This window comes from Streptomyces sp. NPDC059355 (assembly GCF_042752335.1).
Taxonomy (GTDB): Bacteria; Actinomycetota; Actinomycetes; order Streptomycetales; family Streptomycetaceae; genus Streptomyces.
In genome coordinates, this window is the sequence record NZ_JBHYXN010000002.1 from 9,075 (window position 1) to 64,885 (window position 55,811).

The window sequence follows — 55,811 nt, forward strand, 5'->3', positions numbered from 1 at the left end:
CCCGGCGGCCTGTTGTTGCCCCGGGGGGCGCACAATGGTTTGGGAGCTCGGTGACGGGGGGGGCGCGGGCCCGCCGGCGGGGTGTGGGCACGGCGGCACGGCCCGGGTGGGTCAGCGACCGATGCCGTCCTGGCTGTAGTACTTCGGGTCGTTGCCGTTCTGGATCAGCGCGGCGCGCACAACGCTCTCCGGGGCGCGCTCCACCAGGGAAACGCCGTCCTGGCTGTAGTACTTCGGGTCGTTGCCGTTCTGGATCAGTGCGGCGCGCACAACAGTCTGCGGGGCGCGCTCCACCAGGGTCTCGGACATGGGAATTCCCCTTTCGATCGGGACGCCCGGACGGGTTGTCCGGGCGGTTCGCCCACCGCCGGTCGCGGTGGGAGTCTGTGGGCCGGGGGCGGTGAGCCACGGGGCCGGAGAACGGAGCGGACGGGCGGGAGCCGGCTGCGTCAGCCGCGCTGCCAGACGCCGTACACGATGCGGTGTTCGTGCTCGGGGCTCCCGCCGTGCGCATGGGTCAGATCGCGGTGCCAGACCTCGCGGGGGCCGCGGCCCAGCCCGGCCAACGCGTCGCCGACCAGGGTGCGGCTCGGCAGGTACGCCTCTTCGTAGGTCAGCGGGACCTCGTCGCAGATCCAGCTCACGGCCAGCGGCCCACCGGGGGCGGTGAGGGCGTCGGCGGCCAGAAGCATGCGGTGGACCATGTCGGGGCCGCCCGCGTAGTGCAGCACTCCGAGTAGCAGGACCGCGTCGAACGGCCGGTCCTGAGCGAGCGAGAGCAGGTCTGCTCGGCGCAGCTCGACCGATCCGCCGCCGGGCAGCGGTTCGCCGCCGTCGGTCGCGAGGCCCGCGGCCAGCTCGACGTCGATCCCGAGGACGTGGTGCCCCGCGTGCTCGGCCAGCCAGCGGGCGACCGAACCGCTTCCGCAGCCGGCGTCGAGCACACGGGAGCCGGCCGGCAGTGCCGCGACGGGTTCCACCACACGGTGCATGTGGGCGTTGAACGGCCGTGGGACGTCCGTGCTGCGCATCGCGCTCAAAATCGCTCCTCCGTCGTCTCCGTCGTGTGGTTCACGGATCCGGCAGGCTGAGGCGATGGCCGCCCGGTCCGGACGACAACGAAGCTAGGCGTGGGAGATCGACAGCCGATCTACAGTGAATTCGGCCGCGGCCCCGCACCGTGCGCCGGGCCACCCCGAGAAATCGGGCCGCGGAGCGCTGACACCCCCGGTGACCTGCGCTTAGATCGCATGTAGATCGTCGTCGAGCAGGATGTTCCGTAGAACAAGACGTACCCGGCGGCCGGTGTTTCCTCGGCTCGCACATGCCGGGCACGCCAGTGGAAAGGGACGCACGTGATCTTCAGCAGCAACTCGGTGCCACGGCTGGCCAGGACTGCCGCGGTGGCAGCCGCCTTCGTGGCGCTCACCGGTACGGCCGCGGGCGCCCTGACCGCCGCCGACACACCCGCCGGGTCCCACGTCCGGCAGGACGAGCGGACCCTGGCGGGCTTGGGGGATCCGGACTGGAACAGCACCGGTTCGGACTGCAAGGTCTGCACGGAGCAGTGACGAGCACGACCGCGTGACCGTGCCGCCCGTATGCCGCTCAACCGAGCGGCACGCGGGCGTCCAGGGAGTCGAGGATCCGGCCGACATCGGCCGCGTCGGGCAGCTGGAGGGCGACGAACAGGGACCGAGCCTGCTCCAGATGGGCGCGCGCGGTGTCGGTACGGCCGAGTCCGATCCCGGCCCGGCCGAGGACCGTCAGGGCGTGCGCCTTGTCGCGCAGCGCCCCGAGTTCCTCGCACCGCTCGACCGCGTCCGCGGCGTGCTGGGCGGCCTCTGCGTGCCGGCCGACCTGGCACAGGGTGTCGGCAAGCCGGTACCAGGCGTGCGCCTCACGCTGCCGCAGCCCTGCCGTGCGGCAGACGTCCAGGCAGGCCGTGTAGCGGGAGACGGCTTCCGCGTAGCGCCGCTGCTCGTGCAGGGCCAGCCCCCAAACGTAGAGGGCGTAGGCCTCCCCCTCCCGGTCGGCCAACTCCCGAGCCGTGGCCAGCGCCGACTCGCAGATCGCCGCTGCCTCCGCGGCCCGGCCGCTGCGTACTCGGGCCAGGGCCGCGTTGATGGTCGTGGCAGCCTCACCGGAACGGTGCCCGAGGCGCCGGGCGAGCGTGATGGCCTCGTCGTAGCAGGCGACCGCCTCGTCGAAGCGGCGCTGGAACTGCACGGCGAGGCCGAGGTCGTTGAGAGCCTGCCGCAGGATGATGGTGTCGCCGATGCTCCGGCTCGCGGCGACGGCCAGGCGGGCGTGTTCCTCCGCTTCGGCAGGGCGCGCGGTCTGCAGGGCGGTGCCGCTGCACATCAGCCGGGCCCGTGCAGCTGCCGCCAGGTCACCGCTGCGCTCCGCGGCCGCCGCGAGCGTGCGCGCGACCGATGCCGAGCCGCTTGTCGCGGGCTGGCCGAACGGGCTGACCGCCAGCAGGAGATTGGCGGCCGTGCACAGCCGGTCGCCTCCCTCTCCGGGACGTTCCACAGCACACTGAACGGCGGCGATGACGGCGTCGAATTCGTGGCCGACCCAGACGCGGGCGGCGTCGACGTCGGCGAACGCCAGGCCCGCCGGGCCGTCGGCTGCCCCGAGGGCGTCGCCCGCCGGATCGCCCGGCACTGCGAGCGCGAAGGCGTTGCGCGCGGTGGCCAGGAGGAAACCGAGCAGTCTGCCGATGGCGGCGTCGGCCTCCTGGTGGTCCAGTCGCTGCAGGGCGAAGACCCGTACCAGGTCGTGGTAGCGGTAGCGGCCGGGCGCCGGTGACTCCAGCAGCACGGCGTCCACCAGCGACTCCGCGAGCGTCTCCGCGTCCGCGAAGTCGGTGTCCAGCATCGCCGCGGCGGCCGCGAGGCCGATCCCGGCCGGCCCGGCGACGGCGAGCATGCCGAACGCCGCCGCCTGGTCCGGTGTCAGCTGACGGCAGCTCACCTCGAAGGCGGCGTCGATCGCCAGGCCGCCCACGCGCAACTCCTTGATCCGCGCCTGCTCGTCGGCGAGCCGGGCGGCCAGGTCTGCGAGGGTCCAGCTGGGACGCGAGGCCAGCCTGGTCGCCACGATCCGGATGGCAAGCGGAAGATGGCCACAGGCGGCCACCAGGTCCAGCGCGCTCGACTGCTCGGCGTCCAGCCGCCCGCTTCCGACAACGTTTTCCAGGAGGCTCAGTGACTCCTCCGGCTGGAAGGCGTCCACCGTGACCTGGGAGGTAAGCGGCAGTCCGACCAGCAGCGAGCGGCTCGTCACGATCACTCCGCACCCGGCCGAGCCCGGCAGGAGATGCCGGACCTGAGCCGCGTCACGCGCGTTGTCCAGCACCAGCAGCACCCTGCGCCCGTCCAGAGCCGAGCGCAGCAGGCGGCTGCGCTCCTGGAGGCCGTCCGGGATGGAACGGACCGGGATGCCCAGCGCGGTGAGGAACTCCGCGAGGACCTGATCCGGCTCGGGGGATCCGGGGCCACTGCCGTGCAGGTCGGCGTGGAGCTGGCCGTCGGGGTAGTGCGCCCGGACACGGTGTGCGACGTGCAGCGCGAGCGTGGTCTTCCCGGTGCCGCCCATCCCGGTCACCGCCAGCGCGACGGGCGCGGTGCGCCCGGCGTCGGTCAGCAGTGCGCACAGCGCGGCCCGTTGCCGGGCGCGTCCGGTGAAGTCGGGGATGTCCGCGGGCAGCTGTGCGGGAATCGGCAGCCGTGCCGGCTCCGCGACGGCCGGGGCACCGGGGCGTCGCCCGCCGGCCTCCTCCCGCGGCCGGTCGTCGGCCGTGGTCGCGGTGACCAGCGCGGGATCCGCGGCCAGGATCCGCTGGTGGACCGCGGAAAGCTCGGGTCCGGGATCGATGCCCTGCTCGTCCGCGAGGAGCCGTCGGAATTCGGCGAACAGTGCGAGAGCCTCGGCCTGCCTGCCCGCCGCGTAGAGCGCCCGCATGAGGACGGCGCGCGGACGTTCCCGCAGCGGATGGGCGACGGTGATCTCGGCCAATCCCGGAATGGCGCGCGCGTGCCTGCCCAGCAGCACGTCCAGGTCGTACCGCTCCTCGACGGCCGCGAGCCGCAGCTCCTCCAGCCGATTGCGCTGAGCCTCGGCGAAGCGGCCGGGCACACCCGTCAGGGGTTCGCCCTGCCAGAGTGCCAGTGCCTCGTCGAGCAGTGCCGCGGCCTCGTCCGGACGTCCTTCCCGCCGGGCTTCGGCCGCCCGGCCGACGAGGGACTCGGCCTGCCATGCATCCAGTGCGTCGGCGGACACCGTGAGGCGGTAGCCGCTGCCTGACGACACCAGTACGACGGGCTCGGCGGGGTCCGGTTCGAGCAGCCGGCGCAGCTGCCAGGCGTAGGTACGGACGGTCGTCACAGCCTTGTTCGGCGGCGTCTCGCCCCAGACGGCGTCGATCAGTTGCGCCAGCGAGACCGTCAGCCCGCCCCGTACCAGCAGCGCCGCCAGCAGTGCTCGCTGCTGCGGCGGCCCCAGCCGGATCTCCGTGTCACCGCGGTGGGCGCGTATCGCGCCCAGCACGGCGAAGCGCAATCGGTCCGTGTGCATGCCACTCCCCATCCCCGTATCCGTACCGGCAGCCTCGCTCGCCCTCATGACGACGAGGGCTGTGAAACGGCTGGTCGGGCCGTACGCACCACGACGGATCGGGCAACTGCGACCGGGCTACCAATAATCACATGGCGCGCCCGCTGCTCGCCCCGCCGCCGCAGGTCGACGAGCTGAGCCGGCGGAAACCTGCACCGGCGACGACCGTCGAGTACGCCCGCCGTCCTGCACTACCCCCGAAATGGCGACAGAGCCCAGAAGTTGGACCGGAACCCGCCTGCATGGACGAACCCACTGGCTACAAGCGCTGCCCGCCGTTCTCCGTGTCGAACGTGTAGAAGCGGTGATGGTCGAGCAGGTCGGCCGGGGTCACGTTGTTCCACGGGCTCAGGACGGACCGCAGGTCGACCACGTTCGCCGTCCGGACGTCGGGCAGGTAGCCCGACTTCGGGTGCTTCGCCTGCCACTCGGCCCACAGCTTGTCGATGAAGGCGTGGTGCAGCCAGAACACCGGGTCGTTGGGAGAGGCGGCGGAGGTCATCTGGCCGCCGACCCACACGTGCACCCGGTTGTGCAGGTTGACGCCCCGCCAGCCCTCCAGGGCGTTGCGGAAGCCGTTCGAGGCGCTGTTCCAGGGGGCGGAGTCGTACACCGGCAGGGCGATCACGGAGTCCACGTCGGCCCGCGTCGGTAGCTGCGGGGTCTCGGAGCCGAGGCCGCGTCGCAGGTACGTGCGCCGGTCCACGCCCACTGTCAGGGCCCACTTGCCGCCTTGGAAGGCGAACGGCCCGTCGAGTACTTGGCCGTCGCGCGCCCGGCGGGTGCCGCCCATGAAGTCGGAAGCCCATAGTGAGGAGTTCGCCGTACGGTCGGCCGTCCAGTCCCAGTAGGGAAGGGAGACGTTCTTGTCGACCCGCTGGAGCGCCGCCTCGAAGTCCAACAGGAACCGGCGGTGCCAGGGCAGGAAGGAGGGTGCGCGGTGGCCTGTCCGGTCGCCGAAGTCCGAGTCGTTCAGCAGGTACCAGTTGTGGGCGTTGACGTACCGGTCGTAGATGCCCGTCCGCTTGAGTTCGAGGACCGCGTTGACGAAGGCGCTCTTCTCGTCCGGCGTGAGGGTGGCCTGGTTCTTGCGGACGGTCACAGCTTGGCCTCTTTGGCGGTGAAGGGGACGAGGTCGGCGCCCTGGAGCTCGCGCACGGCGGCCCGGGCGGCCGAGACCGGGTCCGGGAAGGTCTCGTAGTGGTTGACGACGGTGACCCAGCTGCCGTCGGCGTTGGGCATGATGTGCAGGTCGTTGCCGTCGACCTTGACCGTGGGCATCACCATGCCGTGGTGGCCGCCCGGTCCCACGGTGATCTGGATGCGGTGGCCCTCGTAGGTCTCGTCGATGGTGCCGGTGGGCAGGGAGACGGGCGCTCCGGACGGGCCGGCTGCCCCCGAGGCCCCGGCCGCCGGCGCCTCGGGGGTGGACTTGGACGAGCAGGCGGCCAGTCCGGCGGATGCGGCAACGGCGGAGCCGAGCCCCAGCGCCTGTCGGCGAGTGATCATGTTCATGGCTTGAATATGTATCAGACGCCTTCGAACATCTGATCGACGACTCGCACAACTACGGCCCGCTCAGGACGGGATGCTGGCGGGTACGTGTCGGTGTCGAGGTCATCTTACGTGGCCATGACAGCAGGTTCCGGCCAGGCCGGCCCTGCGGCTTCTCCAGGCTTGTCCCGGCTTGTCCCGGCTTATCGCTACCGTCTCTTCTGGATCGTCCCGGATCCCGACCCTGATGCCGCATCGAAGGTCACGATGGGACGACCCGCAGAGCTCGACGAGCCAGAAGCGCGCCGCATACCACATCGAGCTGACCGGCGACAACACAGCTGGCGCACACCCGGCCGTGCTGCCGAGGCGTGCGCCCTCTCCCCCGGCAGCCGCCCAGTTCCCACCCTCCGGTTCCGGACTGGATCGACGGGAACGGTGTGGCACTGAGCCGGACACGGGCGGCGCCGAACTCCCGTACGGGCTGGAGGGGAAGCCCGTCTCGTGCGACGTTCTCCGCGCGTGAACCGACGTGTGACGCGAGCTGTGCGCAGCTGGCCGCGTGCACTCGTTCCAGCCCTCGCTGTGACGCTCACGGTGACCACGCCTGCCGCTGCAGCGCCGGCCGACCCGCGTCCCAGCGCCCCGGCTTCGGCCGGCATCCCCTCGTCTTCGGGGGGCGAGGAGACGCTGTCGACTCCGAAGGGTGCGCCGCCGTCGAAGGCGGTACCTGCCTCGGCCGTGGTGGAGCGGCTGAAGGCGTTCCCGACGCTCGGCATCGGCGACAACGACGCCGCGCCCCAAACCGCTCCCTCCGACACGAATCTCGCGGTCGGACCGGCGTACATCGTCGATATCCCGCCTGGCCGCTTGGCTGATTGAACGCCCGGCATCGAGGTCGTCTGCCGCGACCGCGCTCCATTCGCCGGGCGATGCGTCGCCCAGCACCGCGGCCGCCTCGGGGTTTCGGCCCGTGCACCAGCCGAGTCGCCGGCATCAGATCGACCGCAGCATGAAACCCTCCCGTATGCAGGTGGGGAATCCTCCGCCTCCGAACCGCGAAGAGGACGACCCGTCATGAACCGCAGCAGGCAGGCGATCCACCTGGCCCGACACCTGTCCCAGCTCACCGCCGTCCGCGTCGAGATAGCCCACGACGGCGGTGCCCGGTGGGGCCTTCAGTGGCAGGACGGCCCGCGCCGCGAGGAGATGCGGGCACACCTCGACGCCGCTCTCGCCGCCGATGACCGCTACACCGCCATGCGCGACCGCACGATCCTCTGCAGCCGCTCGCAGACGCGACAGGCCTGGGCGGCGCGGGCCGCCGCCGCCCACCGCGAGGGCATCCTCTCCTCGGCCATCGCCGATCTCGCCGTACACAAAGGCGAACAGGAGTCCGACGAGGCGAACGCCCTGTGGCGGTACGTACGGGAGCTGTGGGAGAACACCTCCTACCCGGAACGGGCCAGCGCTCCCGAGGACGTTCCCCTCATCGAGCAACTCGTCGCCGCCAGTACCCGGGAACTGCCGTCCGGAGGCCACACGATCAGCGAGCTCTACATGGCGCAGGCACTCCTCCCCTGGTGACGGGGTCAGGTGTCAGCGTCCCCACCGCTCACGGGAAGGGGCCGCGCTCGGGTGAGGGGAACCGGAAGAAGGCCGGGACAGCAACACACGTCCGAGGGTGTGGGCGAGCGGGCGGCGGCCTCGAACCCGGGTGGACCTGCCCGTCACGGTCGCAGCTTCGACCGTACGGGTTCCGCCGCCGCCGGACCAGCCTGTCGGGCGGGCGCCCGCAGTGGCACCGAGTAGCCTGCCGTTCGTGGTCTCCAGCTCCCGGAACACGGCCGTCGCCGGTGTCCTGCACGGGGCGACGGCAGCCGATGCCGCCCGTCTCGCGGCTGATCCCGCGCTGAGCGCGGTCATCGTCCCCGACCGTCGCCGCGAGCCGTGGCTGCAGGAGCTGGCCGAGCTCGTCGCCGGGGAACGGCTGGTCATCCCCCGCACCACCCTGCCCTCGGTCACGCCCGACGAGTTCACCGGCTGGGCGCACACCGCACTGGCCGTTACTCCCTCCTCCGTTGCGGCTCCCCTCGTCGATGCCATGGCCGGGATCCTGGACCGGGTCGTGGACACGGCGGGGACGGACAAGGCGATGGTGCGCGTGTTCACCGAGGCCCCCACGCGGCGGTGCGGCTTCCACGTGGACACGGTGCCGCCGCAGAGTCCCACGGTCGGGGCCGTACGGGTGTACAACGGCCCGACCACCGAGTACGTCGCCTGCGAAGACGTCCTCGGCATGGGCGAGTTCTACACCTACCTGGCACGCCGCGAGCGGCTCTCGCGGCAGGCGGAGCGCGAGCGACAGGCCGACAGACCCGATGGGACCGCCCTCGCCGAGCTGTGCGCGATGGACGGGAGCCCGTCGTTCCTGCGGCCGGGTGCCGTCGTCCGGCGGGTGCCGGCCGACGCGACCGTCTTCTTCCGGCACCTCGACGTACGACGGCACTGGTCCGTGCATCCGGTGACCGACGTGTGGATCCACCGCTCTCCCATGCGCGGCACGGCACGGCTGGTGCTCAACGTGTCCCCGGTCCCTGGTCGGGGGTGAGCAGCACGTGCGTGAGGGAGCCCGGCAAGGAGTCGTCCAGGGTGCTCAACAGACGCAGGACGCGAGCCCCGGCCCGGGCCGGCCCGTGGTGCGCCGCGAACCAGGCCCGGGGCCTCTGCCGGACGTCGAGCACGGCCCGTACCGCCGCCACCGCGTCGTCCTCCCCGTCGAAGAACACCCCGGTGAACGGGTTGACGTACTGCCAGCCGCCGAGGATCGCCCGGTTGACGACGACCGGCACGTCGAGGCACAGGGCTTCGGCGAGCACCCGTGGCGAGGCGTCGAGCACGGCCGGCACGAACAGGGCCCGTGCCCCCGCGATCACCGCGAGCAGCCGCCGCCACGGCAGCGGCCCGACCATGCGTACGCCGCAGATCGGCTCCACCCCGGCCGGCGCGTCGACCACCAGGATCCGCAGCCCCGTCTCCCGGGCCAGCCTGCGCAGGCAGCGCGCAGCGAGCGGCCAGTTCTTCGCCTCCTGCCGCCACGGCTCCCGGCCGGACACGTGCACGATGTCGGGGCCCGCCGCCCCCTCCGTCCCAGCCCCGGCAGCCCCGGCAGCCACCCGGGCCGGATCCACGCGGAGCGGGTCCGTGAAGTCGGACTCGCTCGTCAGCAGCCGGGGGCCGACCGGCGGCAGGAAGTGCTCCGGATCGCGGAAGCAGTGCAACCACGCCTCGCACAGCAGTCCGTAGTCGCGCTCGTCCCGCCAAGGCGGGCCGGGGAACCCCAGATAGCTGGTGACTCCGGCGAACCGGACGCCGGAGCGGGCCAGTTCGGCCAGCCGCAGGTGGTGTGCGTGCGTCACGACGGGCGCGCGGACCAAGACCCACGGCAGGTGTTCGCCACCCGGCCCGGTCACCCGCACGAAGGGCGTGTGACCGCCCGGACCCGCGCCCACGCCGGTGCCCGCGCCGGTGTCGAGGCCCGTACCCGCAGCAAGGTCCAACCGTCGTCCCCCCACTCGAATCGGCAGGAGAGGCCATGATCCCGACCATCAGACGCGACTTCTACACGGATGGCAACGGCGGCACGCGGATCGAGATCTTCGACGAGCTGAGCGAGACCGCCAAGGCGGCCCTGTACACGTTCTTCCGGAGGGTCGGCGCACCCCACCTGATGGACGAGGTCGTCCTGCCCCTGTTCTGCGAAGGCGATTCGCAGGTCTTCGCCGCTGTCCGGGACCGGCCTTGGCCACCGTGGGGGCTGGGCGCCCGCAACATCGTCGCCTTCGTGCAGACCCACCTGGTCGGCGACGGATGCTGGGGCCTGAGCCCCGTGCACGTCGCCGACGAGGACCTGACGAACGTAGGACTGTGCGCCGCCGTGTACAAGGAAGCCCTGGAGACGCTGGCCGTCGACCCGAACGCCGAGGTGCACTACCTCGTCGCCGAGGAATCACGGCTGGCGGACCTGACGCTGCGCCGCGTCGGCTTCGAGCGGACGGAGGACGCCTTCCTCACCGAGGCCGCGCGCTACCTCACGTACCGCGCCCCGGCCGGTGAGCTGCTGAACCGGCTGGGCCTGGCCGAGGCCGACACGGTCGACGTGCTCGCGGGCGCCCTGGACGACGACGTGTTCGCGCTCAACGCCGCCTTCCACAACACGGTCTACCTGGGCTCGCGTGCGGAATGGGTGGTGGACCGACCCTCCGTCCCGTCCGAGATCGCCCGGCTGGTCCGCGGCGGCCACTACAGCAAGCCCGCCGGCGTGCCGACGGGCACCGGCCGCTACGAACGGGATCCGGTCGCCGAGGTGGCCCAGGGCGTACGGGAGTTCCTCAGCGCATCGGAACACGACGAGTTCCGCGCGTACGTGCTGGACCGGGAACCCGACTTCAAGCCCGCCACGGTGCGGATGTCCGGATCCGGCGGTTCGGCGGTGGTGGACGAACGGGTGCGCCGCAGTCTGGTCCTCGACGAACTGGGCCCCTACGAAGCCCTGTTCACGGAGCGCATCAAGGAACACGTCCAGCAGATCAGCGGCCGGCTGAACCTTCCGGCATTCCCGCTGGGCCGCATCGAACTCCAGGTGACCGCCAACGGCGACCGGGACTATTTCGGAATGCACCGTGACAGCGACGACGGGGACACCCGCGAGCTGACCTTCGTGTACTTCTTCTCCGGAGAGCCCCGCAGGTTCTCGGGCGGGGAGCTGCGGGTGTTCGAGACGGTCCCGGAGGACGGGAGGGTGGTCGCCACGGACCGCAGCCAGACGATCGTGCCGCGCGCCAACCTCGCGATGTTCTTCCCGAGCAGGCACGACCACGAGGTACTCCCGATCCGGGTGCCGAGCAAGGCGTTCGCGGACGGCCGCTTCAGCGTCACGGGCTGGATCCACCGGCAGTGAGCCACCGGGAGACCGGAGCCACCCGGGCGGGGGCGGCGCGGGCCGCGACACGGGCCCGGGCCCAAGACCAGGCCGGGCGGGCCGAGGCCGGTGCCGACGCCCTCGCCTGGGCCGTTGTCGCCCGCGTGGCACTCCCCTCCGGCCGGGCACGCCCCGAAGCCCGTGCCCTGCACCACGCCCTCTTCCCCCGGGTCGCGGGGCTCCTCGCACGCGCAGTGCGGCCCGACGCAGGCGGCGTACGCGCCCGGTACCTCTTCGCATCCGAGCCCGCGGCAGCGGCGTTCCGGGCCGCGCACGACCCGGCACTCGGCCGTCTGGGCCCGCCCGTCACCGGTGCCGTACGGCCGGTCCCCGCGGCGGCGGCGCCGACCACGGGCACCGCGCCCGTGATCATCGTCGCGCCGCCGCGCTCGGGCAGCACGGCCCTGTACGAAGCCCTCGCCCGGCACCCCGGCCTGTGGACGGTCGGCGGGGAGAGCGAGAGCGTCATCGAAGGCGTACCGGGGCTCCACCCGGCGGCCGGCGGGTACGCCTCGCACGCCCTGGACGCCGCGCACGCCGACCGGCACGGCGGGGCCGTACGCGCGGGCTTCCTCGCCGGGCTGCGCGATGCGCGGGGCCGGAACTGGCCGGACCGCGGCGGCCCCCAGGATCCGCCGCCGAGGCTGCTGGAGAAGACCCCGGAGAACTGCCTGCGGCTGCCCTTCCTGCTGCGGCTGTTCCCGGACGCCACCGTCGTACACCTGCACCGCGACCCGCGCGACACCGTGGCCAGCATGGTGCGGGCCTGGACCCATCCGGGGTTCGTCAACATCCCGGACCTGCCCGGCTGGCCCCGGCGGGCCTGGCACCTGCTGCTGCCGCCGGGCTGGCGGCGAGGGCTCGGCGACGACCTGTCCCGGATCGCGGCCCGCCAGTGGGCGGCCGCCACGGAAGCGGTACTGGACAGCCGTGCCTCCGGGCCGCCCGACATCCGCTGGGTGGATCTCGACTACGCCGAGCTGAGCGCGGCTCCGGCCCGGACGATCCGGTGGCTGGAGCGGGAACTCGGACTGCCCGCCGGTCCGCCCGGCCGGGACCTCCCGCTCTCCGCGACGACGATCACGCCTCCGCGCCCCGGCAAGTGGCGCAGTACACCCGGCTTCGACCCGTCAGCCCTCGACACCTTGGCGTCCACTTGCCGGCGCCTGAAGAACGGACGTACCCCGACCATGCCCCGAACCGTCCGCGGCCTGCCCCGGCGCCCTTCCTACGTGTGCTGGCTGGACGACGGCGCCGCGGATGACGGCTCCCCGGTCGCCGGCTCCGCGGACGACGCCTCGGCCCCGACGCCCGGCCCCGAGCCGGAACACCCGCGCCTCGACCCGGCCGTGGTCCTCCAGGACGGGGTCACCATCCCCTTGGGCCTCGCGGGCCGGGCCCGGTTCCGGGACCGGTTCCTGCCCGACCGGCCGATCCTGTGGACCGACGACCCGTCGACCGGCGCACTCGCCCCGTTCTGGGTCTCCCTCGAAGACTTCTGGGCGCTGCGCACCCTGGTCCCGGGACGGCCCCTTTCGCCGGCGCTCCCCGCGCGGCTGCGCGCCGCCCTCGCCCGGGCCGGGGCGCTCGGGTCGGCCGGGCTGCGCGCCCGGGACGCGACCAGGGCCGACACCGCCCGGACCGCGGCCGCCGCGGACTTCGAGCGCAACGACGTGTGCCGGATCGACCGCATGGTCCACCCCCGGCACCGCTTGGCCCTGCTCGACTACTACGAGCGGCTCATCGCCACCGGCTCGTGGCCGCTGGGGGACGCCCAGGTCTCCGGCCGCTACGGCTGGTACAACGAATCCCTGTCCCGCTTCTTCCACCACCAGTTCCGCGCCCTGGTGGGGCGGATCGCGGGACGGCCGGTACGCCCCTCGTACTCCTACGTCTCGGCGTACCGCGGCGGCGCGGTCCTGGGCCGCCACGTGGACCGGGAGCAGTGCGAGTACACCGTGTCCCTGCTGCTCGGGGAGTCGGGCCCGGGCATCGAGGGCGGTTGGCCGCTGCACCTGGGAACCCCGCAGGGCGAGGTCAGCCTCGTCCAGCGGCCCGGTCAGGCCGTCCTCTTCAGGGGGACCACGGTGCCGCACGGGCGCCCGCCGTTGCCCGACGGGAGCACGCACACCTCGCTGCTGTTCCACTACGTTCCCGCCGAGTTCCGCAGGACCCTGTACTGAAACGCCTCCTGCTACGGCTACTGCTACTGCTACTGCACCGCGAGCAGGCCGATGCTCCGGGCCTCGGCTTCCCGGACCTGCGGCGCGATGCGCTCCCACCCGGTGACCGTGCGGCGTCCGACGGGCGGCTGGGTGCGCCGGCGGGTCCGGGTCAGGCCCGCCGGGGCCGGGCCCGGCCCGAACACGGCAGCCGCCGCGTCCGCCGTCAGCAGCATGTCCCAGACCAGGTGGACACGTTCGGCGGGACCGCCGTTCTCGGCGGCGTGCACGCAGCCGTGGTTGACGAGGTACACCGATCCGGCCACCAGGTGGTGCACGTCCCCGTCCAGCGTCAGCGTCGCCGCCGGATGGGTGGTCAGGGGCAGGTGAAAGCGGGCCCGGATGCCCACCGTGCCCGACCGCGCCCGTACGACGCTGTGCTCTTCGTGCGGGGACAGCGAAGCACCCGGCCCCAGCACGTTGACCCGGAAGTTGACCAGGTGCGGCAGGGACCCGATCAGTGCGGCCAGGGCGGGGTGGTGCGCGCCGTGGTGGAAGCGCTTGCCGAAGCAGGACAGGTCGTGGTCGCGGGAGAAGTCGTCGCAGCGGCCGGAGGCGTTGAGCAGGCTGAACTGCTCGACCCGGCCGCGGGGACCGGTCCACGCCGTCACATGGCCGGGGGCGCCGGCCGACGAAGGGCGCTGCCGCGATCGCAGCAGCGCCACCTCGGCGGCCAGGCTCGCGGCGGTGTCGGGCCCGGCCTCCAGCAGCCGCAGGCAACGGATGCCGGGGCGGTGGTAGTTGGCGTCCCGGATGCCGTGGAGGATCCGGCGCAGGCCCTGGTCCACGCCGTCTTCGTGTGCTGTCAACGGAACGGGCACCTCTCCAGGAGCAGGTCGAGGTCCGGAAGTCGCGCCGGAAGCGTCGCGAAATCGGCGAGCGCCGCCGAATCCAGCCCCGCGCCCGTCCGGCCGACGGACACGGGCGGCGGGACCGGCACCCCGACCGAAAGGAAATAGTCGTGGAACTTGCTCCCGTCACCGCTGGGCAGGTCCCGGTAGCGGATCCAGACCGCGGGGATCCCGTAGGCGTGGCCGAGGATGATCCCGTGCAGGCTCGACGAGGCGATCAGAGGCGCCCGTACGAGCTGCTCGACGACCTCCTCGACCGGCCGCTGCACGTCGACGAGCCGCCAGCCGGCCGGAGTGCCGAGCCGCGCACCGGCCTTGTCGGCGAAGTGCGGCACGACGGCGGGACGCCGCCCGGTACCCCGGCCACCACGGGGCAGGAAACGGGGGACCAGCAGGGCGGGGTCCCCGTAGACCGGAGGACAGGCCGCCCCCGAGCGCAGGGCCGCCTCCCGGGTGAGGGGGCCGCGTACGGCGACCAGATCGGCCCGCGGGTCGATGTCCTCACCGGCGCACATCACCCCGGCTCCCCAGACGACGGCGCCCGGTCCCGCGAGGGAGACCACGCTGCCGGTGACGAAGTGCTTGCGCCCCGGCGCGTGCGGCGCGACCCACCGGGCCGGGGCGCCGCAGATCCGCCGGACCAGCCAGGGAGTGAGCCTGTCGCCGACATTGCCCTGACTGGGAGCCCGGCACCAGAAGGCGGGCACAGCCTCGACCACGGCTCCCATTGTAGTGAGCGGACCGCGTTGTTCATCCGCACCTACCACGGTGACGTCGCCTGGTTGCGCTACGCGCTCGCCGCCATTCGGACGTGGTGCCGGGGCTTCTCGGAGGTGGTCGTCGTCACCCCGCGGACCGGGGCCGCCGCCGTGCGCCGGTCCGTCGGCGACGGGGTCCGCCTGGAGGTGGGCCCGGACCACCGCGACGACTACCTGGGCCAGCAGGTCAGCAAGCTGTACGCGGACCGGCTCACCGATGCCGACCTCATCTGCCACGTCGACTCCGATATGGTCTTCTTCCGCCCCGTCACCCCCGCCGACCTGCTCGCGGACGGGCGTCCGTGGATCGTCCGCCGCCCCGTCACCGAACTCGGCCGGCACCGGCCCTGGCTCGCACCGACGCAGGACTTCCTCGGCCACCAGGTGTTCTTCGACTTCATGCAGCACCCGCCCTTCACCTATCCGCGCGCGCTTTACGGGGAGCTGCGCGCCCTGTGCGCGGACCGCCACGGGATGCCGCTCGACCGGTACGTGGCGGGCCGCCCGCCGCGCGGGTTCTCCGAGTTCAACGCGCTCGGCGCGCACGCCCACGCGGCTCACCGGGCGTCGTTCACCTGGTACGACGCGAGCTCCGGCGCGGCGCCGGAGCTGTGCCGCTGGTACTGGAGCAGGGCGGGCATCGGCACCCGCCTGCGCGAGGAGCTGGACCGGGTGGTCACCGGGCCGGTCAGCGTAACGGAGTGGTGGACCCCGACCACGGCTGGAAGCGTGGCAGCCGCGCCATCTCACGACGCCGGAGAGAGGTACCCGAAGTGGAACAGGCACAGCTGACGCTCGACCAGGTACTCGAATACATCGAGAACAGGCCGGACACGACGCGCACCTACCAGGTCCCGCAGGGGGTGATCGCCGCCCTCCCTCTGACCGAGCCGCCTCATATGCGGCTCCTGGACGCGTCGGAGATCCAGGAACTGGCCGACTACCTCGACACCTCGCCGAGCTCGCTCAAGGGCCCCTTCAAGGTGTTCGACGCCACGTGCTCCTCCTGCGCGCGTCGCATCACCTTCCTCGACTTCGCGAAGACCGCGGTGGACCTGGGCATGCACGCGAAGGAGGCCCTGCGCGACGTACTGACGGGCAAGAACGGCGAATGGATCACCATCCGCGGCCGCGACGGCGGCCGCCCGGTGGCCTGCGCCCAGTGCGGCCACGACGTCCCGCGCCTGAAGATGAACGGCTCGTACTCCGAGTATTCGTCGAGCTCGTACGCGTACGCCTGACCCCCCGCCAGCGTCAGCCTCCCCGGCCGCCGCCGGGGAGGCGGTGGCCATGGAGGGCGAGATACGTCCTACACCTGGCATGCCGCGACGATCACCGATCGTCAGCCCCTACGACAACCCGCCTTCAAGGAATCAGTAGCGGGGATTCAACTGGCCGCAGACGGTCGCTCTGGGTTGACACTCATCGGGCAGGCGGGACGCGTCCGGAGCCAGTACGAGTGGGCCGCTGCGGTCAGGGCGATGCCGTAGGCGGCGAAGGCGACCATCCCGATCCATCCGACCAGCATGGCGTCGCCCGAGGAATGGAAGTCGCCGCGCCGGATCGTCAGCACGCCGGCTGTGGCCAGGGTCAGGTATCCGGCCCCCACAACGCCGTAGGGGGCGAGCGTAGCGGCGCCGAGCAGAGCCGGGGCGAGCGGGAGCCAGCGTGGTACCCGGCGGCCGCGCAGGAACAGCGTCCAGCGCGGGAAGACCTGTCCCCACGGGCGGACCAGGCCCCACAGCAGGAAGACGCCGAGCGCGGCCAGCAGCGCGGTGGGGTCCAGGCCCCAGGACTCCAGGGTGAGGAAGATCCCCGAGGCGCCGTTGCGCTCCGAGGCCGCGAGCATCTCCTCACCGGTGATCCCCGCGAACGTGCCGCCGGACGCCCAGACCAGCTTCATCGCCGCGTAGGGGACAAAGGCCAGCGTCCCTGTCCAGGCGGCGCGCTGGACGAGCCGAGGTGCAGCGGACGGCTCGCGTACGGCAGTCCCGCCGGGCCGGCGGTCGGAGCGGGCCGTGGCCGCGAGCAGGACTGCCCCGACCGCCGCCAGGGCCCTGTTCGCAGCAGAGGCCAGGCTGTCCACTCCCTGACCGAGCGTCAGCGTGATCGCATCCATCAGCAGGCTGAACGCGGTGATCCCGGCCAGCCCACAGACCATCCAGAGCAGCACCCGCAGCGCTGGCCGCAGCCCGTACAAGACCACCGCTCCGCTGACCACCGTAGCCAGCGCGCCCAGCGCCACGACTGCCCAACCCAGCCCGGAGGCGCCTGAGTCACCGCCGTGGGAGAGCAAGGAGATCCCGCTCAGCGCGCACACCAGGCCGAAGCCGGCATACAGCACCGCCCACAGCATCGTTGCCCGGGCCACCCAGCACGGCCATCGCTGCCACCAGGCGCTCGAGCGCGCCTTCATCGTCCGTTCAACACCGGTCATGCTCTGAACCTCGCATCGGCCACGACTGGACGGCATCGGCCGCCGAAACGATCCCCCTCCCCCAACCGGGTGAGTGACCCCTGAGGCCTAGGAATGAGCCACAGAGAGTGACGGCTCAACCGGCCGTCCGCGGGACATCTGGACCGGCCGCCGTCAGGCGCCGCTCCCGCTCCTGGATCACCGCAGGCGTATTGCGCCCCACGCCCTCATCAGCGTGCTTGTCGCGAGAGGATGGTGTGGTGATCCGGCACGACCCTGAGACACAGGCTCTGTTCCGCCGCTGTTGCGCTCCCGCGCACCGCTACCTGAAGCTCGGCGGAGCGGTACTCCGCATGTCGCGCGAGGAGTACGAGCCGTTCGTTCATGCCCTGGCCGCTGATGCGAATGCTGCCTCCGACGCCGAGCTCACCGTCCTCTTCGAAGGCAGCCGGCGTGAGCGACGGGACCGCGGCATGGCTCGCCGCCGTCTCGCGCCCGTGATCACTTCCACGAGCGTCTGCGAGCACTGCTGCCGGCGAGCGAGGTCTGCTGCGCAGGCGGGGCCTACTGTGTGGCGCTGGCGAGCTTCGGCACCGCACGGGACGCCGACCTGCTCGCCGCATACCTGGATCGATGCCTGCGCCTCCCCGACCTCGCCTACGACCGGCCCACAGCCATGGGCGCCCTCGCGCACACCGACTCCGTCCTGCACGGCGACGCCTGCGCGACCTCAAGTGTCAGCCGCAGCGAGTCGGTGGATGGTGGATCTCCAGGTCGCACCAGAACAACCGGCAGAGGTTGCGGGCGATGGAACGCAGCGAGACGTGATCGAGCTCGGGAGCCCGCTCGGTGAAGTACTCGACCAGCAGGTCACGGACGGCCCGGCACTCGATGGCGTACGCGTCGACGATCTGCTCGACGCTGCGGCGGCCTTCGATGCGTAGCCGGCAGCCTGCACGGAGGCGGGGTCGGCGTAGTCCCGCTGAGTGTCGCCCTCAGGGCGTCATCCCTCTCCGCCGCCTCTGCCCGCAGCACTACGGCGTGCGCTTCCATGCCCGCACGGTCGTCAGCGGCCCATTGCTGGCGAGTTCGGTACGAGCCTGGGCGAGCGTCACGGTGCGTCGTGTCCCGTATGCGTACGATTCTGCGGCCTTCAGGAAGGCGGCGTAGGCGTCCCTCCGGTGCTGTCGGCGGACTGCGTCCATGGGACCGCGGTGAGCTCCGTGGCCTTGGTGACGTCCTGCCATGTAGGCCGCAAAAGCGGCCACCAGCGCGGTCGGACTTGCGATGACAACGGCTATCACCTGTGGGTCCATGACGGAGGTCATGCAGTAGCCGAGCTCGGCGAGTCAGAGCAACGCCGCGACCGCCTCGGCCCCGACCAACTCGCCGCCCTCGCCCGCCTCGGTGTGGACTGGGCTGCCGCATGACGAGGGGGCGGCCCGGCACGAGCCTCCCTTCGCCTTCGACGCTGCTCCGTCAGTGCCCGGGAGTCGGCTCCCCGGTTGCCGGGGGCTGCGAGGGCGGTCGCTCTTCTTTCGTAGAGCCGTCGCCCAATCCGAACAGGAACGCCGGCAAACCAAACAGGCAGCTCCGGCCGTCAGGGCGACGACCGTGTCAGCCCCCGAGGACGGCCAGGGAGCCCTCGGCATCGACCACCGGAGTGGTGCTCAGATCAACCCCCGACAGAACCAGCAGCCGTCTTGCGCAGGTAACCGTCGATCGCGGCAAAGGTCGCTTCCGGCTGTTCCAGCTGCGGCAGGTGGCCTGCCCTGGGGATGACCTGGAGCCGACCGTTTTTGAAGGCCTCGGCGTACCCGGCGCCGTAGGCGGGAGTGACGATGCGGTCGCTCTCACCCCAGAGCACGAGAGCGGGGACGTCTACACGCCGCAGACGGCGGAGCAGCTTCGGGTCGTGCATGTAGGGGTCACCGGCGAGGACGCTCAGGGTGGCCATGTTGCCCTGCTGCAGGGCGGCTTGTTCGGCGGGGAGCAGGTCGGGGTCTCGGTAGAAGCGGGCCGAGTCGTGCCAGGCGTACTCGGCCACGCCACGGGCGTCGAGGGCGGAGAAGTCCCTGATCGGCTCGGCCTCGACGTGGATGCCGACGGGGTCGATCAGGACGAGCCCGGTGATGATTCCCGCGGTGTCCCGTAGGGCCATCTCCGCTGCGGTCCAGCCGCCGATCGAGGAGCCGACGACCAGGATGTCGCGCAGTCCGCGATCTTGGAGGTAGTGCAGGTAGGCAAGGGCGAGATCGTCGATGCCGGTCAGCCACGGCGGGCGGTGGGTACCGTCCCATCCCGGGTGTACCGGAGTGATGGCGTGCGCGGTCTGGGCGAGATGGGAGGCAAGTCCGGCGACCGTGGCCGGTCCCCCGCCGCCGTGAAGGATCAGGCAGGGCCTGCCACTGCCGGCTTCGGTCAGGGTGAGGGGCAGGTCCGGGTACAGGGTGACGCTCATGTTCGAAGGCATGCCCAGGACTCTAACTAAGCTTGTTTATATAAACAAGCTTAGTTGTGTCGTAGACTCTGCTCATGCCAGATGAACTGCAGGTCCTCGGAAGAGCGGTGAAGCAGGCCCAGTACAGGCAGCACCGCGCTCTGGACAGCCGCCTCACCGCTGCCGGCACGACGCTGGCCCAGTGGGACGCCCTCCGCGCGATCAGCCGTGCGCCCGGGTCGCCGGCCCGGGCCCTGGCCGCGGCGACATTCCAGAGCGAGCAGGCCTTCGGCACGCTCGCCGGCCGACTGACAGCCCTGGGCCTGATCGACCGCAGGCCCGGCACTGGCCGCCGCATCGAGCACCATCTCACCGCCGCCGGCGAAGAGGTCCTCAATACCGGACACCGGATCGCCGACGAGGTCCTGACCGCCTGCTACTCCACCCTGTCCCCGGCCGAGCGCACCACGCTGCTCGATCTGCTCCAGCGCGTCGTCGACGGCAACGAACTTCCGGGGTGACTGCGGCTCCGGGAAACCATGGAGGGGCGGTTCCCAAAGGGAAGGCTGAGGTGCGTGATGACGGAGTCGGACAATGCCCTCACCATCCGCCATGTCGTGGAATGGCCGATGTAGGCCCGCCCGACATGCCCAAGTCCGCACCGTGACACGCCGAGACCGAGGGCGGCCTGCGCGCAACCCTGATGCAGGGCTCAGCCGGCCGCCGCAGCCGGCCCGGCACCGAACCGCGGGACGCCGCCGGCGGTCACGCCCCGAAATCCCGCGCGTCGGGAGAAGTCTCGAACATGGGCCTCCCACCTGCTCAGATGCGGCTCACCGCAGGGTGGCATGCAGTCAGGAACCCGTGCGCGATCCAGTTACGAAGGAGGCCGGGGTACGGGCCGCGAGGGCGGCCGCGCCGCAGGCGCCGGCCTCGGGGTCCCAGACCATCAGTTCGCCATCGAGGACCAAGCTGGTCGGAAGCTGGTCCAACGCGGCCACGACCAGGTCGGGGAAGCGGTCCTGCACCAGCGAGCCGCGGCGGATCTGGATCGGCACCCTGCCACCCGGGACGGGCAGGGTGAAGAGCAGGGCACGGCGCCCGTTGAACTCAGCTCATGCGCTGTTCACCGTCAGCGACAGGCGCACGCGGGCCGGTTCACCCTCCCGGGGTGCACCCTTCACCGGCGAAACGCCACTGCAGCCCTGCGTCGGGAGCCCGCGGGAGCCGGGCTCGCGAGGACGCCGGCGATCAGCCGCCTGCCTCCCGTCACGCTCCCGGCCGTACGCCACCTGGCACAGATCGGCGCCGCCGCACGACCGCCGCCCAACTCCTCCACGCCCTACCCCACCACGACCGGCGGCTACGCAGCAGCGGCGCCTGGCGCGGCTTCACCCAGGACGAAAACATCCGCGCAGCCGTCGAGGAAAACTCTTCACCCTCTGCGGATAACGCGCCCATCGCCGGCCGGGTGCACTGCAAGGACCGAGCGCCAAGGCCCTCACCGTCATACGGGACTGGAAGGGAACGGGTCTGGGCCATCCCTCCCGCGCCGATGACGCGATAGGCCAAGACAGATGATCACGGGCCGTCGCTCCGGTCTGGTGCGCGCCGACCCGGCCAGTGCCTCTACCGCATCTCGGGACCTCACGGCAGGAGGATCGGCATGCCATCCGTCCCGCGCCACGATGCATGAGAGACCCGTCATGACGGCTGCTCGGCGGTCGGCGGGTGGAGGGTCATGGTGATCGGGGCGGAGCTCGAAAGGCTGCTGTACACGCGGCCGGCGCCGCAGACCACCGAGCTGCAGCTTCCCGCGCTGCTCAGGTGGGCGAAAGGCTCCAAGTAGAAACGGCCCATCGCAGTCAAGGCGCAGGTGACGGCGCCGGTGTTCGCTTCGGTGGTGTCGCTGCGCCGTCGCTACCCGCTCCGGGCGCCTCTGTGCCGGCATGGACGAGACGTACGACCTGGCTTTTCGGTGGAAGGGCGTTGCGGGTGCGCTGGTGGAAGGTGAGCAGGGCCAGGAGGGCAGTGGCGGTGAACCAGGTGGCCTGTAGGGCGAGGTAGGCCGGGGTGTGGGCGGTGGAGAAGGCGCTCGCGGCGGCGGTCTGGATGGCGCCGTGAGAGGGCAGGTAGTGCACGAGGGGGCTCTCCGCGCTGGAGCTGCGGGCGGGGTTTTGCAAGGTGATGTCGACGACGCTGGTCATCGCGACGGCGAACATGCCCTCGACCTCGCGGCGCAGGACGGATCCGAAGATGACGCCGAGGGCACCGTAGGTCATGGCGCTGCTGAAGAGTGCGGTGGCGAGCTGGAGGGGCTGTCGGGGGGACCATGCCGCGCAGATGAGGGTGGTGGCGTAGACGGCGACGAGGGCCGAGGCCAGGGTGAGGGTGGCGGCTTTGGCCAGCACGAGGTGGGTGCGGGGGTAGCCCGCCAGCGCGAGGCGTTTGTCGAAGCGGCCCCCGGTGAAGGTAGCGGCGAACATCATGAACCCGGTGATCAGGGCGACGACGTTCAGTGCACCGGTGAGCTGCGTCAGCTGGTTCCCGGCCGGGGAGAGGAGCCGGCCGGTGGCGCGCAGGTGGAAGGGGACGGCGGTCCTGGGGATGACGAGGTAGGCCAGGGTGGTCCAGGTGGGGACGAAGGCCACAACCAGGAGCATGGCGAACTTGTTGCGGGAGTGCTCGATCAGGTTGTAGCGGACAGCGGTGGTGAACCAGACCAGGTGCCTTCTGGTGCCGTTGCTCATGCCGCTGCTCCTTCCGGGGTATGTGCGGCGGCGGACATGTGGGGGTGGAGGCGGCCGTCGTTCAGGCGGTAGAGCTGGTCGAGGCGTTCGGCGTCGTAGGCCAGGTGGGAGACCACCAGCACCGAGCGGCCGGCGTCGCGCAGTTGGGCGGCAAGGTCCCAGAACCGCTGGTAGGTGTCCCAGTCGAAGCCCTGGTAGGGCTCGTCCAGCAGCAGCACCTGCGGGTCGTGCATGAGGGCGAGGGTGAGGTTCAGCTTTTGCCGGGTGCCGCCGCTGAGGACCCCGGCGCGGGTGTTCGCGTATTCGGTGAACCGCAGTGCCGCCATGAGCTCTTCGGCGCGTCGCAAGTCTGCGAGTCCGTAGGCGGTCTTGAAGAACTCCAGGTGCTGGCGCACCGTGAGCGCGTCGTTGAGGACCACGTCCTGGGGGCAGTACCCGAACCTGCCGCGGTGGGTCACAGCGCCGCGGCTGGGGCGCAGTTCACCGGAGAGGATCTTCAGCAGGGTCGACTTTCCCGCGCCGTTCTCCCCGACGATCCCGGCCAGGACCCCGGGGGGAAGGTCCAAGTCGATGCCTCGCAGCACAGCATGTCGGCGGTAGGCATGGTGCACATCTGTGACCTGCATGGTCTTCCTTGTCTGGACGTGTTGGCCCGGGTTCGGGGTTCAAGGGCCGCTATGTCTGGCAGGTCACGTCGCGCCACCGGTCTGTGCGATGGCAGCGGCGAGCACTGGACGGGAGCGGGTGATGGGGAGGGTCAGGAAGGTCCGCAGGTTGAGGCCGGGTGTTCGGGTGGCTGGTCCGGCGGTGCGCAGGGCGGGGAAGCGGCGCAGGAGCTCAGGGAGGAATTCGGCTGCGTTCAAGCGGGCCAGGGGCGCGCCGAGGCAGTAGTGGAATCCGGCGCCGAAGGCGAGGTTGCGTTGTGGGGGGCGCTGGAAGTCGAGGGTGTGGGGGTCGCGGAACTGTGCAGGGTCGCGGTTGGCGGCGGCGACCAGGGCGTGGACGAGCGTGCCGGCGGGGACGGCAGTGCCGGCCAGCGTGGTGTCCTGGGTCGGGACACGCACAGCGTTCTGGACGGACGGGTCCCACCGGGTGAGTTCCTCGACGGCCTGGGGCAGGGCTTCGGGATGGGTAGCCAGCCACCGCGCCTGGTCGGGGTGCTTTTCGAAGGCTTGGACGGCGGTGGCGAACAGGGACGAGGTCGTCTCGGCCCCGGCGCCGACAAGGAAGACGATGTGCGCGGCCAGCTCGTCAGGAGGCACCGGCCCCGTGCGTGAGCGTTCGTGCGTCAGCCATTGGGACATCAGGTCGGTGCCAGGTGAGAGCGCACGTGCGTTGAGCAGGGTCATGACGTAGGCGTGGAACTCGGCGGCCGCCGCGTCGGCGACCGCGGTCTGGGCGGGAGTGGCGAAGGGTTCGGTCAGTGCTGCGGTTTCGAGGCTGTAGCGGGCGATGAGGGCCCGGTCCTCGGTGGGCAGGCCGAGGATTTCGCACATCACGGCGACGGGCAGCGCGCGGGCGACCATGTCGATGAAGTCCGCCCGGCCGTACTCGGTGAGTTCGGCGTCCAACCGGTCCAGGTGGGTGCGTACGAGCCTGCGGACGGTGGGGCGCAGGCGTTCCAGCGCGGCGGTGGTGAAGGGGCCGGATTGCAGGCGGCGTGCCTGGCCGTGAGCAGGGGGGTTGAGTCGCGGAAGGGTGAGAAGGACGTTTCTGCTCGGGCCGTCGGTGTCGAGGCCGCGTGCGGCGCGCCACGTGTGGTCGGGCACCTGCCAGATCCGATCAGTGAGGATTTGGAGGCAATCGGCGAAGCCGGTGACCAGAAGCGCGTGCGGGCCGAGGCTCACCACCGGCCCGGCGCGACGGATCTCCTCGTACAGGGGGAAGGGATCCTCACGTCCCTGGCGGGACTGGAGTCTGCGGATGACACCGCGCGGTGCGGGCGGGGCGGCCGAGGGTGCGGTGGGGGTGGCGGTGTCCATGGGCGGCATGCTCCTGTCGTGCGGGCAATGCCCTGTGTTGTGGTCTATGCGGTGGTGAAGGCGAGGACGACGTTGTGGCCGCCGAACCCGAAGGAGTTCGACAACGCAGCCCGGACCGGCTGGCGCGAAGGGGTTTTGGTCACGAGGTTCAGGTCGATGCCGGGGCCGGGGTCCTGAAGGTTGGCTGTGGGCGGAACCGTGGACTGCTGAATCGCCAGGACCGTCAGCGCCGCCTCGACAGCGCCCGACGCACCGAGCAGGTGCCCCAGTACCCCCTTGGTGGAGGTGACCAGCGGCCCGTGGGGCAGCGCCTCGCGGATGACGCGTGCTTCGACCTCATCGTTCAGCACGGTCGAGGTGCCATGGGCGTTGACATGATCGATGTCCGCCGCGGTCAGATGCGCGTCGCGCAGCGCCGCCCGCAGGGCCTGCGACGCACCCACACCCTCAGGGTGGGGGGCGGTGGGATGGTGGGCTTCTGAGGCGGACCCGCAGCCGGCCAGCAGCGCTCGGGGGCGCCGGCCTCTGGCTGCGGCATGCTCAGCCCGTTCCAGCACCAGCGCCGCCGCGCCCTCGGCCATCACAAAGCCGTCCCGGTCGGCGTCGAACGGCCTGGACGCGGCCGTCGGATCCTCGCACCGCTGCGACAGCGTCCCCAGGTTCGCGAACGCCGTCACCGTCAGCGGCGTGTTCGCGGCCTCCGTGCCACCGGTGATCACGATGTCGCACTGTCCGGAGGCGAGGAGGTCGCGGGCCACCACGATGGCCGTCCCACCGGACGCGCAGGCCGTCGACACCACCAAGCCCGGCCCTCGCGCCCCCAAGGCCAGGGCGATCTCACCTGCGGCCGAGTTCGGCGTCATCATCGGGATCATCAGCGGAGAGACACTCTCGGGTCCCTGCCCGATCAGGCGGGCGTGCTGCTTCTCCCAGCTGGCGACACCTCCCATGCCGCACCCGATCACCACCCCTACCCGGGGGCCGTCCCAGTCGGCCGCGAACAGGCCGGCGTCGGCCAGCGCCTCGTGCGCGGCCGCCAGCACGAACTGGACGAACCGGTCCAGCCGGTAAAGGTTCCGGCGCCCCACCACGCTGGAATCGAACTCGCCGACCGAGGCGCAGAAGTCGACCGGCATGCCCGCAAGCCCGGGGTGGGTGGCGGCGGCGGTGGAGGCACCCTCGCAGACCCTGCGCCACGTCGCGTCCACAGAAGACCCGGCGGGGGTGACCATCCCCAGCCCGGTCACGGCGATCTGCTGCCTCACTGACATGCCGCAGCCGCAGATGCCTCGTGGGCGTCGGTCCTGCCGTCGATCCTGCCGTCGATCACTGCGGCAACGTCGCGCAGCGTTGAGCCCTTGCCCACTTCCTGGCCGGTGACCTTCACCCCGAACCGGTCCTGCACGATGGCTGCGAGCTCGGCTGCTGCCAGGGAGTCCAGATCCATGTCGGCCAAGGTGGCATCGGCCCGGATCATCTCCGGCTCGACCTGGAACGTCTCGTCCAGGATGCCGACCAGCGCGTCGTAGACCGTGCCTGCCATAACCCACCTTCCACCTGTGCCGGCCAAGGCCGTCACGCACATTGCGACGTTCTCGTCACACCCCAGCAACTCCCAAAATGATCAAAGAGACACGGTCCGCCGAGAAGCGCGCTGCGCTGTCGGACAGGCCGGTGCAGGCGTGGGCGTGTACTCGTCGATCACGGCGGAGAAGGACCAGCCTCCCTCCGGTGTTTCCCGCTGCGCTCATTGTCCGAGGCGGAAGAGGCAAAACGGGAAGCGGCCGTACACCGGGAGGAGTCACCCCTTAGGCCCATTCATCGCATGATCACAACCCGTTCGTGGCCGCGCTGCCTGCTACAAAGGGAGACCTGACGGCCGACCCCTGGGTGCCCGTTTCCACGAGCGACCGGGCCGCGCCGCTGTCCCCTCCCCGCGGCCCCCAGCACCCTTTTCGGACGTGCTCCGAACCCACGACCCGACACGCACACACGCACACACGCACACACGACCGTAGCGAGGAGCAGAGCAGGCATGGAGCCATGCGACGTCACTACCCGGGTGATCCACAGGCGAGGGCTGGCCTTCGAGGTCGAGACCCGCACGAGCCCCTCGCCGCGCACTGCCCCCGTCTTCGTCGTCCGCGCGGGTGGAGAAGGCGAGTCCACCATCCGCCCCCAGGCCGAGGCGCTGCTGTCTGTGGCCGACATCATCGGTGTACGCATCGCCGGAGTGTCCAACCCCGGGACCCTGCCTGCGCACTGCGGTCTCGGCGATCTTGCGGACGGCCTTGCTGCCGTCCTGGACGAACTCGGCCTGCCCCGGGTGAACGTCCTGGGGACTTCCCACGGAGGAGAGATCGCCTACCGCCTCGCGGTCAGCCACCCGGGCCGCATCGATCGCGTCGTCCTCACAGGAGCCAATGGCCACCGCCCTCGCATGCCCCCCGGCGTCACCCCCGCCATGGCGGCGGCCCGCGCGGAGAGTGACCGGCACGGCGTGGCCGAGGAAATCGTGTCCTCTGTGGTGTGCCTGGACCCCGACCGGCGTGTACGCGGTCGCGCAACCTTGCAGTGGCTCCTCAAGGACCTCTTCAACGGTGCGGATGACAACCACCTCCGCCAGTGGACACGCTGCCTGCAAATGATGTGCGAAGCACCCCTGCCCACCGGAGTGTCAGCCCCTCTCCTAGTGGTCACTGGCGAGCACGACAGCGCCATCCGCCCCGCCGACAGCCGGGCTCTGGCCGCCATGTCGTCCCCCGCCGTGTTCGCCACCATCCAGGAAGCCGACCACTGGGTGTTCCTCACCCGCACCCGCGAACACCTCGACCTGACCCGCAGATTCCTCCTCGACGAGCGTCTGGATCACCTGCCCTACCTCGCCGCACTTGAATGCTTTCCACATCCCAGCACCCATCGGCCCAGCGCTGCCGCCGCAGAGGTCTGACGGCGCGGAACCGGGTCCCGTACCGGAACCACGGCAGTACGTGCGGTGACCGCAGCCGTGGTGACGCTGATCGAACCGGTCGGTGCCGCAGCACTCGCGGTGACCCCGCCGGGTGAACACCTCACCGCCGTGACCATCACAGGCAGCTCTCGGCCGTGGCCGGCCCCTCGCGATAGCCGAATGCCGCCTCACACAGCCCACAGCCCCTTGACCCGCTCGACCTCCGGCCGACCGACCCCTGCGTGGCTCAGCCGACCGCCGCGGCCGGGCCCTCACCTCGTGCAACGACGGTGCAGGGGCACACAGGTCCCGTCGGGCAGGTCACTGCCCGACGTTCGCCCCTCCCTCTCCCCGCACGCGACGGACAAGCGAGGGCTGCCTGTGAGGGCCTCAGTGGGCCTTGGGGCTGTGCGACATGCCGGGCAACGCTCGCGAGCCCTGCGCCCCGGCCCGAACGCGACCAGGGAGTCCGTACGCGTCGCTCGCCGCGGGTGGCGTCCACAGCCAGGCCGCCAGGCCCGGCTTTCGCGCCGAGCCGGCCGTCGGCCCCGCAGTTGTGCCCGGCAGGGGCCGGCGCGCACAGCGTCCCGGTGAAGCCCCGCGGCGCGGCAGACAGTCTCGACATGGATCAGAGCCGCGCAGCAGATGCTGCGCGGCCCTGATCCGGTATCCCTCAAGTCCCGCCGACAATGCAGGCGTCTTCGTCCGGCAGGACTATGGACGCCCGAACGGTCGAGGGGCGGGGTGGGGAGGGTTAGGCCGGGTTGATGTTCTCGGCCTGGGGGCCCTTCTGGCCCTGGGTGACGTCGAACGTCACGGCCTGACCTTCCTGAAGTTCACGGAAGCCCGAGGAGTTGATCGCGGAGTAGTGGGCGAAGACGTCCGGGCCGCCGCCGTCCTGGGCGATGAAGCCGAAACCCTTCTCCGCGTTGAACCACTTCACAGTTCCCGTAGCCATGTTCATGCCTTCCAGTCGACAGAACGCCTCCCACAACGCGGAAGACGGAGGTGATCGCCTTGGTTCCTGCGGCACAGCACAGCAAAACGCCCGCGCCAAAGGCGTGGGCAATGGGAACTTCCGAACCACGACAGCTGACCCAGACGGTACACGCCCGCACACCCTGTCACCAGAGGAAACCCGGGCAGCATGCTCCCGCCGCCGGGTGCCAGAGCCCGCCGGCGGGCGCGAGGTCCGGTCTCAGGCCGCGTACGACGGGTCCGCCGCAGCGGCGGCGCGGCGGTACTCGGCGTTGACGCGCTGGGCTTCCTCGACCCGGTCTTCGAGGATGACGATGCGGCAGGCGGCCTCGATCCCGCTGCCCCGGCCCACGAGTTCCCGGGCGCGGGCGCGGGCGGCGAGGCGCAGCTGGTAGCGGGAGTAGCCGCGATGTCCACCGGCGGAGCGGAGCGGGGTGATCAGGCGGGCTTCGCCGAGAGCGCGAAGGAAGCTCGCCCGTGAGGCGGGCATCTCCCGCGCATCCCCCTACCGGACCTGGAGCCACCTCAGGGACGAGTCCGAGAAGGGAAGGGCACCCGCCTGGGCAGCCGGCCAACAGCCCGACCCACGCGAGGCCCGCGTCGCACGGCTGCATGACCTCAACCAGCGGATCACCGGCAAACTCGCCCGCACCCACACCGAGCTCACGCAGCTCAATGAGCGCCACCAACTCCTCCTGTCTGCCCTGGCCGCAAAAGACGGCGAGCTCCAGCGGCTCCGCAGTGAGCTCAACGCAGGACGGGAGAGCAGCGCGCACGCTGTCGTCCCCCTGCCTCGCCATCGACTGACTCGCCCGCTGCCGATCCGATCGAGGAATATGGGATGCAGAGCGCAACGATGCACAGCTACAACGGGACCCATGACGGTCTTCCACTGCTCCAAATGCGGCAACGCACTCACGCCGGACTTGACAGCGCTGCCCGCCGTTCCGACCGTCCCAGGCATCAACGTTGCCCGGCCCGAAGGAGCACGACAGGCCCCACCTACGGTTCCCCAGGGCTACTACGCAATCGAACCCGAGCCGTGGGGAGCACCGTTCGTCCCGCAGAAAGATCAAGACAACCCCGTACCCTCCCAGCCCCGCGGACTCCTCAGAGCCACTCCCGACGGCTTCGTCATCTCGGTCGGCGCCCGCAACACGATCGTTCTTCACCCCGACGATGCGTCCGTCCTGCAGCCTCTGCCTCGCTGGGAGAACAGCACTGGATGCTGCGGCCCGGACGGAACCGAAGGACCGAACCGGGCCTGTCCCTGCGGAGCCCGAATTGCCACGCTCGCCGCGGATTGCTCCGGGCCCTACGAACTACACCTCGACCCGGTCCGGACCTACGCATTCACCCAGCCAGGCGTGAACCGCTGACGTCGCAACTCCGGCACTCATACCGCTGCCCCTGCACCAGCGCGAAGCGACAAGTCACCGCGCATGCTGACCCGTCGATGCCCTTGGCACATCAATCACCCGCACGAGTGCATCTCACGGCAAGGGCTCCACACGGGACAACCGAGACGACGCGGTTCTCAGGGTCGACAGCCCTCATCTCCGTCCGCGTTCGCGGACCGAGACACCCCGAGAGGTGGACACACCCTCTGCCGGGTTGACCCAGAGGTCACAGAGCCAGTCCACCACCGCACCGGAGCGGACCCCAGGTGCCCTTCGAGGTGGAGCAGCTCGGATTCGGGCAGGTCGATGCGCCCGTCGATGCCGTACAGCGCGCCAGGGGCGTCGGGGTGCTCGGCGAAAGCCGTCGAAGGCCTCGGCGGTCGGCGCCGCACGTGGAGAACCTCGGTCGGGATTCCGCGAGGGCCTCGCTTGACTGGTGGACGGCGCGACGGGTAAGGAGAGGCTGTTCATCGCGCAAGGTGTGAAACGGGGGACGCATGAAGCCGCTCGAAACGGGGGATCCCACCTCGCTCGGCGAGGGCCGCTACCGGCTGGTGGGACGGCTCGGTCAGGGAGGCATGGGCGTGGTCTACCTGGGCCGCTCCCGGTCCGGCCGTGCGGTCGCCATCAAGGTCGTACGTCCCGAGCTGAGCACCGAGCCCGGGTTCAAGCGCAGGTTCGCCGACGAGGTCGCGGCGGCGCGGCGGGTCGGCGGCTTCCACACCGCTCCGGTGGTGGACGCGGACCCGGACGGGGAGCCGGCCTGGCTGGTCACGGCCTTCGTGCCCGGCCCCACCCTGCAAGCGGTACTCGCGCGCGTCGGATCGCTGCCCCTGGACACGCTCACCGTCCTTGCCGCCGGCCTGGCCGAGGCACTCGACGCGATCCACCGCGCGGGGGTGATCCACCGCGATCTGAAGCCCGCGAACATCATCGTCGCCGAGGACGGGCCGCGTGTCATCGATTTCGGCATCGCGCGCGCCCTGGACGGCACGTCACTGACACAGACCGGCATGCAGGTCGGCACACCGGGTTTCCTGGCGCCCGAGCAGCTCACCGGCGGCAGGGCGCTCACCCCCGCGGTCGACATGTTCGCTCTGGGGGTGGTGCTCACCCAGGCGGCGGGCGGCGCGCCCTTCGGCGACGGGCCGTCCGCGGCCAGGCACTACAAGGTGGTCCACGAAGAGCCGGACCTGACCGCGGTGCCCATTGAACTCCGCGAAGCCATCGGCGCCTGTCTGTCCAAGGACCCGGCGGCAAGGCCCACCCCGGCCGCCTTCCTCGGTACTCTCACCGTCCGCCACTCGGACGGTGACTCCTGGCTGCCGGAAGCGGCAACGCAGCTGCTCCCGGCCCCGGAGCCGATGGTGCTCCCCACCGCACCGGACAGCCCGTCGCAGACCCGGCAGGACACCCCGGAGGACGTCCCGGTACCGGACGCCGCCCCGCCCGTCGTCGCGGAGCCCCGTACAGAACGGTCGCGCACCGTGACGGGGCCCGCGGCGCAGCTCTCCCCCGCCCCCGCGCAGGTGCCGCCAGCGGTTGCGGGGAAGCCCCGGCGTCGCCGCGCGGCGGTGGCGGCGGTGCTCGTGACGTCTCTCGCGGCCGCCGGCCTGTTCGTGTGGCAGCCATGGAGCCACTCGACCAAGGACAGTTCCAAGCCCCGCGCCTCCTCGCCCACCGGATCCGCCCCGGCCCCTGCACCGTTCCCCGCCGATCCGCTGCTGATCCGGCAGGACACCGCCCCGGGCTGGCCCGGGACGTGCCACAGCGTCATCGCCCGCCGGGACGCCTCGGCGGAGAAGCCCGTGGAGCTCATCGCGGGCGGCGCAGGCGCATGTGACGTCCTGCCCCAGTGGTCCCCCGACCGCAGGTCGTTCGCATTCACCCGCAGCACGCCCGAGGGCACGGCCGTCTGGACCGCCAACGCCGACGGCTCGAACGCGCGCCGGATCGCCTCCATCGCCGGTGGCAGGGTGTCCTGGTCGCCGGACGGCAGCCAGCTCGCCGTGCTTCGCATGAAGGACGGCGTACAGCAGCTGTTCGTGGTCGGCGTCGCCGACGGCACGGCCCGCCAGCTCACCTCGGGCGGGAGCCCGGTCGAGGATCCCGCGTGGTCGCCGGACGGCAAGAGCATCGCGGTCTGCCTGCAGACAGATCCCGAGAACTGGCAGATCCACGTGGTCGATCCCGCCGCCCCGAACCGCGCCCCGCAGCAGGTCACCCGGCTGCCCCACGCGGCACAAGACCCGGTGTGGTCACCCGACGGCGCCACCTTCGCCTACACGGCGGGGACCTACGGCACGGGCACCCAGGGCGACATCCACCTCGTGGACTCCGACGGAAGCAACGATCGTGAACTGATCGCCACCAGCGCCCATGAGATGGACCCCGCCTGGTCCGTCGACGGTACGTGGGTGGCCTTCGTCCGCGGCCCATACGAGCGGCCCGTGATCTGGGCCGTGCGTGCGGACAAGACCGGCGAGCGCACGCTCACCACCGGTGCCTCCGCGGAGGGACATCCCGCCTGGCGCTGAGAGTGCAGGAAACCGGTCGGGTCGTCCGCAGGGGACGGGCGCCGACGGCGCGATCGGGACACGCGAGGCGAGCCGCTCACCCGTCCCGCTTGCCGCGTAGACCGGGCTTCCCGCCACTGGATCCAGCGCCCACGGAAGCAGCGGCGTGTGAGGTGGCCAGGCGCCCGGCCGGTCCCGCCCCCATCCCGGCGGGCATTCCAGCAGCGGCCTCCGTCCGTCAGTCGACTACGCCAACGGACCGAGAAGAGGGTCCGCGCCGGCGCGCGCGGTACCCACCCGGCCAGGCCGAGTGGCCCGACGGCGGCCCCGTCCGAACCCCGAAGGCGTCCGTGAGGTGAGCAGAGGCGTCAGGAGTCGGCCCCCGCGGAAGCTGTGATTGAAGCCTCGAACCCGGCTCACGCGCAGGAGGAGCGCGCCGGTGATCGAGCCGCCGGCCATGAGGGGGGCGATGCTGCCGTCGCTGCCGTATCAGGCGAACGCGACGAGCATGGTGGGCAGGGACACCAGCCGGGACAGGGTTCCGGCGAGTTGCTCCAGCTCAAGGAGGCGTACCTGAGACGATGACGTGGGACGACACGGTGGGATCCGCCGACTCCGCGGACGCCTCCGGCACCTGCAGACCCGCTCCGACAGCCCCAAGCGGGTTCACTGCTACTGGTACTCAGGACATCCTCATCGGTCCGGTCCAGAACGGCACCGACGGCATGATCCATCCGGTCGTGGCGGAGAGCCGGAAGATGACCGCCTCGGAGAAGCCATCCTGCTCCGAGAGTTCCCGCAGGGCCGGCGCGTTCGTCCAGAAGTCCTGAGCGACCGCCCGCGTATGCCCCGCGTCCCGCCCGGGACGGGAGCCGCTCCGAAGTCCCCGCCTCAGGCTCAGAGGATCGTGTTGACCGCGGCGGCCGTGGTGGGTCCGAAAGCGTCGGGGCAGGCCACGCCCAGCCGCTCGGCCACGTCCCTTGCGTGCAGGTCCACGGCGCTCTCGGCCAGCGTGGCCAGCGTGTCGACAGCCTCACGACCTTGTCGCCCGGCCACCGGGAGCAGTACCGCGGCCAGCACCGCCGCGGACCACCAGCCGGTGCCGACCGCGATCGCCGCGTACCCCCAGGCCCAGGCGGTCAGCCGGGCCGACGCCGCGAAACCCTCCCGAACCATCTGGATGTCGCCTCGCAGCTCGCCAGCGACCACGTGTGCGGCCGGACTTCGGCGAGGTCCACGCCGTAGCGGCGGCGTACGCGATCCGCGGCGCCTGTCATCCGCTGGGCCGGCCAGGTGGGCGAGGGCTGCGTCGGCACGGTCCCACCGCCAGGCCCGCCACCCGGTCAGGGCGGCGACGTACCACCAGGGGCGCTCGGCAAGCCGACACCGTTCGACGAACCGGCCCGCCGAGGCGGCAAGCAGTCCGGCGACGAGGCCCCTACGTACGCCCGCAGGTACGCGAGGTCGAGGGCGGGATCTGCCGGTCAGGTCAGGACAGGGCCCTGATCAGGGGCAGCGGGCAATCGGCTGCCACGTTGAGCGCGGCCGAGAGCCAGTTCTTGCGCTCCGCCTCGGGCAAGCCTGGAGGCAGCGGCAGGTCGACCTTTCCATCCGTGAGGGAACCGAGGCGGTTCGGATAGAGCTCGGCCCAGCCGTCCTGCTCCCTCAAGTGCCTGCGAGGGACCGCGGTGCTGTGGTCCCGGGTACTCAGGGGAGGAACGTCACTGCCGGGAAGGCTGGGGACGGCCCGTCGAGCAGCCGGCCCCGGTGGTGGCGCAGGTGCTCGTCGAAGAACGCGAGCGGGTACGCCTGCTGGATCCGCACCGCCTGGTCGGGATCGAGGGTGCCGATCACGTCTTGGAGCTGTTGCCCGCTCCATCCGTACAGCTTCGCCACCTGTGGGAACAGCGCCTCATTGTCGCCGTACGAGACGTGGACGGCGCCCTGGGCCTGAATGTTCAGCCGCCAGCCCCGCAGGTGCGACCAGAACGCGGCGGCCTCGGGATCCGTGGCCCGGGCGAACGCGGCGGACATCATCATGAACGGCCGGTGCAAGTCGCCGGCCAGCGGCGGATTCATCTGCATCGGGCCGTCGAGGCTCAGCCCGGCCCGGATGCGCTCGTCCGCGAGCATGGCGCAGGCGGTGGCCGTCCCGCCCTTCGACCAGCCGAACGCGCCCATCCGCCGCGGGTCCAGGGATCCCAGCAGCCCGGCCGGCAGCTCCCTGTGGTCGACGTCGGGATTGCACCCGGCGGCGAGCTGCTCGACGCAGTCGAGGACGAAGCGCAGGTCGGCGGCGAAGTCCCCGGGCAGCGTCGGTGCCGGCCGATCTCGGAGCGGGAGGGCGATCCGGCCGTCGGGAAACTCGGTATACGTGTCGTACTGGTGAGCCACCGTCACAACGGCGTATCCGTGGCTCGCGAGCTCTTGGACCATGACGGTGTGGTCGCTCTGGTGGCTGTGCGCGCCGTGCGAGAACACGACGACGGGCAGCCGTCGGCCCGTTCGCAGCACCGGAGCACCCACATGGCCCACGGTGAGTGGCCCCAGCGGGGCCAGTTCAGCGAACCCGACGTCGGCGAGGAACGCCTGAAATGCGCCGGCCGGCATCCAGGGCGCCACCGGGTACCGTTCGACGTCGCGGGCGGGATACCAGACGGTGGCCATCAGCTCGCGGAAGTGCCCCGGGCCCGCGAGGTCGTCCGGACGCGACCGGTCGACGAGATGCAGCTCGACCGTGCCCACCGGATGCGACCCGGTCGGCACGGGCAACGTGAGCCGCGCCGCGGCCGGGGCGCCGGGATCGGCCCAGGCAGGGCCGGCAGCGGCGGCAAGCGGCACGGCAGCCCCGGCAGCCAGCGCGGCTCCCAGCATGCCGCGGCGCGTCATGCCCTTCCGGCTGATGAACGGCGTGATGGTCATGCGCCCTCCCCTTAGTGACGGATCCTCAACCATGCCGCGCCGGATAGTCCGTGGGCACAAGGGAACGCTGTCACGTGCCCCTCCCGCGCAGCATCGGCCCACGGGATTACGCCCTGAGGCTGATGCAGTAGACGGAGCCGCCGGCGTGGCGGCAGCCCGCCGCCTGACGACGGCCGCGGCCAGCCGGCGAAGACGGCCCCGCGCTCGCAGAAACTGGGAGGTGTGCCACCGAATTCGCCTTCTGCCCGACACGAATCTTGGACCCCTCGTCCGGTCAGCCGCGGTGGAACAGGTCTGCGCCTCCTGACCGGTGCCTGCCGCTTGGCGCGGAACCTTCACCGCCGGGAACCTCCCGGCCCTCCTGGAGCCACTGCCACTCAAGGGCGTCGTAGATCGGCGAATCCGAAGCCCGCCCGCCGCCCGCCCTCACATCGGCGAAACCCCTCGGCGCTGAAACGATTCTCTGGTCCATAAGCAGCTCAACGACCCCACACCGGACGCCGTGGCGGGCCGTGACCCATCCGTCACTCGCGGACCCGCAAGGGAGGCGGCCGCCACGCCTCCCTTCTGGGCGCGGCACAGGCCGGGGCTCAGGATCCGAAGACGCGCAGCACACGCGGAGCGTTGGGCAGATCTTCGGGGACTGCGGCAGTACCGGTCAGGGGCATCAGGTGCCCGTCGGGACAGTCGGCGGGCTGCTGGTGGTCGATCTCCCAGTCCCGGCCGGCCCTGACCGCGAGAGAACTGGTGGCGTAGAGCGGCTGGCGGCAGGAGCGGCACCAGTAGAACGACCGGTCCTTCACACCACCACTCCCTTGCGCTGACTCGGCACACGGGCGGCGGCCGCGGGCGGCGAACCCCGACCGGGCAGGCGGATGCGGTACGGACGGCGGGAGCCCCGCCTGGAAGAGCGGAATCCATTATTCACGTCAGCTGAAACGATCCGCCAGCCTCCGCGTCACTCCTCCCAGATGAAGACTGACCGCTTGCTAGCGGAACACCCGGACGCGACTGGACCCGCGAAGTGAACTGCGGCCTCCGGGCACAATCGGGACCGTGTTGTTCGAGCGCGTGCCCGTCGTCGCGCGCAGCACGGTGTACAGGCGGGTGCGCAGGTGAACGAGGGCGTCGAAGTCTGCGATCTGCGTGAATCTGTTCAGCAGGCGGCCGATCAGGATGTCGTCTCCGGCTCCCACCGCCCGCACGATCGCCTCGACTGTCTCCCGCACCGCAGGAGACAGTCCCACAGGGCCCACTGCGTCACCACCGGAAGCTGCCCGGGCCGCTGCGGACGGCAGCGTCACCCCGTCACGCACGGAACGGTTTTCGACGAGCCTGCGCGCACGTTTCCGGCCATGGGTCCGCACTGTTTCATCATGGCTCGATCCTGCGCTCCGCCAAGGCCGGCCAAACTCAGGAACGCCGATCACAGACCAGCCGGGCGGCAGTCCGGGCCGGTACCCATGGCGTTCATCGAAGTGGCCTGAACTCGCGGCGGCTGCACCGCCGGCGGCTGGGGTATCGGTCCCGGGGCGTCGAAGGCTTCGAGGAGCAGACCTGGGAAGCCGACAGCACAATGGCGCAGGCCCTTCCGGCCCTGGGGTGCGGTGACGGCGACCACCCGCCGTCCAAGCGGCGGTCCCGTGCGGATGGCGGCAGCGCTGCAGCGCCGGCCACGGCTCTGGCGGCCAAGCGGATCCCGCCGCCGCTCTCGGCCCGGAAGCTTCAGGACCGTCTGCGGTGTGCAACCCGGATGCCTGCCACCCCGAGGTCCTGGCTGCCCAACGCCGCGAACGCTCCAAGGTCCGCAGCCGACGCCGGCCGCCGGGGACGGCCGCGGGTTCAAGTCTCCCGGTCAACCCCGGCGAACATGCGTGGACAACGCACTAGTCTGCGAATCGGCCGCACAGCCAGTTGCCCGGCTCGGCCGGATCGTCGCTGATCCAGAACTGGCGCCACAGCAGCGCGAACTCCTCGCGGCTGAGGTGCCCGTCCCCGTTGAGGTCGAGCAGCTCGAAGACCCCGTCCAGCGGCACCGGCCGCCCGTTCCACGTCTCCACGAGCCGACGGTGCTCGGCCGGGGAGATCACCCCGTCACCGTTCTCGTCCACCGCCTCGAAGACGGTTTCGGCAGTCGCCGTGACGGTCGCGACCATGGCGGGCAGTTCATCCACCAGCGCGAGCAGCTCGCCCATGTCCACCGCCCCGTCGCCGTTGATGTCCCCCCGTTCCGACAGAGCCGCCCACCACCCCATCAGCAGTGACTCCAGCCGTGCCCGCAGCTCCGTCTCGGCTGCAACCCGCGGCAGCTGCTCCCAGCGCGCGACGAGCGCCCGGAAATCCGCCTCGCGCAGGAATCCGTCCCCGTCCGCGTCGAATGCGGCGAACATCTCCTGGAGCTTCCGCTCCTGGAACTCACTGGCCACAGCAACCTCCCCCACATCCCGGAACGAGCCCTGCCAGCCCGTCATGCTAGGCCGCACCACCCCCCGGCCCCCACCGGCACATACGCCCGACCACTCACCCGTTCGGGCCATCCCGGCTGCCGGAACCGGCCACCGCCCCGTCCAGCAGCCCCGGTCTCCGCAGGTGTCGGTGATCTGCCGGGCCGGGCCGTCCACCCTGAAGGCCCGAGGACGCGCAGCAAGCCGGGCAGATCCCTCGGCCGGACCGAACCGGACGGAGGTGCCCTCTGGAACGGGCCGAGCTCGTCGGGCCGGTCCCGCTGGGGCGACCCATTCGACCCGGAGCGGCCGCCACGCCTCGGCACGGTCGCCCGTGCAACGCCCCGCCCAGCGGTATGGGCGGCCGCGGGAAGGATCCTGGATCCCTTCCTGCCCAGCGGATCGTGTCGAATGCACCGGTCCCGGCGGTTCCACTCGCCGGGGCGCGGTCGTACAGGGCCCGGCCGCCGGCGTCGAACCGGCCGCTCTTCGGTGCTCGGCTCCTCTGTCAGGAGACCTGCTCAGAGGGCTGGATCGTGGCCTCTGGCGCGTTGCCAGTTCCGGTAGGCGGCAACGGCCGTGGGGAGCGTGGGGAAGATGCGCTCCGGGCCGACAGCGGCTGTCAAGCCGTAGGCGTCGAGGGGACGGCGCAGGTCCTGCTTGACTCGGGCGAGCGCGAACACGATGTCCCGTTCGGTGAGTGCGGAGCGCAGGGCCTCGACGGCGTCGAGGGCGGTGATGTCGACCTCGACGTTGGCTTCGGTGTTGAGGACGAACCAGTGCACGGGCTCGTCCTGGGCCGCCACCGAGGCCAGTGCCCTGCGGCGGAAGTCCTCGGCGTTCGCGAAGAACAGCGGTGAGTCGTATCGGTAGATGAGGAGGCCGGGAATGGTGCGCGCGCTCGGATAGTCGTCGATGTCGTGCATGCCGGCCAGGCCCGGGACGATGCCCTCGACGGCGTCGTGGGGTCGGGCGACCCGCGTGAGGAGTTCGGCGACGGACAGCGCCACGGCGAGGAGCACGCCGTACAGGATCCCGAAGGCGAGGACACCGAGTCCGCAGCCGAGGGCGAGCAGGAACTCGCGCCGACGGAAGGCCACCAGCCTGCGGAACTCGCCCACCTCGATCAGGCGTACGGCGGCATAGACGACGATCGCGCCCAGGGCGGCTGACGGGGTGTGCGCCAGCAGCGGGCCCAGGAAGAGCAGGACGGCGGCCACGCAGACGGCGCCGACGAGGGAGTACGTCTGGGTGCGGGCGCCGGCGGAGTCGGCGAGGGCGGTGCGGCTGGCGCTGCTGCTGACGGGAAAGCCGTGCAGGACTCCGGCGCCGATGTTGGCCACGCCGAGCGCCAGCAGCTCGCGGTTGGCTGCCAAGGGGTGCGGATCGTCGTGGCGGGCGAAGGCTCGCGCGGTCAGGACGACGTCCGAGTACCCGACGAGGAGTACTCCGACGGCCGGCAGGACCAGGTCGGCGTAGTCCGACGGATCGGGCAGGGCGAAGCCGGGAAGGCCGGTCGGGACCGTTCCGATGACGTTGATGCCGTCATTCTCGTCGAGGGCGAAGCCCGCCACCACTGCCGTGGCGAGCGCCAGCACGACGAGGGGCCCGGGCAGCGGTCGCCACAGCAGGGGCAGGACGAACAGAAGGGCGAGGCATCCGGCGGCGAGCACGGCCGTGGGCCAGTGCACGTCACCGAGGTGGTGGAGGAAGGAGAGGAGCTGAGGGAAGAAGCCCGATCCGCTGCCTCTGCCGCTGGTCCCGGTCAGGCGGGGGAGCTGGTCCACGATCATGATCAGGGCGACCCCGGCCAGGTAGCCGACGAGGACCGGCCGGGAGAGGAGATCCGCGAGGAAGCCCAGCCTGACGGCCCATGCGACGAGGGAGAGCAGGCCGACCACGACGGCCAGGGCCGCCGAGAGCACCGCGTAGCGCGCGGGGTCGCCGGCCGCCAGCGGGCCCACGGCCACGGCGGTCATGAGGGCGGTGGTCGATTCCGGGCCGACGGACAGCAGGCGGGAGGACCCGCTGAGGGCGTAGAGGATCATGGCCGGGAGGGCGGCCCAGAGACCGACGACGGGCGGCAGTCCGGCAACCCCGGCGTAGGCCATGACCTGCGGTACGAGATAGGCGGCGACCGTGATGCCGGCCAGCACGTCCCCCCGGAGCCAGGCAGCCCGGTAGCCGTGGAATGCAGGCGGGACCGCCGTGGTCCAACCGCGCTTCGGCATGGCACCTCCGGAACTCCTGCGGGCGTGTGCCGCACCATCGTGACGTGCGGAGGGCGGCGTGGAGGTGAAGCGCGCGAACGGGCGCCGCTACGGGCCGCCCTCGCGCAAGCGGAAGCCGGTGACGAGGTCGGGTCGGATCCGGATCGCTCCCGATGCGCTGCCCAGGGCCCAGGGCTCCAGGAGGCGCACGTACCGCTCGATCTCGTCCGGGTCGGTGACAGCGGTGGCGTAGCCGGTGGCGACCACGCTCCAGCCCAGGTGTTCACCCGGATCGATGTCGTCGGCCTCGTAGGCGACGACCACGCCCGCACCCTGCTGGGTCGCGAGCAGCGCGGCCAACGTCGATCCGTCCTGGACGCGGACGATGATGTCGCCGGCATCGAGAACGTGGTTGACCGGGCGTACGGCGGGCAGTGCGTGACGGGTGAAGACGATGCGGCCCAGTTCGGCGGTGCCGAGCAGCTGCAGCGCCTCGTCGGCACCGAGCTCTTCCATCTGCCGTCCCGGCACACTGACGGCAGGCGAGCCGGTGGTCGCACCGGCCGGGTGGCTTTTCATCGTGGACGTCCTTCGTCGAGCGAAACGGGCCGCGATCCGGACGGACGGCGTGGTGAGGAGGGCGAACTCCCCCGGTCTCCCTGCCGTGCCCGTTCCCGTACGTCCCCCGCCCCTGCCGGTCCGACAGGGGTGGAGGCCGTGAACGGGCCGTCTGCTGCCAGGATCTCCGCGTACGCCGATCTCGGACATGGGCCGATCGGCCCCTGGAGGGGACCACAGGGCCCATGCCCGGGACCGGCGGTAGCGCCAAGACTGAAGACGGACTCGAACAGGAGGCCGTCCATGAGCACCCCTTCACCCACTCGTATCTCCGAGGCACTGCCCGCCGACTGCCGCTCCCGTCTGATGGAACTGGCCCACGAGGTCAACTTCGAGGAAGGGACGCATCTCTTCCGCGAGGGCGGCCGCGCCGACCGGTTCTGGATCGTCCGGTCCGGCACCGTGACCTTGGACGTCCACGTGCCCGGGCGGCGCGCCGCCGTCATCGAGAGCCTCGGCGCCGGCCAGCTGGTCGGCTGCTCGTGGCTCTTCAAGCCGTACTCCTGGCGTATGGGCGCCGAGGCGATGACGCCCGTCCGTGCGTACGAGTTCGACGCGGAGCGCGTACGCACGCTGATGGAAACCGACGCCGCCTTCGGCTCCGCCCTGGGCCACTGGGTCGGGCAGGTCCTCGCCAACCGGTTGCAGGCCGCCCGTGTGCGTCTCCTCGACCTGTTCGCGCCCTACGGGAGCGGCAGCTTCCTCTGATCGTCCGTACGCCGAAGGAGACCGGTCATGCCCGCATCCCGCTTCACCGTCAGTGACGTCATGACGCACACGGCCGTCGCCATCGGCCGGGAGGCGTCCTACAAGGAGATCGTCGAGCTGATGCACCAGTGGAAGGTCAGCGCGGTCCCCGTCCTGGAAGGCGAGGGCCGCGTCGTCGGCGTGGTCTCCGAGGCGGACCTGCTGCCGAAGGAGGAGTTCCGGTGTACGGATCCCACCCTGCCCGAGCAGCTGGAAGACGCTTCGAAGGCCGGCGCGGTGCTGGCCGAGGAGCTCATGTCGAGCCCGGCGATCACCGTGCACCCCGACGCGCCCGTCGCCGAAGCCGCCCGAATCATGGCCCGCAAGCACGTCAAGCGCCTGCCCGTCGTGAACGCGCTCGGAATGCTGGAGGGTGTGGTCAGCCGCAGCGACCTCCTGAAGGTGTTCCTGCGGCCCGACGAGGAGCTCGAGGAGGAGATGCGCCGGAACGTGCTCACCGAACTGGCACCCGGTGTGGACGTGGACTTCTCGGTACAGGAAGGCGTCGTCACTCTGCGCGGCCCGCTGCGGGACCGGGCGCTGGTCCCCCTGCTCGCCCGGGCCATCCGCGCGGTCGAGGGTGTCGTGGACGTCCGGATGGAGCTGGAAACCACCATCGCTGCTTAGCGTGCCTTCTCGTCGGCCACGGGGTGCATCGTGCGCCGTACTGAGAGAATTCTGTTGGAATCGCAGAGACCGGACCGAGCCAGGGGCGATCATGTCCGACGATCCGAACGCCTCCTCAGGGGCGCCGATCAAGGTGTTCCTCCTCGACGACCACGAGGTGGTCCGGCGCGGGCTGCACGACCTTCTGGACGCAGAGCCGGGCATCACCGTCGTGGGCGAGGCCGGCACCGCTGAGCAGGCGCTCGCCCGCGGGCCGGCACTCCGTCCGGACGTCGCCGTACTCGACGTGCGGCTCCCTGACAGCGACGGCATCACCGTCTGCCGCGAGCTGCGCTCGCGCATGCCGGGCCTGGCCTGTCTGATGCTGACCTCGTTCGACGACGAGGACGCCCTGCTGGACGCGATCATGGCAGGGGCCGCCGGCTACGTCCTGAAACAGATCAAGGGCTCCGATCTGGTCTCGGCCGTACGCACGGTCGCCACCGGCCAGTCCATGCTCGACCCCGCGACCACCGCCCGCCTGATGCACTCCCTGCGCGACCCGGAAACGGCGAAGGCCCCGGAAGACGCCCGCTTGGCGGCGCTGTCCGAGCGGGAGCGGGCCGTCCTGGAACTCATCGGCGAGGGCCTCACCAACCGGCAGATCGCCAAGCAGCTCTACCTGTCCGAGAAGACGGTCAAGAACCACATCTCCCGGCTGCTTGGCAAGCTCGGAGTGGAGCGGCGGGTCCAGGCGGCCGTGATCGCCGCCCAGGTTCACGAGCACGACACCGGGACGGCCAAGCAGTAGGCATGCCGGCGCCGGTCACCTCGATGGCGCGGCCAGAGGTACCCGCCACTCCAGGCGAGTGCCCCGCTCCCCATCGCCCCGCGCCGCAACCTCCATCTGGCCGCTGAGCCTCTCCGCACGTTCTGCCAGGTTCCGCAGACCGCTGCGCCGACCGCCCGCGGGCAGGCCGACGCCGTTGTCGGTCACGGTGACGGTCAGGCTCTCGTCGGCCGCGGCGATCGAGACCTCCGCGCGCGTGGCCTCGGCATGGCGGGCGACGTTGGTGAGGGCCTCCCCCACCACGGCGAGTGCCTCGCCCGCGACGGCCGACGGTACGTCGGTGTCGATCAGTCCCTCCATCCGCAGGGCCGGGGCGAAGCCCAAGGCCTGCGAGGCCTCATCCAGCACCTGGACCAGACGGGAGCGCATCGTGGACGCCTCGCCGGGGGCCTCGTGCTCGCGGAGTCCGAAGATGGTCGAACGGATGATCTTGATGGTGGCGTCCAGGTCGTCCACGGCGCGCGCGAGGCGCTCGGACGCCTGGGGGTGGTCGACGAAGCGCTGGGCGCTCTGGAGGGTCATGCCGGTGGCGAAGAGGCGTTGGATCGCGAGGTCGTGCAGGTCGCGGGCGATGCGGTCGTGGTCCTCCAGCAGGCTCAACTGCTCTGCGTCGCGGCGCCGCTCGGCCAGCTCCAGCGCGAGGGCGGCTTGGCCGGCGAAGCCCGGCAGCGCGGTGATCTCCGCGGTGGCGAACCCGGGGCGGCCGTGCCGCCGGACGAGCATCAGGACGCCGCTGAGCTTTTCCTCGGTGCCGACGGTGACGGCCACGGCCGGGCCGAAGCCGGTCCACCTCTCGGGTGGGACGGTGACGCGCTCGTCGGCCGCCACGTCGGGGACCGTGATGAGGCCGTCGCGGGCCAGCGCGGCCTCGGCGAGAGTGCCCCGGGTGCTGGGCAGGACGACCCCGCGGTGTGCCTCTGCCCCCTCCCCGAGGGCCAGGGAGCCCCGCAGTTCGCCGGCGGGGCCGAGCAGGTAGAAGACACCCATGTCGGCGCCGGTGATGTCCTTGGCCCGCTCCAGCATGCCTTCGAGGACATCGTCTTCGGGCGTTCCGGAGAGCAGGGCGCTGGTGATGTCCGAGCCGGCCTCCAGCCAGCGCTCTCGCAGCCGGAGACCCTCGAAGAGCCTGGCGTTCTCGATGGCGATGCCGGCCGCCACCGCGAGGGTCGACAGGACCGCCTCGTCCTCGGCGTCGAACTCGACTCCACCGCGCTTCTCGGTCAGATAGAGGTTGCCGAAGACCTCCTCGCGGATCCGGATCGGGACACCGAGGAAGGAGTGCATCGGCGGGTGGTGGGCCGGGAACCCGTACGAGGCCGGGTGCTCGGACAACTCCGACAGCCGCAGCGTCTCGGGATGGCGGATCAGCTCGCCGAGAATGCCGTGGCCGGAGGGCAGGTCCCCGATCTGCCCGCGCAGTTCGTCGCTGATGCCGACGGGAAGGAACTCGGCCAGCTTCTTGTCGGTCCCGATGACTCCGAGGGCCCCGTACTCGGCGTCCACGAGCAGCACGGCGGCTTCGACGATGCCTCGCAGCACCTGAGGGAGGTCCAGTTCCCGGCCCACGGACATGACGGCTTCGAGCAGGCCGTTCAGCCGGTCCCGGGTGCCCCTGACCTCGTCGATCCGTACCTGCAGCTCATCCAGCAGTTCGTCGAGCCGCAGCCGGGGAACACCGCTCCGGATGGGCTGCTCGCCTGCGCTCGCGCAGGTGGGCCGATCGGCTGCGCCCATCCCCACCTCCGGCCGGAAGCGATGGCAGGTGGCCATCGCTTCCACGGTATCCCCGGCCGCAGGGCCGGGCCCGTCCACTCAGCGGGCCATTGACCCGTACGGCTTCTGTTCGTGCCGCGGCGTACCGGTTTCGTCGTGCAGGTGCCGGACGTGGGCGTCGGGGCCGGGGAAGAACACGGTGGTGCGGCCGGTGTCGGACCAGCGCACGTCGTACGGCGGTGTGCCGTCCGCATGGTGCAGGGCGATGACTTCTCCGTCCCGGCCCGGCGTTCCGGCGGTGGGGCCGCCCAGGACGATCCGGTCGCCCACCTCTGCGTGGATCCCGTGCCCATGGGCGGGCGAATACGTGTTCACGGTCATGCCTTTCTGTGGAACGCGCCCCGCAGGAGCCGGGCGGCGACGAACGCCGCGAGTGCTGCCGCTACGGCGAGTCCTGTGCCGGCCCAGCCCACCGGCTGGGTGTCCAGCAGCGACTGCAGAGCGGGAACGTGCAGGGCGGCCATCGCGAGGAGGGCGGAGGCCGCCACGGCGGCGGGAAGGAACAGGTTCCGGGCGGTGAGCAACCGGGCCCGCAGCCCCAGGGCCACTCCCAGCTGGGCCCCGAGCAGGGACAGGAAGAGCACGCTCTGCCAGGGCAGGCCCATGGCACGCGCGCCCACGCCGGCGATCAGGCTGAACGCCGTCACGGCTGCCGCGAGGACGAGGAGGCGCTGCCACACCCCTGCGGCCAGGATGTGCTGTCCCGGCGGCCGGGGCGGGCGCCTCATGGCCTGCGGCGCGGCGGGTTCGGCGCCCATCGCCACGCCGGTGAGGCCGTGGGTGAGGAGGTTGATCCACAGGATCTGGCCCGCCCGGAGCGGGAGGGCCAGGCCGAGCAGGGGGCCCGCCAGCATCACGAGGATCTCGGCGGTCCCGCCGGCCAGGGCGTAGACGAGGAAGCGTCGGATGTTGTCGTAGACGCGGCGGCCTTCCTCGACGGCCGTGACGACGGTGGACAGCTCGTCGTCCGTGAGGACGAGGTCGGCGGCCTGGCGGGCCACCTCGGTGCCGCGGGCGCCCATGGCGACGCCGATGTCGGCCTGGTGCAGGGCGGGGCCGTCGTTGACACCGTCCCCGGTCATGGCGGTCACCGCGCCGCGTGCACGCCAGGCGTGGACGATGTCCAGCTTCTGCTGGGGATCGGTACGGGCGAAGACGCGGACCGCGGTCAGGTCGGTGTCCGGCGCTGCGGCCAGCTCGGGTCCGGTGACGACCGCGTCGGCCTGACCCTCCTCGACGAGTCCGATGCGTACGGCGATGGCATGTGCCGTCGCCGGGTGGTCTCCGGTGATCAGGACGGGGGTGATGCCGGCGGCGCGGCAGGCCGCCAAGGTGGCGGCGGCGGTCGCTTTCGGCGGATCGCTGATGGCGACCAGGCCGAGAAGGCGTAGTCCGTGTTCCGCCTCGGCGACGGGTGGGTGCCACTGGAGTCGTTCGGTGCCTGCCACCGCCAGGACCCTGAATCCGTCGGCGGCCAGCTCTGCTGCCCGCCGACGGGCCTGGTCCAGGACTTCGGGTGGGTCGGCGAGCACGGTGGGAGCCAGGACGGCCTCCGGCGCCCCCTTGAGGCAGACCAGGACGTTGCCGTCGGGCAGGTGGTGGAGGGTGGTCATCCGTTTACGCAGGCTGTCGAACGGGGCCTCTCCGATCCGGGGACAGGCATGTTGCAGCTCGGCCGGGTCGGGGCAGCCTGCCTTGGCAGCGGCTGCCAGCAGTGCGGCCTCCATGGGATCGCCCACGGCTGTCCAGACGTCGGACCCGCTTCGGGGCGGCTTGAGGCTCGCGTCGTTGCACAGGGCCGCCGTGGTGAGCAGCTCCTGCACGGGGCGCAGCTGCTCGGGGGTAAGGGTGTGTCCCGCGCGGCCCAGGCCTCCGCGCGGCTCGTATCCGCTCCCGGACACGTCCGCCCCTCCGGCCGGCGTCCACACGTGCTGGACGACCATGCGCCCCTCGGTGAGGGTGCCGGTCTTGTCCGTGGCCAGCACACTCACCGAGCCCAGCGTCTCGACCGCCGGAAGGCGGCGGATCAGGGCATTGCGGGCTGCCATGCGGCGGGCCCCGAGGGCGAGGGCGAGGGTGACGACGGCGGGCAGGGACTCGGGTACCGCGGCGACGGCCAGGCTGATGGCGGTGACGGCCATCGTGCCCACGCCGAGGCCGCGCGCAAGGCCCAGAGCGAAGAACAGCACGCACAGGGCAAGGGTGACGGCCGCCAGAATACGGCCGAGGGATGCGAGGCGGCGCTGGAGCGGGGTCGGCCCGTGTTCCCCGTCGAGGAGCGCCGCGATCCGGCCGAGGGCACTGGAGGATCCTGTGGCCGTGGCGGTCGCGACACCCCGACCGCGCACCACGACGGTACCGGCGCTGACCGGGTCACCCGTGGCCTTGGCGACGGGTTCCGATTCGCCCGTGAGCATCGACTCGTCCATCAGGAGAGCCGACGCCTCGGTGAGATCGGCATCCGCGGCGACGATGTCTCCCCCGCCCAGCAGCAGGCTGTCACCCGGCACCACGAGCGCTGCCGACACCTCGTGCGCTTCGCCGTCGCGCCGCACCCGGGCATGCGGGGCTGACAGAGCGGACAGCGCGGCGACCGCGCGGTCGGCCCGGACCTCCTGGGTCACTCCCACGGTCGTGTTGAAGACGACCACCAGGCCGATGACGACGGCGTCCGGGTGGTCACCGATCGCGATGGTCAGGAGTGCGGCACCGAGCAGCACCATGATCAGAGGGTCACGCAGCTGTGCCAGTACCCGACGGTGGAGGGGTGTGGGCCGCGGAGGTGCCACCTCGTTGCGGCCGTACCGGGCCAGTCGGCGTTCGGCCTCGGACTGCGTCAGACCAGCCGGGGCCGAAGGGCCGGCGGACGGCTTTTCGAGCGCGCGGCTGGTCATAACGGGCTCAGTCGGTGGGCACGGTGATCACCGGGCAGTGCGCACGGTGCAGCAGGCCGTGGACGACGGATCCGATCCGCATGCCGGTGTACCCGCCGCGGCCGCGGCGGCCCACGACGACGGCGAGGGCGTGCTCGGCGGCGCGGGCCAGTTCCTCGACCGGGTGGCCGGTGAACACCTCGTGCGTCACATGCACGTCCGGGTACTTCTCGGACAGGCCGGCGGTGGCCTCGGAAAGCAGAGTGCGCTGTGCCCGCAGCGCCATCTCCTCGTCGTCCAGCATGATCAGCGGCCGCTGCCACACGCAGACGACCCGCAGCGCCGCACCCCGAAGGTCGGCCTCGTCGAAGGCGAAGTCCAGCGCGGAAGTGGCGGACGCGCTGCCGTCGATACCCACGACGAGGTAGGGCGGCTGCTGGCTGATGTGCTCGGCGTCGCCCACGACGACGACCGGGCAATGGGCCTGGGCGGTGACGGGGACCACGAGCGAGCCGGCGCTGAAGAACTCGGCGGTCCGGCTCAGGTGCCGGGAGCCGAGGACGATCATGCGGGCCTCTCGCGCCGCGCCGCCCAGGATCTGGGCCGGGAACCCGCCCAGAAGATCACCGGTGACGCTGACCTCGGGGTGGCGGTCACGCACCCAGTTGCACGCTTGGTCAAGCCTGTCGGATCCGGCCTGCCGCAGGGCGGTCCGGCCGGGGGTGTCATCGACGTGATGGGTGTCGTGCTGGGGCGGTACCGCGAGGAGCAGGCGCAGCGGGAGCCGGCGCCGTTGGGCCTCGTCGGCGGCCCAGGCCAGGGCAAGGTGCCAGTTCCTGTCCGGGTCGACGCCCACGACGATGTCACGGCTTCCTGCCGGGTGGACGGTCATGACCGGCTCCCGAAGTCGCTGCCGGTCCGGGGGATGAGGAGGACGGGGCAGTGGGCGTGGTGCAGCAGGCTGTGCGTGGCCCTGCCGAGGTTGGGGGCGAGTCCGAGGGGCCCTGGGACCCGGCGGCCGCCCATGACGAGCAGGTCGGCGTGGCGGGACGCCTCGACCAGGACGCCGGCCACGGAGATGCTCTTCTCCGCATCGGCCTGCACCTCAAGGTCGGGGAACTCCCCGCGGGCCACGTCCGTGACGGCCCGCAGGGCCTCGACATGCCGGTCGGCGATCTCGTCGACGTCGTCGAGCATGCTGACCACCTCGCCGACGGACTGGAGCACGTTCCAGACGTGCAGCAGCCGCAGGGAGGCCTTGTGCAGCTCCGCTTCGCGGGCGGCGTACCGGGCGATCAAGAGGTCGTGTTCGTCGCGGATCGCCGCGAGGACCGTGCCGGTCTCCTCGGTCCCGTCGACGCCTCGGACGACGATGACAGGTGTCATGGCGATGGCCGCGGTTCCCAGCCCGACCGAGCCGAGCATCAGCGAGTTGAACCCGCCCAGGCCGCGGTTGCCCACCACGACCGTGCCGTGGAGTCCGCCGGCCCGGTGCAGGCTGTGGACGGCGTCCGCGCGGCTGAATTCGGTGGTCACGCTCAACCCGGGGTACTCGGCCGACACGGCCTTCGCAGTCTCGTCCAGGAGCTCCCGACCGTTGACGCGAACCCGTTCGATGGTCTCCGCCGACAGGTACAAGGCCCGGCCGTCGGTGTCGGAGCCGTAGACGATGTGCAGCGGACGGTCCCGGCGTACGGCCTCCTTGGCCGCCCACAGGGCAGCGACGCGCGCCTGCTGAGAGCCGTCCACGCCGACGGTGACCGAGCTGGTGTCCGGGGTGCGGAATGTGCTTTCCACGATTCCTCCCAACCGAGAAGCCAGTGAGGGACACCCCTCACGCTGCCACCGTCGGCTCTTCGGGAAGAGGGCCTCCCGGTACCTCGGACGGGACCAAAGGTCCCCATCGCCGCGGCCCGGCACCTCGGGCCCTTACGGGCCCCCGGACGGGACCGTTCGGCCCTCGATCACCGGCGGTCGTCGACGGATGGTGGGGGCACCACCCCACACCGGACATCAGCCTCGCGTCACACGGCGGAGCAGGAGGGCCTCATGAAGCACATCAAGGTAGCGGACCTGATGACCGACGAGGTCGTCTCCGTGGCCCCCGGCACCTCCTTCAAGGACGTCGCGAAGCTCCTCGCCCAGTACGACATCTCCGGAGTTCCCGTGCTGGACGAAGAGGACCGCGTGGTGGGCGTCGTATCGCAGACGGACCTGCTGGCCCACGCAGGCCCTGGCCCCGATACCTCCGGACAGAACGGCACAGAGGCGGAGCCGCCCACTGCGGGCGACGTCATGTCCGCGCCCGCGGTCACCGTGCACGCCGAAGGGACAGCGGCTGACGCCGCCCGGCTGATGACCCGCCGCAGCATAGAACGCCTCCCCGTCGTGGACGTGGAGGACCGTCTCATCGGCATCGTCACCCGCCGGGACCTGCTCCGCATGTTCCTGCGCCCGGACTCCGAGATACGCCGACGTGTCACCGACGAGGTCCTCACGGAGGTACTCGGTGTGCCGACCGGGGAGGTCGAGGCCCACGTGGTGGACGGCATCGTCACCCTGGAGGGCCATGTCGAGCGCCGGAGCCAGCTCCCCGCACTCCTCAGCCTCGTCGAGCAACTCGACGGGGTCGTCGCTGTCGCATCGCGTGTCACCGCCCGCACCGACGACACGGCAACCGCTCACGCGGACGAGGCCCGGCAGGCAATGCCGTGGTGATGAGCACCGGACCGCATGAAGGGAATCGCAGCCATGAAGAACCACGTGACCGTCGGAGTCGACGGCTCCGCGGAGAGCCGGGCAGCGGCGGGCTGGGCGGCTGCGGAGGCTGTCCTGCGGCAGGTGCCGCTGCGGCTCGCGCACGCCGTCGACTGGCCCCTGGACCCGGTGTTCCCCGGCCTGGGCCGCCAGGACGTGGACCGCTGGGCGGACCAGGCCCTGACCGAAGCCACGCAGGAGCTGCACGTGCGCCACCCGAACTTGGAGATCACGACCCGCTGCCCGACGGCCCGGCCGGCCGCCGCCCTCGCGGCCGAGGCCGCCGACGCCGGGCTGCTGGTCCTGGGATCGCGCGGTCTGGGCGGCCTGGTCGGTTTCATCGTCGGCTCGGTGGCGATGTCCACCATGGTGGCGACCGACACCCCGGTCGTCCTCGTTCGCGTCGCCGACGACCCGGACGGCCGGGGCACCGGCACCGGCACCGGCGCCGAGATCGTCGTCGGCGTCGACATCCATCAAGCGTGCGACCGGGTGCTCGCCTTCGCCTTCGAAGAGGCGGCCCGGCGCGACTGCCCCTTGCGGGCCGTGCACGGGTGGAAGATGCCGGCTGCCTACAGGTACGTCCCCTTCTTCGACCCGGACAACGAACGGGACATCGGCAGGAGCGTCACGCACATGGTGGACGACATGCTGATGCCCTGGAAGCACAAGTTCCCCGACGTGAACGTCAGCCACAACGTGTTCATGGGATCAGCGGGCGAGCATCTCGTCCGGGCCTCGCAGGGCGCGGGACTCGTCGTCGTAGGACGCCATGTGCGCCGCTCTCCCCTCGGCGCGCACCTCGGCCCGGTCGCCCACGCGGTCCTGCACCACGCAGCGGCCCCCGTGGCCGTCATCGCCCATGCCTGATCGCCCTTCACACCATCGCGAGTACCGGCCGTCCCATCGAGGAGGAAGACCATGAAACACCTGCGCACCGTCGAGGACGTCATGACACACGCCGTGATCTCCGTCGACCGAGGAACCGCGTTCAAGGACATCGTGGAAGAGCTGCGGATGTGGAACGTCAGCGCACTCCCCGTCCTTGCCCAAGACGGACAAGTGGTCGGCGTCGTCTCCGAAGCCGACCTGCTGCTCAAGCCCCGAGGCACCGACACGGCCCACGACACCACCGCCGAGCAGCTGATGACCCGCCCGGCCGTGACCGTCACGAAGGAGGCCACCATCCCCATCGCGGCGCGTCTGATGGCCCGCAGGCACCTCAAGCGCCTTCCCGTGGTCGACGGCGACGGCCGCCTCGTCGGAGTCGTCAGCCGCGGCGACCTGCTCAAGGTCTTCCTGCGCCCGGACGAGGACATCGGCGCCGAGATCCGCGAATTGATCACGTACCAGCTGATCCCGCACGTTCCCGCCGAAGTGCATGTCCGCGCGCACGGTCCCGTGGAGGTGCACGTCCACGTCGCCAATGGCATCGCCTACCTCAACGGTTCGCTGCCGGACCCCGCGATGGAAGACATCGTCGTACGCGCCGCCGGTACCGTACCGGGCGTCGTCGGCGTCAAGGCGGATTTCACCGCCCCCGTCTCCGCATGAGGACACGACCGCCATGAGGCACCGCAGCGTCGCGGACCTGATGACGCACACCGCCGTCACCGTCCGGCGCACGACCGCGTTCAAGGAGATCGCCCGGCTCCTGAAGGAGTTCGACATCACCGCCATGCCCGTGACCGACGAAACCGGGCACCCGGTCGGCGTCGTCTCCGAAGCCGACCTTCTCCGCCGACGGCACGCCGGTGGTGCGGCAACAGCCGAGGAGCTGATGACGAGCCCGGCCGTCACGGCCCGACCCGAGTGGAACGTGGTCCGGGCGGCCCGGGTCATGCAGCGGCACCGGGTCAAGCGGCTGCCGGTCGTCGACGAGGAAGGCCGCGTGGTCGGCGTCCTCAGTCGCAGCGACCTGATCCAGCTCTTCCTCCGCCGCGACCACGCGATACAGGAAGAGATCATCGAGGACGTCCTCACCCGGACACTCCACCTCGCGCCTTCGGCCGTCACCGTCGAAGTCGACGACGGCCTGGTGACGCTCAGCGGCACGGTGCCACAGCCTGCGCTGCTGCCCGTGGTGGTGCGTCTTTGCCGGAGCGTCGACGGGGTCGTCGACGTGGACAGCAGACTCACCTGCGCCGCGGCCGAACCGAGCTGAGCGGCCGGCAGGGCCGGTCGGTCCCCGGTTGGGCCGCTCGGTCCTTCCCAGAGGCCCCGCACACGGAAGAGCCTGAAAGCAGCGGCTTTCCGACCAGGGAGGAGCATCATGTCGAACCGGATCACGGTAGGTCTGGACGGATCGGCCGCCGGCAGCGCCGCAGCCGACTGGGCCGCCGACGAGGCCGAACTGCGCGGCGCCGCTCTGGAACTCGTCCACGCGGAGGACTGGGCGCAGTACGGGCCCTTCGCCGCGCCGCTTCCCGAACCGCGTCGTCAGTGGGCGGAAGACCTCCTTTCGCTCACGCGGGGCCGGCTCCTGCGCGAACACGGCACCCTCGACATCACCACCCACGGCACCGAAGGAATCGCGGCCTCCAAGGTCCTCGCCTCGTCCGCGGCGGAAGCGGACCTGCTCGTACTCGGCTCACGCGGTATCGGCGCTGTCGCAGGGTTCATCGTGGGATCGACCGGATCGGCGACGATCCCCGAAACCGGCACACCCGTCGTCCTCGTGCGATCCGTCAACGGCCAAGACCATCCGTTCAGGCCCGCGGGCGACACGGGGCCGGTGGTGCTCGGAGTGGACCTGCGCAGCAACTGCGACCGGCTCCTCGCCTTCGCCTGCGAGGAAGCGGACCGGCGGGCCTGCCCCCTCCTCGTCGTACACGGCTGGTCGCTCCCGCCGGTCTTCTCCTGCGCTCCCGACCTCGATCCCGGCGTCGAGAAGGAGATGGCCGACGGACTCGAGGACACGCTCCGCGAGCTGCTGAGCCCCTGGGAGGAGAAGTACCCGCAACTCGCCGTCGACGCACGCATCGTCATCGGGCAGCCCGCCATCCAGATCCTTGACGCGGCGTCGGGCGCGGCACTCGTCGTCGTCGGCCGGCGTATCCGCCGCCCGGCACTCGGCGCCCGCATCGGCCCCATCACCCATGCGGTCATGCACCACGCCACCTCACCGGTCGCCGTCGTGGCGCACGGCTGAGGCCGCACAGACAGGAACAGTCCCGTGAGCGCAACCCACTTCGACCCCGACACCGTCATCCGGCTCGTCGGCGACGCCGTCACAGCGCCGTCCATGCACAACGCCCAGCCGTGGAAGTTCGTGTTCCACGTCGGCAGCGGCGCCCTCGCCCTGCACGGCGATCCGGACCGCGCCATGCCCCGGACCGACCCGGATCACCGCAGCCTCCACCTCGGCTGTGCTGCGGCACTGTTCAACCTCCGCGTGTCCGCAGCCCGGATCGCTCTCCCCGTCCGCTTGCAGCTCTTGCCCGACGACGCCGAACCGTGGCTGCTCGCCACGGTGACCATCGACGAAACCGCGGACACGGACCGCGAGCTGGCCTCCCTGCACGACGCCATCCGGCGCCGGCACACCAGCCGGTACCCCTTCAGCGAGGAGCCGGTACCGACTGCACTGCTGGACGGTCTGTGGACCGCAGCTCGCCTGGAGGGCTGCCGGCTCACCGTCCCGGACACCTGGCACATCGACACCGTGCTCGGGCTGGTACGGGACGCCGAACACCGTGAGGAGATCGATCCGCTCGCCCGGGCGGAGACCACTGCCTGGACCTCCCACACGCAGAGCGCCACCGGAACACGGCGCGACGGCATTCCGGCCGCCGCATTCGGACCGAAGGCTTCCGGCGGACCCGCCCCCGTACGCGACTTCGGCTGGGCCAACCCGATACCGGACCGCGGCTGGGCCGTGTTCGAGAAGCGGCCGCAGCTGGCTCTGTTGAGCACCTCGGGGGACACGAGGGCCGACTGGATGCGCGCCGGCCAGGCCATGGAGCGCGTCCTTCTGCAGGCCACCGCCGACGGACTTGCCACGTCGATGACGTCCCATCCCCTGGAATGGCCGGAGTTGCGCTGGACGGCCCGCGACCCGGTCGCGGCCATGGGACACGTGCAGATGGTCTTCCGTCTCGGCTACGGCCCCGCAGGCCCCGACACACCGCGCCGTCCGTTGACCGAGGTGCTGGAAATCCGGGAGTAGACACCACCGGGTGCCTACCCCGGTTCAATCCGTCCCGAGGGTGGCCGCGTGGTCGGGTACGGCGGTCTGCAGCTCCTTGGACGGACGCTGGTAGCCCGTGGACGGCGGCCTCGGCGGCAGGGTCAGCGATGGCACGGCCACGTCCGCGTAGGGAACCGAGGACAGCAAGTGGGCCATCATGTTGAGCCGAGCGCTGCGCTTGTCGTCGCTCTCGACCACGTACCACGGGGCATCGGCCGTGTCCGTGTGGACGAGCATCTCGTCCTTGGCCCTCGAGTACGCCTCCCAGCGTGTGAGGGACTCCAGATCCATCGGGGAGAGTTTCCACCGGCGCAGCGGATCCTCCGCGCGGCGCCGGAACCGCTCCTCCTGCACCGCGTCGCTGACGGAGAACCAGTACTTGCGGAGCAGGATCCCGTCCTCGACCAGCATCCGCTCGAACAACGGGCACTGGCGCAGGAAGCGCTGGTGCTCGGCGGGCGTGCAGAACCCCATGACGTGCTCCACTCCGGCGCGGTTGTACCAGCTGCGGTCGAAGAGGACGATCTCTCCGGCGGCGGGCAGATGCTCTACATACCGCTGGAAGTACCACTGAGTGCGCTCCCGCCCGGTCGGTGTGGGCAGGGCCGCGATGCGCGCGACACGGGGGTTCAGGTGCTCGGCGACGCGCTTGATCGTGCCTCCCTTGCCCGCAGCGTCACGGCCCTCGAAGATGACGACCAGGCGGGCGCCTTCCGCACGTGTCCACTCCTGGAGCTTGACCAGCTCCGTCTGGAGCCGGAGCAGCTCTCTCTCGTAGACCGCCTTCTTGAGACTCATCGCCGCCACCGTCCCTTTCGCCGTCCAGTGCTGCGATCAAGTCGGTCACGGCACGCGCCCGCGCGCAAGATCGCCTCGCGTGTCGCACGGGTGTTTCGAGACGCCGGCGCCGGACGGGGGCGGGCAGGGGCAGATCACCGGCACCGACCTGGCCACCGCCATACGCTGATCCTGCCGAGCCGGCGCCCCGTCCCGGCCGCCGAATAGCCGGCAGCCGACAGCCATGCACGCTGTACAGGCGCGTGTCCGGCTCTCCCGCCTGCCCCGGCCGGTTCAGGGGTGCGGGACCACCGCCACAGGACAGGCCGCCGGCACGGGCGCGTCGGAGAGCACTTCCGCGATGAGGGCCAATCCCGGGTGCCGGTGGGTGAGCTCGCCCTCGACCTCCTTCAGGAGGTCGTCGGCGCGATGGGCTCCGGTGTCGCGGTCCTGGACGATCGGGGCGGCGAGCGGCGCCCACGGCCAGGCATGGACCACGTGCAGGGGCAGGTCACGCCGTACGGCCTCCTGTGCGGCCCAGTCCGCCGCGGCCCGGCTCTGAGGGGATCCGTCCACTCCGACAACCAGGGTGCGCTTCACGAGTCCGTCCTCCGTACTGATGCCGGAGCATCGGGGGTCGGCGGTTGGGGGAGCGGCGCCGGCCGGGGGGACCGGCACCGCCGGCCT

At 71.3% G+C, this 55,811-nt stretch carries 53 protein-coding genes and 1 pseudogene; 22 read left to right on the plus strand and 32 right to left on the minus strand.

The features are described from left to right. Positions 1 to 111: 111 nt before the first annotated feature. Both ACFXGI_RS02050 and ACFXGI_RS02055 read right to left on the minus strand, forming a co-directional pair. Entirely contained in the window at positions 112 to 309 is a 198-nt protein-coding gene (locus ACFXGI_RS02050; RefSeq protein WP_030871150.1) for a hypothetical protein, read from the minus strand. A gap of 140 nt (positions 310 to 449) precedes the next feature. Further along, positions 450 to 1,031, minus strand: a complete 582-nt coding sequence (locus tag ACFXGI_RS02055; RefSeq protein WP_384701885.1) for a class I SAM-dependent methyltransferase — start codon at positions 1,029 to 1,031, stop codon at positions 450 to 452. A gap of 324 nt (positions 1,032 to 1,355) precedes the next feature. Between ACFXGI_RS02055 and ACFXGI_RS02060 the strand changes: the two genes are divergently transcribed. Continuing rightward, positions 1,356 to 1,571 carry a hypothetical protein gene (locus tag ACFXGI_RS02060; RefSeq protein WP_384701888.1) on the plus strand — a complete coding sequence of 72 codons (216 nt, stop codon included), beginning with the start codon at positions 1,356 to 1,358 and terminating at the stop codon, positions 1,569 to 1,571. 37 nt (positions 1,572 to 1,608) lie between these two features. On the opposite strand, the gene ACFXGI_RS02065 is transcribed toward ACFXGI_RS02060, so the two are convergent. The 3 genes from ACFXGI_RS02065 to ACFXGI_RS02075 form a co-directional block, all read right to left on the minus strand. After that, the gene (locus tag ACFXGI_RS02065; protein WP_384701891.1) at positions 1,609 to 4,581 is read right to left on the minus strand and encodes a BTAD domain-containing putative transcriptional regulator; all 2,973 of its coding nucleotides are present in this window, start codon (positions 4,579 to 4,581) and stop codon (positions 1,609 to 1,611) included. Positions 4,582 to 4,879: 298 nt separating this feature from the next. Beyond that, the gene (locus ACFXGI_RS02070) at positions 4,880 to 5,722 is read right to left on the minus strand and encodes a tyrosinase family protein (RefSeq protein WP_384701894.1); all 843 of its coding nucleotides are present in this window, start codon (positions 5,720 to 5,722) and stop codon (positions 4,880 to 4,882) included. Continuing rightward, positions 5,719 to 6,135, minus strand: a complete 417-nt coding sequence (locus tag ACFXGI_RS02075; protein ID WP_384701897.1) for a tyrosinase family oxidase copper chaperone — start codon at positions 6,133 to 6,135, stop codon at positions 5,719 to 5,721. The genes ACFXGI_RS02070 and ACFXGI_RS02075 overlap by 4 nt, the downstream gene beginning before the upstream one ends. A gap of 564 nt (positions 6,136 to 6,699) precedes the next feature. Here ACFXGI_RS02075 and ACFXGI_RS02080 point away from each other — a divergent pair. The 3 genes from ACFXGI_RS02080 (at position 6,700) to ACFXGI_RS02090 (ending at position 8,725) form a co-directional block, all read left to right on the plus strand. Further along, complete coding sequence (locus ACFXGI_RS02080; protein WP_384701900.1) at positions 6,700 to 6,996, plus strand: hypothetical protein; 297 nt, start codon at positions 6,700 to 6,702, stop codon at positions 6,994 to 6,996. A gap of 195 nt (positions 6,997 to 7,191) precedes the next feature. After that, positions 7,192 to 7,701, plus strand: a complete 510-nt coding sequence (locus ACFXGI_RS02085; protein ID WP_384701903.1) for a hypothetical protein — start codon at positions 7,192 to 7,194, stop codon at positions 7,699 to 7,701. Between the two features lie 235 nt (positions 7,702 to 7,936). Continuing rightward, positions 7,937 to 8,725: a hypothetical protein gene (locus ACFXGI_RS02090; RefSeq protein ID WP_384701906.1), complete on the plus strand. Its 789-nt coding sequence runs from the start codon at positions 7,937 to 7,939 to the stop codon at positions 8,723 to 8,725. Here the strand turns inward: ACFXGI_RS02090 and ACFXGI_RS02095 are convergent. Further along, complete coding sequence (locus ACFXGI_RS02095) at positions 8,694 to 9,674, minus strand: hypothetical protein (RefSeq protein WP_384701909.1); 981 nt, start codon at positions 9,672 to 9,674, stop codon at positions 8,694 to 8,696. The genes ACFXGI_RS02090 and ACFXGI_RS02095 overlap by 32 nt on opposite strands. Before the next feature lie 35 nt (positions 9,675 to 9,709). Here ACFXGI_RS02095 and ACFXGI_RS02100 point away from each other — a divergent pair, with 35 nt between their 5' ends. Both ACFXGI_RS02100 and ACFXGI_RS02105 read left to right on the plus strand, forming a co-directional pair. Next, positions 9,710 to 11,074: a 2OG-Fe(II) oxygenase gene (locus ACFXGI_RS02100; RefSeq protein WP_384701912.1), complete on the plus strand. Its 1,365-nt coding sequence runs from the start codon at positions 9,710 to 9,712 to the stop codon at positions 11,072 to 11,074. Continuing rightward, the gene (locus ACFXGI_RS02105) at positions 11,071 to 13,278 is read left to right on the plus strand and encodes a sulfotransferase (protein ID WP_384701915.1); all 2,208 of its coding nucleotides are present in this window, start codon (positions 11,071 to 11,073) and stop codon (positions 13,276 to 13,278) included. Before ACFXGI_RS02100 ends, ACFXGI_RS02105 begins: the two co-directional genes overlap by 4 nt. A 29-nt stretch (positions 13,279 to 13,307) precedes the next feature. Here the strand turns inward: ACFXGI_RS02105 and ACFXGI_RS02110 are convergent, their stop codons facing one another. Next, the gene (locus ACFXGI_RS02110; protein ID WP_384701918.1) at positions 13,308 to 14,126 is read right to left on the minus strand and encodes an aspartyl/asparaginyl beta-hydroxylase domain-containing protein; all 819 of its coding nucleotides are present in this window, start codon (positions 14,124 to 14,126) and stop codon (positions 13,308 to 13,310) included. Further along, the gene (locus ACFXGI_RS02115; protein WP_229343867.1) at positions 14,123 to 14,887 is read right to left on the minus strand and encodes a polysaccharide pyruvyl transferase family protein; all 765 of its coding nucleotides are present in this window, start codon (positions 14,885 to 14,887) and stop codon (positions 14,123 to 14,125) included. The genes ACFXGI_RS02110 and ACFXGI_RS02115 overlap by 4 nt, the downstream gene beginning before the upstream one ends. Positions 14,888 to 14,914: 27 nt before the next feature. Between ACFXGI_RS02115 and ACFXGI_RS02120 the strand changes: the two genes are divergently transcribed. Next, a complete protein-coding gene (locus ACFXGI_RS02120; protein WP_384701922.1) occupies positions 14,915 to 15,718 on the plus strand; it encodes a hypothetical protein in 804 nt (267 codons plus the stop codon). Continuing rightward, positions 15,700 to 16,167, plus strand: coding sequence for a hypothetical protein (locus ACFXGI_RS02125; protein WP_384701924.1), 468 nt, complete (start codon positions 15,700 to 15,702; stop codon positions 16,165 to 16,167). Before ACFXGI_RS02120 ends, ACFXGI_RS02125 begins: the two co-directional genes overlap by 19 nt. Positions 16,168 to 16,313: 146 nt before the next feature. Here ACFXGI_RS02125 and ACFXGI_RS02130 read toward each other — a convergent pair whose 3' ends face one another. Continuing rightward, the gene (locus tag ACFXGI_RS02130; RefSeq protein ID WP_384701926.1) at positions 16,314 to 17,363 is read right to left on the minus strand and encodes a hypothetical protein; all 1,050 of its coding nucleotides are present in this window, start codon (positions 17,361 to 17,363) and stop codon (positions 16,314 to 16,316) included. A 332-nt stretch (positions 17,364 to 17,695) separates the two neighbouring features. Here ACFXGI_RS02130 and ACFXGI_RS02135 point away from each other — a divergent pair. Both ACFXGI_RS02135 and ACFXGI_RS02140 read left to right on the plus strand, forming a co-directional pair. Next, positions 17,696 to 17,746, plus strand: a pseudogene (locus ACFXGI_RS02135) (hypothetical protein); the annotation flags it as partial. A 125-nt stretch (positions 17,747 to 17,871) separates the two neighbouring features. Continuing rightward, positions 17,872 to 18,195: a DUF6000 family protein gene (locus ACFXGI_RS02140; protein ID WP_384702678.1), complete on the plus strand. Its 324-nt coding sequence runs from the start codon at positions 17,872 to 17,874 to the stop codon at positions 18,193 to 18,195. Between the two features lie 822 nt (positions 18,196 to 19,017). Here the strand turns inward: ACFXGI_RS02140 and ACFXGI_RS02145 are convergent. After that, the gene (locus ACFXGI_RS02145; protein WP_384701929.1) at positions 19,018 to 19,815 is read right to left on the minus strand and encodes an alpha/beta fold hydrolase; all 798 of its coding nucleotides are present in this window, start codon (positions 19,813 to 19,815) and stop codon (positions 19,018 to 19,020) included. Between the two features lie 62 nt (positions 19,816 to 19,877). On the opposite strand from ACFXGI_RS02145, the gene ACFXGI_RS02150 reads away from it, so the two are divergent. Then, entirely contained in the window at positions 19,878 to 20,303 is a 426-nt protein-coding gene (locus tag ACFXGI_RS02150; protein WP_384701932.1) for a MarR family winged helix-turn-helix transcriptional regulator, read from the plus strand. A gap of 333 nt (positions 20,304 to 20,636) precedes the next feature. Here the strand turns inward: ACFXGI_RS02150 and ACFXGI_RS02155 are convergent, their stop codons facing one another. From ACFXGI_RS02155 to ACFXGI_RS02180, 6 genes are all read right to left on the minus strand, one after another. Beyond that, positions 20,637 to 20,840 carry a hypothetical protein gene (locus ACFXGI_RS02155; RefSeq protein ID WP_384701935.1) on the minus strand — a complete coding sequence of 68 codons (204 nt, stop codon included), beginning with the start codon at positions 20,838 to 20,840 and terminating at the stop codon, positions 20,637 to 20,639. An 807-nt stretch (positions 20,841 to 21,647) separates the two neighbouring features. After that, a complete protein-coding gene (locus ACFXGI_RS02160; RefSeq protein ID WP_384701938.1) occupies positions 21,648 to 22,532 on the minus strand; it encodes an ABC transporter permease in 885 nt (294 codons plus the stop codon). Beyond that, a complete protein-coding gene (locus ACFXGI_RS02165; RefSeq protein ID WP_384701941.1) occupies positions 22,529 to 23,158 on the minus strand; it encodes an ABC transporter ATP-binding protein in 630 nt (209 codons plus the stop codon). Before ACFXGI_RS02165 ends, ACFXGI_RS02160 begins: the two co-directional genes overlap by 4 nt. Before the next feature lie 63 nt (positions 23,159 to 23,221). Next, positions 23,222 to 24,514, minus strand: a complete 1,293-nt coding sequence (locus ACFXGI_RS02170; RefSeq protein WP_384701944.1) for a cytochrome P450 — start codon at positions 24,512 to 24,514, stop codon at positions 23,222 to 23,224. 44 nt (positions 24,515 to 24,558) lie between these two features. After that, positions 24,559 to 25,785 carry a beta-ketoacyl-[acyl-carrier-protein] synthase family protein gene (locus ACFXGI_RS02175; protein ID WP_384701947.1) on the minus strand — a complete coding sequence of 409 codons (1,227 nt, stop codon included), beginning with the start codon at positions 25,783 to 25,785 and terminating at the stop codon, positions 24,559 to 24,561. After that, positions 25,776 to 26,057: an acyl carrier protein gene (locus ACFXGI_RS02180; RefSeq protein ID WP_384701950.1), complete on the minus strand. Its 282-nt coding sequence runs from the start codon at positions 26,055 to 26,057 to the stop codon at positions 25,776 to 25,778. Before ACFXGI_RS02180 ends, ACFXGI_RS02175 begins: the two co-directional genes overlap by 10 nt. A gap of 492 nt (positions 26,058 to 26,549) precedes the next feature. Between ACFXGI_RS02180 and ACFXGI_RS02185 the strand changes: the two genes are divergently transcribed. Then, positions 26,550 to 27,464 (plus strand): alpha/beta fold hydrolase, encoded by a 915-nt coding sequence (locus ACFXGI_RS02185; protein WP_384701953.1) that lies wholly within the window; start codon positions 26,550 to 26,552, stop codon positions 27,462 to 27,464. A 754-nt stretch (positions 27,465 to 28,218) separates the two neighbouring features. Here the strand turns inward: ACFXGI_RS02185 and ACFXGI_RS02190 are convergent. After that, on the minus strand, positions 28,219 to 28,422 hold the full coding sequence (locus tag ACFXGI_RS02190; protein ID WP_019072426.1) for a cold-shock protein: 204 nt from the start codon (positions 28,420 to 28,422) through the stop codon (positions 28,219 to 28,221). Between the two features lie 240 nt (positions 28,423 to 28,662). After that, on the minus strand, positions 28,663 to 28,932 hold the full coding sequence (locus tag ACFXGI_RS02195) for a MerR family transcriptional regulator (protein ID WP_384701956.1): 270 nt from the start codon (positions 28,930 to 28,932) through the stop codon (positions 28,663 to 28,665). A 1,407-nt stretch (positions 28,933 to 30,339) separates the two neighbouring features. On the opposite strand from ACFXGI_RS02195, the gene ACFXGI_RS02200 reads away from it, so the two are divergent. Further along, on the plus strand, positions 30,340 to 32,379 hold the full coding sequence (locus ACFXGI_RS02200; RefSeq protein WP_384701959.1) for a protein kinase: 2,040 nt from the start codon (positions 30,340 to 30,342) through the stop codon (positions 32,377 to 32,379). Between the two features lie 876 nt (positions 32,380 to 33,255). On the opposite strand, the gene ACFXGI_RS02205 is transcribed toward ACFXGI_RS02200, so the two are convergent. The 7 genes from ACFXGI_RS02205 to ACFXGI_RS02235 form a co-directional block, all read right to left on the minus strand. Continuing rightward, positions 33,256 to 33,534, minus strand: a complete 279-nt coding sequence (locus ACFXGI_RS02205; RefSeq protein ID WP_384701962.1) for a hypothetical protein — start codon at positions 33,532 to 33,534, stop codon at positions 33,256 to 33,258. A gap of 531 nt (positions 33,535 to 34,065) precedes the next feature. Next, positions 34,066 to 35,313, minus strand: a complete 1,248-nt coding sequence (locus ACFXGI_RS02210; protein ID WP_384701965.1) for an alpha/beta hydrolase family protein — start codon at positions 35,311 to 35,313, stop codon at positions 34,066 to 34,068. Between the two features lie 557 nt (positions 35,314 to 35,870). Beyond that, a complete protein-coding gene (locus ACFXGI_RS02215; RefSeq protein ID WP_384701968.1) occupies positions 35,871 to 36,083 on the minus strand; it encodes a hypothetical protein in 213 nt (70 codons plus the stop codon). A gap of 186 nt (positions 36,084 to 36,269) precedes the next feature. Next, the gene (locus tag ACFXGI_RS02220; protein ID WP_384701971.1) at positions 36,270 to 36,509 is read right to left on the minus strand and encodes a hypothetical protein; all 240 of its coding nucleotides are present in this window, start codon (positions 36,507 to 36,509) and stop codon (positions 36,270 to 36,272) included. Positions 36,510 to 37,166: 657 nt separating this feature from the next. Next, entirely contained in the window at positions 37,167 to 37,706 is a 540-nt protein-coding gene (locus tag ACFXGI_RS02225) for an EF-hand domain-containing protein (protein WP_384701974.1), read from the minus strand. A gap of 539 nt (positions 37,707 to 38,245) precedes the next feature. Continuing rightward, positions 38,246 to 39,955, minus strand: a complete 1,710-nt coding sequence (locus tag ACFXGI_RS02230; RefSeq protein ID WP_384701977.1) for a SulP family inorganic anion transporter — start codon at positions 39,953 to 39,955, stop codon at positions 38,246 to 38,248. 87 nt (positions 39,956 to 40,042) lie between these two features. Next, positions 40,043 to 40,513 (minus strand): pyridoxamine 5'-phosphate oxidase family protein, encoded by a 471-nt coding sequence (locus tag ACFXGI_RS02235; RefSeq protein WP_384701979.1) that lies wholly within the window; start codon positions 40,511 to 40,513, stop codon positions 40,043 to 40,045. 282 nt (positions 40,514 to 40,795) lie between these two features. Between ACFXGI_RS02235 and ACFXGI_RS02240 the strand changes: the two genes are divergently transcribed. The 3 genes from ACFXGI_RS02240 to ACFXGI_RS02250 all read left to right on the plus strand — a co-directional run bounded on the left by ACFXGI_RS02240 (position 40,796) and on the right by ACFXGI_RS02250 (position 42,716). Then, positions 40,796 to 41,260, plus strand: a complete 465-nt coding sequence (locus tag ACFXGI_RS02240) for a Crp/Fnr family transcriptional regulator (protein ID WP_384701982.1) — start codon at positions 40,796 to 40,798, stop codon at positions 41,258 to 41,260. A 27-nt stretch (positions 41,261 to 41,287) separates the two neighbouring features. Then, complete coding sequence (locus ACFXGI_RS02245; RefSeq protein ID WP_384701985.1) at positions 41,288 to 41,926, plus strand: CBS domain-containing protein; 639 nt, start codon at positions 41,288 to 41,290, stop codon at positions 41,924 to 41,926. Positions 41,927 to 42,017: 91 nt separating this feature from the next. Continuing rightward, positions 42,018 to 42,716 (plus strand): response regulator, encoded by a 699-nt coding sequence (locus tag ACFXGI_RS02250; RefSeq protein ID WP_384701988.1) that lies wholly within the window; start codon positions 42,018 to 42,020, stop codon positions 42,714 to 42,716. Positions 42,717 to 42,731: 15 nt separating this feature from the next. On the opposite strand, the gene ACFXGI_RS02255 is transcribed toward ACFXGI_RS02250, so the two are convergent. The 5 genes from ACFXGI_RS02255 to ACFXGI_RS02275 form a co-directional block, all read right to left on the minus strand. Then, on the minus strand, positions 42,732 to 44,489 hold the full coding sequence (locus tag ACFXGI_RS02255) for a GAF domain-containing protein (protein ID WP_384701990.1): 1,758 nt from the start codon (positions 44,487 to 44,489) through the stop codon (positions 42,732 to 42,734). A gap of 78 nt (positions 44,490 to 44,567) precedes the next feature. After that, positions 44,568 to 44,849: a DUF1918 domain-containing protein gene (locus ACFXGI_RS02260; protein ID WP_384701993.1), complete on the minus strand. Its 282-nt coding sequence runs from the start codon at positions 44,847 to 44,849 to the stop codon at positions 44,568 to 44,570. Next, on the minus strand, positions 44,846 to 47,422 hold the full coding sequence (locus ACFXGI_RS02265) for a cation-translocating P-type ATPase (protein ID WP_384701996.1): 2,577 nt from the start codon (positions 47,420 to 47,422) through the stop codon (positions 44,846 to 44,848). The genes ACFXGI_RS02260 and ACFXGI_RS02265 overlap by 4 nt, the downstream gene beginning before the upstream one ends. 7 nt (positions 47,423 to 47,429) lie before the next feature. Continuing rightward, positions 47,430 to 48,293: a universal stress protein gene (locus tag ACFXGI_RS02270; protein WP_384701999.1), complete on the minus strand. Its 864-nt coding sequence runs from the start codon at positions 48,291 to 48,293 to the stop codon at positions 47,430 to 47,432. Beyond that, positions 48,290 to 49,198, minus strand: coding sequence for a universal stress protein (locus ACFXGI_RS02275; protein ID WP_384702002.1), 909 nt, complete (start codon positions 49,196 to 49,198; stop codon positions 48,290 to 48,292). Before ACFXGI_RS02275 ends, ACFXGI_RS02270 begins: the two co-directional genes overlap by 4 nt. 252 nt (positions 49,199 to 49,450) lie before the next feature. On the opposite strand from ACFXGI_RS02275, the gene ACFXGI_RS02280 reads away from it, so the two are divergent. The 6 genes from ACFXGI_RS02280 (at position 49,451) to ACFXGI_RS02305 (ending at position 54,326) form a co-directional block, all read left to right on the plus strand. Next, complete coding sequence (locus tag ACFXGI_RS02280; RefSeq protein ID WP_384702005.1) at positions 49,451 to 50,119, plus strand: CBS domain-containing protein; 669 nt, start codon at positions 49,451 to 49,453, stop codon at positions 50,117 to 50,119. A 15-nt stretch (positions 50,120 to 50,134) separates the two neighbouring features. Next, positions 50,135 to 51,028: a universal stress protein gene (locus ACFXGI_RS02285; protein ID WP_384702008.1), complete on the plus strand. Its 894-nt coding sequence runs from the start codon at positions 50,135 to 50,137 to the stop codon at positions 51,026 to 51,028. 51 nt (positions 51,029 to 51,079) lie between these two features. Further along, positions 51,080 to 51,712 carry a CBS domain-containing protein gene (locus ACFXGI_RS02290; RefSeq protein WP_384702011.1) on the plus strand — a complete coding sequence of 211 codons (633 nt, stop codon included), beginning with the start codon at positions 51,080 to 51,082 and terminating at the stop codon, positions 51,710 to 51,712. A 13-nt stretch (positions 51,713 to 51,725) separates the two neighbouring features. Further along, entirely contained in the window at positions 51,726 to 52,322 is a 597-nt protein-coding gene (locus ACFXGI_RS02295; RefSeq protein ID WP_384702014.1) for a CBS domain-containing protein, read from the plus strand. A 108-nt stretch (positions 52,323 to 52,430) separates the two neighbouring features. After that, a complete protein-coding gene (locus ACFXGI_RS02300; RefSeq protein ID WP_384702016.1) occupies positions 52,431 to 53,309 on the plus strand; it encodes a universal stress protein in 879 nt (292 codons plus the stop codon). A gap of 24 nt (positions 53,310 to 53,333) precedes the next feature. Further along, positions 53,334 to 54,326 carry an Acg family FMN-binding oxidoreductase gene (locus tag ACFXGI_RS02305; RefSeq protein ID WP_384702019.1) on the plus strand — a complete coding sequence of 331 codons (993 nt, stop codon included), beginning with the start codon at positions 53,334 to 53,336 and terminating at the stop codon, positions 54,324 to 54,326. A 24-nt stretch (positions 54,327 to 54,350) separates the two neighbouring features. Here the strand turns inward: ACFXGI_RS02305 and ppk2 are convergent, their stop codons facing one another. Continuing rightward, positions 54,351 to 55,145, minus strand: a complete 795-nt coding sequence (gene ppk2, locus ACFXGI_RS02310; protein WP_384702022.1) for a polyphosphate kinase 2 — start codon at positions 55,143 to 55,145, stop codon at positions 54,351 to 54,353. 273 nt (positions 55,146 to 55,418) lie between these two features. Next, positions 55,419 to 55,724: a universal stress protein gene (locus ACFXGI_RS02315; protein ID WP_384702024.1), complete on the minus strand. Its 306-nt coding sequence runs from the start codon at positions 55,722 to 55,724 to the stop codon at positions 55,419 to 55,421. Between the last annotated feature and the right edge of the window lie 87 nt (positions 55,725 to 55,811).

Coding starts and splice junctions, on each gene's coding strand:
- ACFXGI_RS02050 (WP_030871150.1), bottom strand. CDS start 309: ATGTCCGAGACCCTGGTGGAGCGCGCCCCGCAGACTGTTGTGCGCGCC.
- ACFXGI_RS02055 (WP_384701885.1), bottom strand. CDS start 1,031: ATGCGCAGCACGGACGTCCCACGGCCGTTCAACGCCCACATGCACCGT.
- ACFXGI_RS02065 (WP_384701891.1), bottom strand. CDS start 4,581: ATGCACACGGACCGATTGCGCTTCGCCGTGCTGGGCGCGATACGCGCC.
- ACFXGI_RS02075 (WP_384701897.1), bottom strand. CDS start 6,135: ATGAACATGATCACTCGCCGACAGGCGCTGGGGCTCGGCTCCGCCGTT.
- ACFXGI_RS02085 (WP_384701903.1), top strand. CDS start 7,192: ATGAACCGCAGCAGGCAGGCGATCCACCTGGCCCGACACCTGTCCCAG.
- ACFXGI_RS02100 (WP_384701912.1), top strand. CDS start 9,710: ATGATCCCGACCATCAGACGCGACTTCTACACGGATGGCAACGGCGGC.
- ACFXGI_RS02130 (WP_384701926.1), bottom strand. CDS start 17,363: ATGACCGGTGTTGAACGGACGATGAAGGCGCGCTCGAGCGCCTGGTGG.
- ACFXGI_RS02145 (WP_384701929.1), bottom strand. CDS start 19,815: ATGCCTTCGAACATGAGCGTCACCCTGTACCCGGACCTGCCCCTCACC.
- ACFXGI_RS02150 (WP_384701932.1), top strand. CDS start 19,878: ATGCCAGATGAACTGCAGGTCCTCGGAAGAGCGGTGAAGCAGGCCCAG.
- ACFXGI_RS02160 (WP_384701938.1), bottom strand. CDS start 22,532: ATGAGCAACGGCACCAGAAGGCACCTGGTCTGGTTCACCACCGCTGTC.
- ACFXGI_RS02165 (WP_384701941.1), bottom strand. CDS start 23,158: ATGCAGGTCACAGATGTGCACCATGCCTACCGCCGACATGCTGTGCTG.
- ACFXGI_RS02170 (WP_384701944.1), bottom strand. CDS start 24,514: ATGGACACCGCCACCCCCACCGCACCCTCGGCCGCCCCGCCCGCACCG.
- ACFXGI_RS02175 (WP_384701947.1), bottom strand. CDS start 25,785: ATGTCAGTGAGGCAGCAGATCGCCGTGACCGGGCTGGGGATGGTCACC.
- ACFXGI_RS02180 (WP_384701950.1), bottom strand. CDS start 26,057: ATGGCAGGCACGGTCTACGACGCGCTGGTCGGCATCCTGGACGAGACG.
- ACFXGI_RS02185 (WP_384701953.1), top strand. CDS start 26,550: ATGGAGCCATGCGACGTCACTACCCGGGTGATCCACAGGCGAGGGCTG.
- ACFXGI_RS02190 (WP_019072426.1), bottom strand. CDS start 28,422: ATGGCTACGGGAACTGTGAAGTGGTTCAACGCGGAGAAGGGTTTCGGC.
- ACFXGI_RS02195 (WP_384701956.1), bottom strand. CDS start 28,932: ATGCCCGCCTCACGGGCGAGCTTCCTTCGCGCTCTCGGCGAAGCCCGC.
- ACFXGI_RS02200 (WP_384701959.1), top strand. CDS start 30,340: ATGAAGCCGCTCGAAACGGGGGATCCCACCTCGCTCGGCGAGGGCCGC.
- ACFXGI_RS02205 (WP_384701962.1), bottom strand. CDS start 33,534: ATGGTTCGGGAGGGTTTCGCGGCGTCGGCCCGGCTGACCGCCTGGGCC.
- ACFXGI_RS02210 (WP_384701965.1), bottom strand. CDS start 35,313: ATGGTTGAGGATCCGTCACTAAGGGGAGGGCGCATGACCATCACGCCG.
- ACFXGI_RS02230 (WP_384701977.1), bottom strand. CDS start 39,955: ATGCCGAAGCGCGGTTGGACCACGGCGGTCCCGCCTGCATTCCACGGC.
- ACFXGI_RS02235 (WP_384701979.1), bottom strand. CDS start 40,513: ATGAAAAGCCACCCGGCCGGTGCGACCACCGGCTCGCCTGCCGTCAGT.
- ACFXGI_RS02240 (WP_384701982.1), top strand. CDS start 40,796: ATGAGCACCCCTTCACCCACTCGTATCTCCGAGGCACTGCCCGCCGAC.
- ACFXGI_RS02245 (WP_384701985.1), top strand. CDS start 41,288: ATGCCCGCATCCCGCTTCACCGTCAGTGACGTCATGACGCACACGGCC.
- ACFXGI_RS02250 (WP_384701988.1), top strand. CDS start 42,018: ATGTCCGACGATCCGAACGCCTCCTCAGGGGCGCCGATCAAGGTGTTC.
- ACFXGI_RS02255 (WP_384701990.1), bottom strand. CDS start 44,489: ATGGGCGCAGCCGATCGGCCCACCTGCGCGAGCGCAGGCGAGCAGCCC.
- ACFXGI_RS02260 (WP_384701993.1), bottom strand. CDS start 44,849: ATGACCGTGAACACGTATTCGCCCGCCCATGGGCACGGGATCCACGCA.
- ACFXGI_RS02265 (WP_384701996.1), bottom strand. CDS start 47,422: ATGACCAGCCGCGCGCTCGAAAAGCCGTCCGCCGGCCCTTCGGCCCCG.
- ACFXGI_RS02270 (WP_384701999.1), bottom strand. CDS start 48,293: ATGACCGTCCACCCGGCAGGAAGCCGTGACATCGTCGTGGGCGTCGAC.
- ACFXGI_RS02280 (WP_384702005.1), top strand. CDS start 49,451: ATGAAGCACATCAAGGTAGCGGACCTGATGACCGACGAGGTCGTCTCC.
- ACFXGI_RS02285 (WP_384702008.1), top strand. CDS start 50,135: ATGAAGGGAATCGCAGCCATGAAGAACCACGTGACCGTCGGAGTCGAC.
- ACFXGI_RS02290 (WP_384702011.1), top strand. CDS start 51,080: ATGAAACACCTGCGCACCGTCGAGGACGTCATGACACACGCCGTGATC.
- ACFXGI_RS02295 (WP_384702014.1), top strand. CDS start 51,726: ATGAGGCACCGCAGCGTCGCGGACCTGATGACGCACACCGCCGTCACC.
- ACFXGI_RS02300 (WP_384702016.1), top strand. CDS start 52,431: ATGTCGAACCGGATCACGGTAGGTCTGGACGGATCGGCCGCCGGCAGC.
- ppk2 (WP_384702022.1), bottom strand. CDS start 55,145: ATGAGTCTCAAGAAGGCGGTCTACGAGAGAGAGCTGCTCCGGCTCCAG.